This is a genomic window from Zestomonas insulae, from assembly GCF_016901015.1.
Taxonomy (GTDB): Bacteria; Pseudomonadota; Gammaproteobacteria; order Pseudomonadales; family Pseudomonadaceae; genus Aquipseudomonas; species Aquipseudomonas insulae.
The window spans coordinates 1-55,873 of the sequence record NZ_JAFEUP010000001.1 but is presented as its reverse complement, the minus strand read 5'-3'; the positions used below and the strand labels follow the sequence as shown (position 1 = coordinate 55,873).

The window sequence follows — 55,873 nt, the reverse complement described above, 5'->3', positions numbered from 1 at the left end:
GAACCTGATGTTCTTCATCGCCGACAACTTCCGCCTGATGGCCATGGGCAAGATCAGCGCCCACGAGCTGGAGGGCTTCCTCGAGCAGGAGCTGGAGGCCATGGAGCACGCGCTGCTGCTGCCGGCGAAGTCGCTGCACAAGGTCGGCGAGGCGATGCCGGGCTTCGGCATCCTTGCCGCGATCATGGGCATCATCATCACCATGGGCAGCATCGGCGGCTCGGTCGCCGAAGTCGGCGCCCATGTGGCTGCCGCGCTGGTCGGCACCTTCCTCGGCATCTTCTTCTGCTACTGCCTGATGGACCCGCTGTCCAACGCCATGTCGCAACGAGTCAAGACCGAACTGTCGGCGCTCGAGTGCGTACGCACCACGCTGGTTGCGCACGTTGCCGGCAAGCCAACTCTGCTGGCGGTGGACGCCGGGCGCAAGTTGATCGAACAGGACGTCAAACCGGCCTTCAAGCAGCTGGAGATCTGGGTCAACGAGTATGAGGACCAAAGGGAAGCGGCATGAAGAAGCGCGTCGAGAAGGACCATGAAATCATCATCAAGCGTCGCTCGAAGAAGGGCCACGCGGAGGAGCACAGCTCGGCCTGGAAGGTCGCGTTCGCTGACTTCACCTTGGCGATGATGGCGCTGTTCATGGTCCTGTGGATCGTTCAGCCGCGCAACGAGATGCAGAGCAGCTCCTCCGCCGACCAGCAGAACAACCCGCTTGTCGATGGCGGCGCCGGAGTGTTCGACGGCAGCAGTCGCACGCCGCTCGACCTGGATGGCGTGCCGGTGACGGTGAGCCGCGAAGTGGATGCCGCCAACGATGCCGACAAGCCGCAGGAGCGCAAGGCGACCCATGAGGCATCGAGTGAGGCGCCCAAGCATTACGCGACCAGCGCCGACATGCAGGAGCTGGCCAAGCTGATGGAAGTGGTGGCGCTGCATGTCGATGCGCTGGCCAACGTCGAGATCAGCGTGGTGCCGCAAGGCCTGCGCGTGCTGATCAAGGACGACCAGCAGCGCTTCATGTTTCCGCGTGGCAGTGCGGTGCTCGATCCGCACTTCAAGGGTTTGCTCGAAGCGCTGGCCAAGGTGCTGGCCAAGGTCGACAACCGGCTGATCATAAGCGGTCACACCGACGCCATTCCGTACCGCGGCAAGGCCGGCTACAACAACTGGAACCTGTCTGGCGACCGGGCGCTGCGTGCGCGCAACGTGATGGTCGACGCCGGCATGCCGGCGGCGGGGGTGCTGCAGGTCACCGCGCAGGCCGACGTCATGCCGCTGCGCCCGGACGATCCGCAGAACGGCGCGAACCGGCGCATCGAGCTGCTACTGCTGACCAACCAGGCGGAAACGCTGTACCGCGAGCTGTTCGGCGAGGGCAGTGCGCAAGCGCGCTACTCCGCCGGCGGCAGCGAGTTCGTCGCGCCGCAGCACAAATCGCAGGAAGTCGAGAAGGCTGCGCTCTAGCAGCGGAGCTAGCTACCGCCGGCGCAGTACAGCTGGCGGGTCTCGCGGGCGTACAGGCAGCCGTGCAGCGGTTCGAGGTGAATCACCGCGCCCTTGTGCCGGCCGTAGAGCAGGTTGAACAGCAGGGCGTTATCGATCTCCGCACGCAGCCGGGTGACCTCGCCGCTGTCGACGCGCAGCAGGTAGCGGTCGTCGCTGGCGTGCTCGATGTGCCCCGAGGTTTCCACCAGCACATCACCCTGACGACTCATCGCGTAGAAGCGCCCATCGCTGAACTGGATGCTGTGCGTCGCATTGATCACCGCACCGGAGCTCAAGCGAATCTGCCCCTGCGAGCCGTAGCGACCACTGAGGTCGGCGGCGGGTTTGAGGGTCAGCCAGAGTGCGCCGCCGATGGCCAGCAGCAGGGCGCCGCCGGCCAGCGCACCGAGGGCAGTGCGGGTGCGGCGGTTCATGGCAGACACCCGCGCAGTTGCGCTTCATCGAGCATGGAAAGCTGATCCTTGTGCACCATCAGCCATTGCACCTGGCCCTGGCCTCTGACGCAGAGCACTTCGAAAAAATCCGCATTGCGGCTGATGATCAGCTCCACCGGCCGGGTGGCCAGCGCGGCCATGCGCTGCGCCAGGGATTGGGTGTCGGCGATCAACTGGTCGCGCTGGCCTGGATCGGCTTCCTGGTAGCGAATCGAGGTGGCGCCCAGGCGCGCGCGGCTGTCCTGCGGATGGGCGGTGGCATACAGCTGCAGGAACAGGACCAGCAGGGTGATGCCGGCGACCACCAGCACGATGCCGCTGAGCAGCCAGTGCGTGCGGCGCGTCGGCGCGGCCGGTTCCGCGGTCGCTGGCGGTGGCGCGGCTGGCACTGCCGGCACTACCGGTATCGATGCCGGAACAGTCGGCACCGGCACGGCGGGGCTGTCGACGATCTCGTTGTCGCTCGGTGGCAGATCGAGGTAGTGCGGATTGAGCATGTAGCCGCGGCGCGGCAGGGTCTGGATGATCTCGCGGGTTTTTTCGTCGCCAAGCACCTGGCGCAGGGTATAGATCTGCTGATTGAGGCTGCCCTGGCCAACCACGCGGTCTTCCCAGGCAAAGCTCATCAACTCCTCGCGCGACACCACGGTGCCGGGCTCCTGCAGCAGACGCTCCAGCAGGCGGCTGCCGGAATAGCCGAGGTCGACCTTTTCTTCTTGCGTCCCCCGGGCCAGCACCAGTTGGTAGCGCGCTGGATAGAAGCGCGCCAAACAATCGCCGTGTCCGGTGCGGATGACCAGGCACGAGGCGATTGCCGCTGTAGGTTCGGGCGCCAGAGGCGCAACGGGCGTATTCATGCTGACCAGGGCTACCTGTCGCTCATCCGTGGGCGTTCGCCCGGTACACAAATCGGATGGCATTTTGACGTCAAAAAAATGGTGCTGCAAGTCTCATTCGGAAAGTCGAACGGGTCAAACTATTCGGCAGTGTGATTATTACTAACGCGCGTTATATCGGCGGTGAACGGGGAAGCTGCAGGTTCGCCATCTGAAATTCTTCGTTCGCTGATCGCCCGAATTGATGTGGATGACCAATCAGTGCATGTGCGACGCGGTGATGAAGGCGGGGGATACGGCCACTCGCCGAGTGGCGGAGGGGAAATGACAAACGCCCCGAACCAGTCGGGGCGTTTGCGCAGTGCGGTGGGCCGAGTCCGTTCGGCCGCTACAGGTCTTAGCCCAGCAGGGACATGACCATGCCGGGCATCTGGCCGGCTTGCTTGAGCATGGAAATGCCGGACTGCATCAGCATGCTGTTCTTGGTCATGTTGGCGCTTTCCTTGGCGAAGTCGGCGTCCATGATCCGGCCTTTGGCCATCTCGGTGTTGTCTTTCATGTTGCCCAGGTTGTTCGCGGTGTGGTTCAGGCGGTTGATGTTGGCGCCGAATGCCGCGCGCAGTTTGCCGATGTCGTCCAGGGCAGTGTTCAGCGTGGTGATCTTGCCGTTGGCAGCAGTCTGGGTAGCGATTTCGGTGCCCGGGGTGGTGCTGGCGGTGGTGTACTGAGTGGACAGGCCGCTGAACGAAGTGCCCAAGGCGCTGGACTTGGCGGACACGTCCAGGGTCAGTTTTTCAGCAGCGGTGGAGCCGATCTGGAAGTCGACAGCCGCGCCGAACTTGTTACCGGTACCGGTTTTGCCGAACAGCTTGGCACCAGCGTAGGTGGTGTTGTCCATGATGTTGGACAGCTCTTTGCCCAGCTCGTCGTATTCAGCTTGCAGCGCGTCGCGGTCAGCCTGGGCGGTCGTGCCGTTCGCTGCCTGGGTGGCCAGGTCTTTCATGCGCTGAACGATGTCAGTCATTTCGTTGAACGCGCCTTCGGCGGTCTGCAGCATGGAGACTGCGTCGCTGGTGTTGCGCATGGCGACATCCATACCGCGAGCTTGAGCGCTCAGGCGGGTAGCGATCTGCAGGCCGGCGGCGTCGTCGGCAGCGGAGTTGATGCGCAGGCCAGTGCCCAGGCGCTGCTGGTTGGTACCCAGAGCGTTGTTGGTCTTGCTCAGGTTGGTCTGGGTGATCAGCGAGGAGTAGTTGGTATGGATCGACAGAGCCATTTTTGTGTTCCTTCAGTGCATGAGGGCTTGAGAGAAGCTGGCTTTGAGCGCCTGCTGAAGGGGTAAGGCGACTGGCTTTTTCGCTGACTTAAACCGCGGGCAGTTTTTTTTCTGCAGAGAGGGATGGTTAGTTGCTTGGCGCCAGCGGTGGCGGGGCTTGGCGTGCTGAAAGTTTTTTTGCCGCCGTGGCCATGGGCGGGTGCAGCGGGGTGCGCCTACCGCTGCACTTGTGTGCGCCTATTTGAAGATGCTGCTCACCACCCCCGCTTCGAGCACTTTCGCCTCGATGACCTTCTCGCTGCTCAGGTTGCGCACCTTGATCACTTCGCCGGGGCGGCCGTCGCGCAGCGCCTCGCCCTGGGTTTCCGCCTGGATGCCGTCCTGGCTGGCGACGACGCGCACCTGCTGGCCGCGCTTGATGACCACCGGACCGATCAGCAGGCCGGGGCTGAGTGGTTGATTGGCGCGGATGCGCCGTTTGGCGGTCTGCCCGATGACGTCGTCGCGGCGCTGATAGAAGCCGCGCGGCGCCTTGCCGACATTCAATTCCTGCGTGGCGAGCTGCGCGGCGCCGATCGGCTGGTCGCGCTCGATCACCGTGCTGGCGAACAGCGCCGGCACGAACACCGTGGCCTGGCTGTTGACCAGCACCGACCAGCCCGCCGGGTCGCTGCAGCTGACCTTGAGGCGCTGCCGCGCCAGCGGCGCAGGGCTGGCATCGATGTTCTCCACGCGCAGTGGGGCGGTGCAGGTGCTGAGCTTGGCGGTGCTGTTCAGCACGTTGTCGCTGTGGCTGAAGCGCATGCCTTGCCAGCCCTGGCGCTTGGCTTCGGCGTCCAGTTGGCTGGCGAGGTGGCGCTGCACCGCCTGGTCGATCTGCTGCTCGACTTCGTTGGCTGCCTGCAGCGCTGGCGCGACTAGCAGCAGGGCGAGGGCGGTGGTACGCCGCCAGGCGGAAACAGCGCTTCCGCATCGCGCGCGCAACAGCCCCGTAAGCGGAAGTTGGGTGGCTCGCTGGCGCGTGATGGTTTGAATAAAAGCCAATGAAATCAAGGAAATATCCGTGCGTCTCGGTTTGGGCATGGTTCCTGCTCTGCTGCTGGCCTAAGCGGGAATGGCGTCATGCCGGACCTTGGTTGAGGAAATTGGCAATGAGTATACGGATTGACGAGTCGCTGGGGGTTCACGCCCGTGCGCTCGAGTTGCGCACGCTGCGCAGCGAGCTTCTCGCCGCCAACCTGGCGAACGAGGACACCCCGGGCTTCCAGGCTCGCGACATCGACTTCGCCGGCGAGATGCAGCGTCTCGATGAGGATGCCGCCGGCCCGCGCGCCAGCGCCAGCCTGGACACGCCGCTGAAGTACCGCGTGCCGAGCCAGCCCTCGCAGGACGGCAATACCGTCGAGCTGAGCACCGAGCAGGCCGAGTTCTCCAAGAACGCGATGGATTTCCAGACCAGCCTGAGCTTCCTCAGCATGAAATTCCGTGGCCTCAAACAAGCGATCGAGGGGCGATAAGCAGCCATGTCATTCGATTCCATCTACCGCATCGCCGGTTCGTCGATGAATGCGCAGACCGTGCGCCTCAATACCGTGGCCAGCAACCTGGCCAACGCCGATTCCGCCGCCGCCAGCGCCGACGAGGTGTACCAGGCGCGCAAGCCGATGTTCGCAGCCGTCTACGAGAACGGCGAGCTGAGCCGTGGCGCCGGCATGGGCGGTGCCCATGTGCAGGTGCTCGACGTGGTCACCGCTGGTCGCGAGGCCAAGCGCCGCTACGAGCCGGACAACCCGCTGGCCAACCGCGACGGCTACGTGTTCTACGCCAATGTCAACGAGATCGAAGAGATGACCGACATGATGTCGGCCAGCCGCAGCTTCGAGACCAGCGTCGATGTCCTCAATCGCGTCAAGAGCATGCAGCAAGGCCTGCTCAAGCTGGGAGAAGCCTGATGGCCAGCGTCAATTCCGCCACCGACAGCAGCCGGTACGGCATCAACAGCGACGAGCAGATCAAGTCCGCGGTGAACGTCAGCGACGCCACGCAGATGGAGAACAACTTCATCAGCCTGATGGTTGCGCAGATCCAGAACCAGGACCCGACCAAACCGGTCGACAGCACCGAGTTCCTCAATCAGTTCGCCGCCATGTCGCAGGTCAAGAGCCTGGAAAACATGACCAACCTGAGCAAGAGCAACCTGGTCCTGCTCGACAACCTGCAGACCCTGTCGGCCGCCGGCCTGGTCGGCCAGGACGTCAAGGTCACCACCGACAAGGTCGAACTGGGCGCCGACAGCGTGAAAGGCCAGATCAACCTCGAGTTCGCTTCCGGCAAGACCACCCTGCGCCTGACCGACGTCAACGGCGTGAAGACCGACATCGCGCTCGGCAGCCAGGTCGCCGGCGCGGTGCCGTTCGAGCTGGATGCCGCCAAGCTCGGCCTGGAGCCGGGCAGCTACAGCATCGAGGCGATAACCGACAGCGGCGAGTACCCGAAGCTGGAAGTCGCCGGCCGGGTCAGCAACGTGCGGGTCAGCAGCGACGGGCCGGTGCTGGATGTCGCCGGCGTCGGCTCCGTGCCGTTCTACACCATCACCGAATTTGGCCAGAACGCGCTCGCCGGCCTGCTCTGAGCGACTTGATTAGGAGAGTTTCCCCATGAGTTTCAATATCGCCCTGACCGGCCTGACCGCGGTCAACGACCAGCTCAACACCATCAGCAACAACATCGCCAACGCCGGCACCACCGGCTTCAAGTCGTCGCGCACCGAGTTCGGCAGCGTCTATGCCGACAGCCAGGCGATGGGCGTCGAAGTGCTCGGCAAGACCCAGAGCATCAGTCAGGGCGGTGCCCTGGTGTCGACCGGGCGCAGCCTCGACCTGGCGATCTCCGGCGGTGGCTTCTTCGTCACCCGCAGCACCAACGGCGAGCAGGGCTACACCCGCGCCGGGGTGTTCGGCGCCGACCGCGACAACAATATCGTCAACGCCGCCGGCCAGCGCCTGCAGGGCTACCCGGTGGACGCCGGCGGCAACCTGCTGGTGGGTAACCTCGGCGACCTCAAGCTGAGCTCGACCAACCTGCCGGCCAAGGCCACCGACACCCTGGCGTTCGTCGCCAACCTGGATTCCAACCAGACCGTGCCGACCGTGGCGCCGTTCGACCCGGCCAACGTCAACACCTACAACTCGACCTACACCACCAAAGTCTTCGACTCGCAGGGCAAGGAACACACCTTGACCCAGTACTTCGTCAAGACCGGCGCCAACGCCTGGACCGCCCACTACTACGCCGATGGCGGCGCCGTCGGCGCACCGCAGAACCTGACCTTCGCCACCAACGGCACGCTGACCGGCCCGGTCGCGCCGGTTACCGTGGGCTTCCCGCTGGCGGGCGTCGACCCGATGAGCGTCGCCATCGACTACACCGGCAGCAGCCAGTACGGCTCCGACTTCGTGGTCACCAGCAACCGCGCCAGCGGCTATGCGGCCGGCGAGCAGACCGGTCTGTCGGTGGAGAAGGACGGCATGATCTACGCCAACTACAGCAACGGCCAGCGCATGCTGCAGGGCCAGGTAGCCCTGGCCAACTTCGTCAACGCCGGCGGCCTGCGCAACGAGAGCGGCACCGCCTGGAGCGAGACCTCCGAGTCCGGCGCGGCGCTGATCGGCGTACCTGGCGTGGGCGCGTTCGGCGAGCTGAGTGCTGGTGCGCTGGAGAGCTCCAACGTCGACCTGACCCAGCAACTGGTCGGCCTGATGGAAGGCCAGCGCAACTACCAGGCCAACACCAAGGTGCTGTCCACCGACAAAGAACTCACCCAAGTGCTGTTCAGCGCGATCTGAGGTTGAGCCATGGACCGTTTGGGATACACCGCGATGACCGCCGCCAGCCGCACCATGACCTCGCTGGCGGTGCGCGCCAACAACCTGGCCAACGTCAACACTCCGGGCTTTCGCGCTGACCTCGAGCAGGCCGAGGCGGTCAACGTCGCCGGCTACGGCTATGACAGCCGCCATCTGGCGCGGGTCGACGACAACGGCGTGAGCCTGACCCCGGGGCAGTTGATGGCCACCGGCCGCGACCTCGACTTCGCCATCCAGGGCCCCGGTCTGATTGCCGTGGAAGGCGCCGACGGTGAGCGCTACACCCGCCACGGCAGTGTGCAGGTCGATGCCGACCTGCGCCTGACCATCGGCGGTCGTCCGGTGGTCGGCGAGAACGGTCCGCTGGTGCTGCCGGAGTACGACAGCCTGAACATCGGCAACGACGGCACCGTCTCGGTGATCCCGCGCGGCGATTACCTGATGGCCGAAGTCGGGCGCATCAAGCTGGTCGACGTGCCGGCCAACGAGCTGACCAAGCAGCAGGACGGCCTGCTGACTACCAAGAACGGCCAGCCAGCCGAGGCCAGCGAGGGCGTGCGGCTGGTCTCCGGTTACCTCGAGGCGAGCAACGTGCAGGCCATCGACCAGTTGGTGGCGACCATGAGCCTCAATCGGCTGTTCGAGACCCAGGTGAAGATGATGAAGGCCGCCGAGGACCTGTCCGACAGCGGCAATCGGCTGATTCGCGGCTGACCGGGGGCGGCAATCCGCCTCGCGCCATGAACCATACATTCCGGCCTCGACGGGCCACCAGTTGAACGAGGGATCTCCATGAGCTCCGCACTTTGGGTAAGCAAGACCGGCCTGGCCGCGCAGGACACCGCGATGGCTGCGGTGGCCAACAACCTGGCCAACGTCAACACCACCGGCTTCAAGAGCGACCGCGTGGTGTTCGAGGACCTGTTCTATTCCATCGAACTGCAGCCGGGCGCCCAGGCCGATCAGGTCAACACCGTGCCGTCGGGCATCCAGCTCGGCAGCGGCGTGCGCGTCGCCGGCACGCAGAAGGTGTTCACCGAAGGCAGCATGCAGACCACCGGCCAGCCGATGGACCTGGCGATCATCGGGCGCGGCTTCTTCCAGGTCGAATCGCCGGATGGCCAGACCTTCTATACCGAGAGCGGCCAGCTGCAGCTCAACGCCGAAGGCGTGGTGGTCAACGCCCAGGGCCTGCCGCTGCAACCGAACATCCAGGTGCCGGAAGGCAGCAGCCGCTTCACCGTGGGCAGCGACGGTACCGTCACCGTGGTGCTGCCGGGCGAGACCGCGCCGAGCGAGCTGGGCCAGATCACCCTGGTCAACTTCGTCAACCCGGCCGGCCTCGAGGCCCTCGGCGGCAACCTGTACAAGGAAACCGTGGCCAGCGGCGAGCCGACCGAGGGCGTACCGGGCGAAGAGGGCCTGGGCACCCTGAAGCAGGGTGTGCTGGAAGGCTCCAACGTGCAGGTGGTCGAGGCGATGGTCAACATGATCGCCATCCAGCGCGCCTACGAGGCCAACGCCAAGGTGCTGGACGCCGCGTCCGGCATGCAGCAGTTCCTCAACCAGACCGTTTGAGGCTGAGCCGATGCGCACCCTGATCCTGCTGGCCCTGTTGGCGCTGCTCACCGGCTGCCAGAGCTTCAACGAGATGCTGCCGGACGACGATTCCAGCCAGTACCAGCCGCTGGAGCTCGACTACAGCCTGCCGCCGACCACCTCCGGCGGCCTGTTCCGCAGCGGCTACGGCGGCTCGCTGGTGCAGGACAAGCGCGCGGTGCGGGTCGGCGACATCCTCACCATCGTGCTGCAGGAGTCGACCCAGTCGAGCAAGAGCGCCGGCACCAGCTTCGGCAAGAGCAGCAGCATCGAAGTGCCGATTCCGACCATCCTCAACAAGGAATACGACCGGCTGAACACCTCGGCCAGCGCCGAGCGCGACTTCGACGGTTCGGCGAAGAGCTCGCAGCAGAACACCCTGCGCGGCTCGATTGCGGTCACCGTGCACAAGGTGCTGCCCAACGGCACGTTGCTGGTCAAGGGCGAGAAATCGCTGCGCCTCAACCAGGGCGACGAGTTCATCCGCCTCACCGGGCTGGTGCGCATGGATGACATCAACCGCAACAACCAGGTGTCGTCGCAGAACATTGCCAACGCGCAGATTTCCTACGCCGGCCGCGGCGTGCTCAACGACAGCAACTCGGCCGGCTGGCTGACGCGCTTCTTCACCCACCCGATCTTCCCGATGTGAGCGCCAGGTCAATCATGCGTGTGTCTCTGAAAATTGCCTTGCTGGCCGCCGGCCTGTGCTGGCCTTTGCTGTCGCGCGCCGTGCCGCTGATGGACCTGGTCGACGTCGAGGGCGTGCGCGGCAACCAACTGATCGGCTACGGCCTGGTGGTCGGCCTCGACGGTACCGGTGACAAGAACCAGGTGAAGTTCACCAGCCAGTCGGTCACCAACATGATCAAGCAATTCGGCGTGAACCTGCCGGAGAACATCGATCCGAAGCTGAAGAACGTCGCCGCGGTGAGCGTCACCGCCAGCGTGCCGCCGAACTACGGGCCGGGGCAGACCATCGACGTCACCGTGGCGGCGCTGGGCGACGCCAAGAGTCTGCGCGGCGGTCTGCTGCTGATGACCCCGCTGCACGGCGTGGACGGCGAGGTCTACGCGCTGGCCCAGGGCAACCTGGTGGTCGGCGGCCTCAATGCCCAGGGGCAGAGCGGCTCCAGCGTGGCGATCAACAGCGCCAACACCGGGCGCATCGCCAACGGCGCGAGCGTCGAGCGCGAAATTCCCAGCGATTTCACCGCGCGACCGGAAGTCTTCCTGAATGTCCGCGAGCCGAGCTTCCAGACCGTCAGCCGGGTGGTCGATGCGGTCAACGCGCGCTTCGGCTCCGGTACCGCCACCGCGCTGAATGCCACCAAGGTGGCGCTGCGCGCGCCGATCAGCAGCACCCAGCGCATGAGCTTCATGGCCATGCTCGAAGCGGTCGAGGTGCAGGAAGGCCGCAGCCGACCGAAGGTGGTGTTCAACAGCCGCACCGGCACCGTGGTGGTCGGCCAGGGCGTGCGGGTCAAGGCGGCAGCGGTGTCGCACGGCACGTTGACCGTGACCATCAGCGAGAACCCGCAGGTCAGCCAGCCGAACGCCTTCGCTCGCGGGCAGACCGTGGTCACCCCGCAGTCCGACGTGAATGTCAGCCAGGAAAAGAAACCGATGTTCAAGTGGCCGGAAGGCACCAGCCTGGAAAGCATCATCGCCACCGTGAACAGCCTCGGCGCCACCCCGGATGACGTGATGAGCATCCTCCAGGCGCTGGAACAGGCCGGTGCCCTGAACGCAGAACTGGTCGTGATCTGATGAGCATCGTGTCCCTGAGTCAGCACCTCGATGCCCGTCGCAATGCCGGCGAGGCGCCCGCCACGGCGCAGCGCGGCCAGCTGGAAGTCGCCGCCGAACAGTTCGAGGCGCTGTTCCTGCAGCAGATCCTCAAGCAGATGCGCAAGGCCAGTGACGTGCTGGGCGCCGGTAGCCCGCTGCGCAGCCGCGAGTCGGACACCATGCGCGACTTCTACGACGAAGTGCTCGCCGAGAACCTGGCCGGCAAGAAGCAGACCGGCATCGCCGACCTACTGGTCAAGCAGCTCGGTGGTGGCGGTGCGCAGCCCGACGAGCTGGAGCGCGCCAGCGCCGGCGCGCGCGAGGCGGAGCTGCCGCAGCGTCCGTCGATGAGCGTGCTGAGTCCGCTGGTCAGCGCCTGGCAGCGCGGCGTCGATCGCCTTGGCGAGGTCTGGCAGCGCGGCAGCGCGAATTTCCAGGCGCTGGTCGACAGCGTGATCCAGCAGGAGTCCAGTGGCCGGTTCGACGTGGTTTCGGCCAAGGGCGCGCGCGGCCTGATGCAGCTGATGCCGGACACCGCGCGGGAAGTCGCCGCCGATCTCGGTATCGCCTACGACGAGGCGCGCCTGACCACTGACGCCGCCTACAACAAGCGCCTCGGCACCGCCTACCTGGGCAAGATGCTGGATCGCTACGACCAGCACCCGGCGCTCGCCCTGGCCGCCTACAACGCTGGTCCGGCGCGGGTCGACGAATGGCTGCAGCAGAACGGCGACCCGCGCAGCGGCCAGGTCGGCGTCGGCGAGTGGATCGAGCGCATTCCATTCCAGGAAACGCGCGACTACACCCGGCGCATTCTCCGCGCGCTGCCGCAGGCCAGTGCGCCGGCGGCGCAGCCGCTCGAAGCGGCGCCGAAGGTCGAGGCCGCCGCGCTGAGCGCCAGTCGCGCGACTGTTGGCGATGTGCCATTTAAGTCGCCGGCCGCGACGGTCGCCTTGCAAGAGAGAACACCCATGGCCGCGCTTGGCGGCACCCATCAGTCCCGTTCGGCGGCGTTTGCCCAGCCGATCCGGATTGAGCGCAAGGAGACGGTTTCGTGAGCATCCTCAGCCAGATCGGCTACAGCGGCGTACATGCCGCCCAGATCGCGCTGTCCACCACCGGGCAGAACATCGCCAACGTCAACACGCCGGGCTTCAGCCGGCTGAACACGGTGACGACGTCGCTGGCCGGCACCGGTGCGTTGAGCGCCGGCGGCGGGGTGCAGGTAACCAGCATCCGGCGGCTGTCCAACGAGTTCCAGAATCAGCAGCTGTGGCGCGCCAGTACCGAGCAGAACTACTACTCCAGCTCGCAGCAGTACCTGACCGCCCTGGAAGGGCTGATGTCCGGCGACGGCTCGAGCATCAGCGTCGGTCTCGATCGCTTCTTCGCCGCGGTCAGCGAAGCCAGCGCCACGCCGGGCTCGGTCGCGTTGCGCCAGCAGATTGTCAGCGAAGCGCGCAACCTCAGCCAGCGTTTCAACGGCCTCAACGGCAACATCCAGGCGCAGCTCGATGCGCTGCACGAGCAGCGCGGTGCGATGGTCGCCGAGATCAACGGCTTGTCGGCCAACATCGCCGAGTTGAACCGGCAGATCACCGAAACCGAGTCGGTCAAGGGCGACAGCACCGCGCTGCGCGACCACCGCGAGAGCCTGATCGCCCAGCTCAGCCAGTACGCCGCGCTGCGCATCAACGAAGTGCCGGACGGCTCGGTGAGCGTCGCGCTGGCCAACGGGCAGCCGCTGGTGGCCGGTCCGTCGGCCGGTCAATTGCAGCTGGCGGTGGATGCCAATGGCGAGCAGGTGCTGTCGCTGACCTTCGCCGGTACCAGTTTTCCGCTCAAGCAGGACGGCTTCGGCGGTTCGCTGGGCGGCCTTTATGACAGCGAGTACAACTCGCTGCGCCCGGCACAGGGCGCCTTGCACGAGATGGCCGAGCAGTTCGCGCAGATGGTCAACGACGTGCTGGTAACCGGCTTCGACCTGGCCGGCAATCCGGGCCAGCCGCTGTTCACCTACACCGCCAGCAGCACCACCGGCATGCTCGCGGTGAATGCGCTCAAGCCCGAGGATCTGGGCTTTTCCTCGGTGGCCGGGGAGACCGGCAACAACGAGGTGCTGCTCGACCTGCTCGACCTGAAGGGCCAGAGCATCACCGTCGGCGGCAGCCAGACTACGGTCAACGACGCCTACGCCGGCCTGCTCGGCCAGGTCGCCAGCACCAGCCGGCAGAACCAGGCCGACCTGAAGACCGCCACCACCGTCACCAACCAGGCCCAGGCGCAGCGCGACAGCGTCAGCGCGGTGAGCCTGGACGAGGAGGCGGTCAACCTGATGACCTACCAGCAGGCCTACCAGGCCAACATGAAAGTCATCAGCACAGCTAACCAGATGTTCGACGAGATGCTGGCCGCCTTCTGAGCGGACCGGCACGGCCAGCGCCAAGAGGCAGTTCAAAGTCTTGCGAGCTAGAGCCAGGCAAGGCGAAGTCGAGCGAAGAAGCGCAGTTTACGGCTGTAAATGAGCATTCTGAGCTCGATTTCAACGCGGAATGGCCGACGCACAGCAGGCGTTGAACAGGCTCTAACAGCGAATTAACGGGGACGGACTAGCATGCGGATTACCAACGCACAGATCACCGCCATGATGCACAACTCGATGAACAGCAACTCGGCGGAGCTGGGCAAGTTGATGCAGCAGATGGCCACCGGGCAGCGCATGATGCTGCCCTCCGACGACCCGATCGCCAGCGTGCGGGTGCTGCGCGTGCAGCGCGAAGAAGCCAGCCTGACCCAGTACCGCAGCAACATCGCCAACGTCTCCAGCAGCCTGTCGACCCAGGAAGCCAACCTGCAGTCGATGTCCGACTCGATGCTCAACGTGCGCGACCTGCTGCTGTGGGCGGCCAACGGCACCAACGCCAGCGAAGACCTTTCGGCGATGGCCGGCGAGCTGGAAAACATCGAGAAGACCATCCTCAGCTTCGCCAACGTGCGCGACGAGGAAGGCCGCTACCTGTTCTCCGGCACCCTCAGCGACACGCCGGCGCTGACCTACGACGGCGTCAGTGGCACTTACACGGCGACCGGCAACGACAAGCATCGTCAGGCAGCGGTGGCCAACGGTGTGCTGGTCGACGAGAACGTCACCGTGTCCGAGGTGTTCGGCCCTGGCGTCGACATGCTCAACCGCCTGCACGGCCTGGTCGCCACCCTCAAGGACCCGGCGCTGAACGTCGGCGATCCGGCGGTGCGCCAGCAGATCGTCGATACCCTCGACAGCCTCGACGCCAGCCACGGTGGCGTGCTCGGCGCGATCACCGAACTCGGCGGCCGGCAGAACACCCTGACCCTGCTGACCAACAGCAACGACGAGGTGTCGCTGGTCAACCAGAAGATTTCCGGCGAGCTTTCGCAGCTGGATTACGCCGGCGCGACCATCGATCTGAACAACTATCAGCTGGCTTTGCAGGCGACGCAGAAGACCTACCTGAAGATCAACGACCTGTCGCTGTTCAGCCTGCTGTAAGGAGCCGCGTTCATGAAGGTCGACAATCAGTTCCCGGCAGTCAGTGCGATCGAACCGCAGGAGCGCCGGCAGACGCAGAACGACACCCAGGTCGCGCGCACTCGCAAGGCTGCGCGTGCCCCGGTGCCGCAGGCCGCACCGAGCGAACGCAGCGCCGGCAAGAGCGCCAGCTTCAATATCCAGCTGAACCAGCAGCTGAGCTCCATGCAGTCCGCCGAAAGCTACCTCGGCGAACTGGCTGACCGCCTCGGGCAGCTCAAGCTGAGCCTCGGCCGCGAGCTGAGCAGCGCCCAGGGCGTCGATCGGCAAGGGCTCAAGCAGCAGATCAAGGACGCCAACCAGATGCTCGCCGAGCGCGCCGAACGCTCCGGCAATTCGCTCGACGCCACGCTCAAGCTGCGCCTGCACGAGCCGGTGCGAGCGCGCTTCACCCTGCAGGGCCTGGAGTCGATCAGCGACGTGCAGCGCGCCGGCAAGGAAACCCTGCTGTTCAGCGGCGGTCGCAAGCTGGCCGAGCCAGCGGCGGTGGTGCTCGACGAACAGATGAGCGAGCAGCAGATCCTGCGCCGCTTCAACGCGAGTCTCGGACAGGCCGGCATCCGTGCCGAACTGGAGCAGGGCGGCACGCTGAAGTTCTCCGCGCGGGAGAGCGACTGGCAGCAGCTCAAGGGTCAGTTGGCGGTGCAGGGCGAGGGCAAGCTGTTCCCGCACGGCCAGGCAACCCGGGTGCAGAGCGACGAGGAGCAGCTGGTCAAACTGCCGGCCGAGGCGCAGGTGGACAACCAGCGCGAACTGCGGCGGATGCTCGACAACGTGATCAACGCGTTGGACAAGATCGCGTCGCTGCGCGAGCAACTGGGCCATCGGCAAGAGGAAATCCGCGAGTTCCTGGCTCGCCAGGCCGAGCAGAACGAGCAGCAATGGGCGGCGGAGTACGCCAGCTCAGTGTTCAATCTGATGCGCGACAGCGGTTCCAGCTACGCCGCGGTGACCCAGACGGTGGTCGCCCAGGCGAACATCAGTCGATTCGCGGTTGTGAGTCTGCTTTCTTGACGAAACCTCGCCTGATGCCTTAAAGCTGCACGTGTTTGGTGCGTTCGGACAGCACCGGACTTGCTGCTGGCAGGGACCACCCGCTCAGTACACCAGCATTGACTGAAAGGCGAGAACACATGGTTTATGTACAGCGCGATGGGCAGGGTAGGTTGTTGAGGGTGGAAAAAGAACCTTTCGACGGCATGAACGACACGCTGGCGGTGCAGAGCGAAGAGCTCGATGCGTGGATCAATGCCAGGCTGGAAGTCAACAGCAAGCTCGACCTGCTCCAGCAGTCCGATCTGGAAATGGTGCGCGTGCTCGAAGACGTCGTGAACCTGCTGGTCGAGCGCGGCGTGATCAGCTTCACCGACCTGCCGGAAGCCGCGCGCATCAAGCTCGACCAGCGCGCCGTCGCCCGCGCCGAACTGGAAGGTCTGGCGGACAGCCTGACCGACACCCCGCCCGGTCTGACCAACTAGACCCATCTTCGCCTCAAGGCCACGTCACACGCCGCTTCGGCGGCAGGAAAGGTCCTCCTTGCTGAGGGCAGTTCGGCCGTTTCTACGCCCCCCCCGAAAAACGTGTTGTCAGACAACTTGCCTTCAAGCAGCATGCGCGACCGAACGAAGGCCGGGCGCTGCGTGGCCGGGTTGTGGTGGCAATGTTGAGGACGTCGAAGATGCCCGGAAGGGTTGTGTTGGTGGACGATCACGAGCTGGTCAGAGCCGGGATTCGTTCGTTACTGATGGACGCGGGTTATCAAGTGGTGGCGGAAGGCAATGACGGCGATCAGGTCGTCGACCTGCTTGAACGGCATACTCCCGACGTGCTGCTGCTCGATCTGACCATGCGCCGCTGTTCCGGGCTCGAGGCGTTGACCCTGGTACGCGCGCGTTGGCCCAGGCTGCCGGTGATCCTCCTGTCGATGCACGATACCCGCGACTACGTGCTGCAAGCGATGCAGAAGGGCGCCTCCGGCTACCTGCTCAAGGATGCCGCGGTGGTCGAGCTGTCCCTCGCCCTGCAGGCGGTGCTCGACGGGCACTGCTACCTGAGCCCGCGGGTCGCCAGTCAGGTGGTCGAGGCCGCCAGCGCCCAGACGCAGGCCGCGCCGGCCGACGAGCTGTCGGCGCGCCAGCGCGAAGTGCTGTACTGGCTGGCCAAGGGCAAGAGCAACAAGGAGATCGCCCAGCTCCTCGAGCTCAGCGTCAAGACCGTCGACACTCACCGCGCGCAGCTCATGGATCGCCTGAACGTCCGCGACCTGCCCGGCTTGGTGCGTTATGCCCTGCGCCGCGGAATCATTGGCCTGGACGACTGAGTCCTTTGCTTCAGTGGGCTAGGTAAAACTACCTGCTTGCTCGGCGAATTTTCCGGATTGGTGCGGCGCCAATCCTTGGCTATGATGGCAAAAGGCTGCTACTCGCAGCGCTCAAGTCCACAGCTCCCTGGTCGATACATTTTGTGACGGATTCCTCGCACGCCTCGCGCGTGGCGTGGAGCCGTGTCCGGGCGGCGGAGCGCGACGCATCCGCCTGCAGAATCAAGTGGTTTGCCTTGCTCCACGTAGTACGGAGAGACGCTTATGGATGGTAGTTCGCACCTGGTGCCCCAGGTTCCCCGCGGCTGGTTGCTCACCGGTCTGCTGTTGATCCCCGTGCTGTGTATCGCGCTGGCCGCCGTCTGGTGGCAGGGCGTGCTGGCCGCTGCGGTGCTGTTGGTCTGGCTGGGACTGTTCGTCAGTCAGCTACGCGGCGCGGAGCAGCCGAGCCGCAGTTTCGACGACGAAACGCAGTTGGCGCAGCTGCAGGCCGATCAGCACGCGCTGCGTGGCCTGCTTGAGGCGGTACTGCCCCTGTGGGGCCGGCACATCGAACTGGTCAACGGGCAAACCGGCGATGCCACCAATGGCCTGACCGAGAAATTCCTCGGCATGAGCCAGCAGATGCGCGAGGTCCTCGACCTGGGCGCCGCGCAGGGCGGCATGGGCACCTTCGAAGTGCTGCGCACCGCGCAGGTCGAGCTGCCGCGCGCGGTGAAGATGCTCGATGACACGCGCACCGAGCGCGAATGCTTCCTTAACGAAATCCGCGAGCTGAGCGGCTTCGTCACCGAATTGCACGGCATGGCCGAAGACGTGGCGAAGATCGCCGCGCAGACCAACCTGCTGGCGCTCAACGCAGCCATCGAAGCGGCCCGTGCCGGTGAATCCGGGCGCGGCTTCTCGGTGGTGGCCGACGAGGTGCGCAAGCTGTCGACCATGTCGGGCGGCACCGGCGCCAAGATCACCGAGAAGGTGCAGGTCATGGGTCGCTCGATGGAGTCGATGGTGACCCGCGCCGAGCAGATGGACACCCTCAACCAGAGCAAGCTGAGCGAGGCCGAGCAGATCGTCGGCAACGTGCTGGGCGATCTGGCCAGCGGCGTGGCCCAGCTCGAGCAGCGCCTGGAACTGCTGCAGGGCAACAGCCGTGAGGTCGAACACTCGATCAACGCGGTGCTGGTCGACCTGCAGTTCCAGGACCGCGTCAGCCAGATCATCTCCCACGTCACCGCCGACATGCAGCGCCTGCAGGCCAGCCTGGGGCAGGGCAGCGTGCCATCCAGCCGCGAATGGCTGCAGGTGCTCGAGGCCAGCTACACCACCCTGGAGCAGCAGCGGGTGCACTCCGGCCAGAGTTCGTCGGGCGTGCAGCAGTCCTCGGTGACCTTCTTCTGATCTTCTTCTGATCTTCTTTGCGTTCAAACAGGAATCAAGGCTATGGGCAAGACCGTGCTGGTAGTGGACGACTCGGCGAGCTTTCGACAGGTCGTCGGCATTGCGCTGAAAAGCGCGGGCTACGACGTGCTGGAGGCCTCCGATGGCCGTGATGCGCTGAGCAAACTGGATGGTCGCAAGATCAACCTGATCGTTTCCGACGTGAACATGCCGAACATGGACGGCATCACCTTCGTCAAATCGGCCAAGCAGCTGCCGGCCTACAAGTTCACCCCGGTGATCATGCTGACCACCGAAGCCGGCGAGGCGAAGAAGGCCGAAGGCAAGGCCGCCGGTGTGCGCGCCTGGGTGGTCAAGCCGTTCCAGCCGCCGGTGCTGCTGGATGCCGTTTCCAAGCTGATCCTGCCGTGAAGAACTGAGCGATGGCCACAATCAACAGCCGCGAAGAAGCGGGCCGCCGCTTCTTCGAAGTGGTGGGTGAATTCAACATCTACAGCGCGGCGCAGCTCAAAGACGAGCTGGTCGGGCTGTTGGCCGACCATCAGCAACTGGATATCGACCTGGCCGCGGTGGAGGATTTCGACAGCACCGGTGTGCAGATCCTCCTTCTGCTCAAGCGCGAAGCGCAGCGCCAGGGCAAGAACCTGGCCTTCGTCCAGCACTCAGCCAGCGTGCGCGAGGTGCTCGACCTGCTCAATCTGGTCGCCGAACTGGGCGACCCCCTGGTGATTCCCTCGAACGCCGGCGGAGGTCGCGCATGAACCTGGATCAAGCCCGCGGCGCCCTGGTGCAGGAGGGCCGCGAACTGCTGGCGGCGATGGAAGACGCGCTGCTGGAAATCGAAACTGACGGCTGCGACGCCGACCGGGTCAACGCGATCTTCCGCGCCGCGCACACCATCAAGGGCTCGGCCGGCTTGTTCGGCCTGCAGTCGCTGGTCGACTTCACCCATGTGATGGAAAGCCTGCTGGACGAGGTGCGCAACGGCGAGCAGACGCTGGACGGGCCGATGCTGTCGCTGCTGCTGACCTGCGGCGACTACCTGGGCAGCCTGCTGGCGGCGATCGAGGACGGCAGCGAGGCGATCGAGCCGAACGCCGGTCTGCGCGCCCATCTGCTCAGCCAGCTGAACGAATACCTGGAGCAGGCGCCGGTCGTTGAGCCGGCGCCGGCGGCGTTGATGCCGCAGGTGCAGGCCAGCGGTCGCGTCGACGTGCTGGAAGGCGAGGCGGTGAGCAGTGAGCTGTGGCACATCTCGCTGCGCCCGAACGCCGACGTGCTACGCAACGGCATGGACCCGCTGTCGTTCCTGCGCTACCTCGGCAAGCTGGGGCGCATCGCCTATGTGCACACGCTGACCGAGCGGATTCCCGCGGCCGCCGAGTTCGACGCGGAAAGCAGCTATCTCGGCTTCGAGATCGAACTGGAGTCCGACGCCAGCAAGCAAACCATCGAGGAAGCCTTTGAGTTCATCCGTGAGGATGCGCAGCTGCTGATCCTGCCGCCGCACAGTGCCATCGAGGCCTACATCGAGCTGATCAGCAGCCTGCCGGAAGCCCCGGCGCGCCTTGGCGAGATTCTCGTGCGCAGCGGTGCACTGACCGCCCACGAGCTGCAGCGCGTGCTCGAGCGGCAGAGCGCCGCGCCGCAACCGGCGCCGCCGCTGGGCACCCTGTTGGTCGAAGAGCAGTTGGTCGCGCCGCCGGTGGTCTCGGCGGCGCTGCACAAGCAGAAGCAGGCGGAAGACAAGCGCGTCCACGAGCAGGTGTTCATCAAGGTCGAAGTCGGCAAGCTCGATCAGTTGATCAACCTGGTCGGCGAGTTGGTGATCGCCGGCGCCGCGGCCGGCCTGGCGCTGCGCCAGGGCGACACGGCGGCGATGGCCGAGGCCAACGAAGGCGTCGCCAGCCTGGTCGAACACATCCGCGACGCCTCGCTGTCGCTGCGCATGGTCGCCATCGGTGAAGTGTTCCAGCGCTTCCCGCGCGTGGTGCGCGACATCAGCAAGGAGCTGAACAAGGACATCGAGCTGCTGGTGACCGGTGCCGACACCGAGCTGGACAAGTCGATGGTCGAAAAACTCGCCGACCCGCTGATGCACATCGTGCGCAACGCCATGGACCACGGTGTCGAGCCGTCCGAGGCGCGCCTCGCAGCCGGCAAGACCGCGCGTGGCACGCTGCGCCTCAACGCCTATCACGAGTCCGGCAGCATCGTCATCGAAGTCAGCGACGACGGTCGTGGCCTGGATCGCCAGCGGATTCTCGCCAAGGCCATCGAGAAGGGTCTGGTGCAGGCGGAGCAGCAGCTCAGCGACAGCGAGGTGTTCCGCCTGATCTTCGAGCCGGGCTTCTCCACCGCGGCGCAGATCACCAACCTGTCCGGACGTGGCGTGGGCATGGACGTGGTGCGGCGCAACATCGAGCAGCTGCGTGGCGAGGTCGAGGTGCTCAGCGAATTCGGTTACGGCACCACGGTGCGCATCCGCTTGCCGCTGACCCTGGCGATCATCGACGGCTTCCAGGTGCGCGTGGCCAACGAGACCTTCGTGCTGCCGCTGGACCAGGTGGTCGAGTGCGTTGACCTCGGCGAGCAGGACAACCTGCACGACCTGGCCAGTCTGCGCGGCGAGCCGCTGCCCTATGTGCGTCTGCGCGAGCTGTTTGGCCTGGCGGCCAATGGCGGGCAGCGCGAGAGCCTGGTGGTGCTGCAGTTCGGGCAGAGCCGCGCGGGGGTGGTGGTCGATCAGTTAGTGGGTGAATTCCAGGCGGTGATCAAGCCGCTCGGACAGATTTTCGCGCAGAACAAAGTGCTCAGTGGTTCCACGATTCTCGGCGACGGCAGCGTCGCGTTGATCCTCGATGTACCGCATTTGATCCAGCGTGCCAGTTCCGTCAGCGAAGTGCCGGCCCGACTCGTCTCCGAGACGGTTTGAGCGGCGCCAGCGGCAAGATAATTCCAACAGTTTGTGGGAGAAAAAAATGCAGTGGTTCATGAATCTTCGGCTTGGCGTCAAGCTGACCATCACCTTCGTGCTGGTGGCCTTGGTATCGGTGGTGGTGGGTGCCTTCGGCATCAGCAACATCAAGAAAGTGGACGGCATGATGACCAGCATGTTCGTCGATCGGCTGGTGCCGATCCGCGACTTGGGCAAGGTGCAGGCCGAGACCATCCAGTACGCGCGCCGCATCTATGTGGCCACCGTGCTCAACGAGCCGGGCGAGATCGCCAAGCAGCTGGAAGAAAACCGTCAGTCCGAGCGTCTGGCCGATGATGCCTTCGCGGCCTATCGCGGCACTTCGCTGGTGGATGCCGAGAAGCGTCTGATCGAGAAGTACGACCAGCAGCTGCCGGCGTACAAGGCGGCGACCAAGAAGGCCACCGACCTGCTGCTGGCTGGCCAGCAAGCCGAAGCGGTGCGCGTGTTGCGTGAGGAAGCGCGTCCGCTGTTCAGCCAGGTGACTGAAACCCTGGCCGAGCTGATCAAGGTCAACGACGACACCGCGCAGAAGGTCAACAGCGAGTCGACCGAGATCACCCACAGCATCAGCGTCTTCATGATCAGCCTGATGGTCGGCGGCTTCATCCTCGCCATCATCATCGGTCTGCTGGTGACCCGCATGATCATGCGCCAGGTCGGCGGCGAGCCGGCCGAAGCGATGGACGCCCTGCAGCGCGTAGCCGCCGGCGACCTGACCATGGACATGCAGCTGCGTCACGGCGACAGCACCAGCATGCTGTACAGCCTGCAGCAGATGATCACCAAGCTGCGCACCATCATGGGTGACGTGCGCATGACTGCCGACTCACTGGCCTCGGCCTCCGAGCAGGTCGCCGCGTCCGCCCAGGCGCTGAGCCAGAACGCCTCCGAGCAGGCCGCCAACGTCGAAGAGACCAGCGCGTCGGTGGAAGAAATCGCCGCGACCGTGGCGCAGAACAGCGAGAACGCCAAGGTCACCGACAACATGGCGCGCCAGTCGTCGAAGGACGCCGGCGAAGGCGGCGACGCGGTGCGCGAGATGGTCAACGCCATGCGCCAGATTGCCGGCAAGATCGGCATCATCGACGACATTGCCTACCAGACCAACCTGCTGGCGCTCAACGCGGCGATCGAAGCGGCACGTGCCGGCGATCACGGCAAGGGCTTCGCGGTGGTCGCGGCGGAAGTCCGCAAGCTGGCCGAACGCAGCCAGGTGGCCGCCCAGGAAATCGGCGCGGTGGCCGGCGACAGTGTGACCCTGGCCGAGCGCGCCGGGCAGCTGCTCGACCAGATGGTGCCGTCGATCCGCAAGACCGCCGACCTGGTGCAGGAAATCTCTTCGGCGTCGCGCGAGCAGAATTCCGGCCTGGAGCAGATCAACCTGGCGGTCACCCAGCTGGCGCAGACCACCCAGCTGAACGCTTCGGCGTCCGAAGAGCTGTCGTCTACCTCCGAGGAAATGAGCGGCCAGGCCGTGCAGCTGCAGGAGATGATCCAGTACTTCCGCATCTCCGGCGGCGTGGCGCACAGCAACCTGAATGTGCCGTCGCGCAAGTCGATGCCGAGCAAGCCGGTCGCCGCAGTCAAGCGCGTGCGGATCGAAGAGCCGGTCGATGAAACGGCGTTCACCCGCTTCTAGGAGGCCTTGCCATGACGACCTTGCCAGCTTCGGCTGAGGGCCGCCTGGCGGCCCAGCAGGAGCAGCCGCGGACTCAGCAGTTTCTCACCCTGACCCTGGGCGCCGAGCTGTTCGCCCTGCCGATCGAGAACATCCGCGAGATCATCGAGTTTGGCGGGCTTACCGAAATACCGCTGATGCCGGCGTTCCTGCGCGGGGTGATCAACCTGCGCGGGGCGGTGGTGCCGGTCATCGACCTGTCCGTGCGCTTCGGCCGCGAACGCACGGCGATCGGCAAGCGCACCTGCATCGTGATCCTCGAGGTGCCGCAGGCCGAAGGCCTGCAGCTGCTCGGCATCATCGTCGACGCGGTCAATGAAGTACTGGCGGTGGAAGGTCATCAGCTGGAGAGCCGCCCGGCGTTCGGCGCGCGCATTCGCGCCGACTTCATTGCCGGCATCCTCAAGCAGAACGAGCAGTTCGTGATCGTCCTCGATATTCGCCAGACCCTGTCGGTCGACGAGCTGACCGAGCTGGTCGGCATGGCGGCGCAGGTCTCGTGATGCCGGCGTCAATGCATACGCACACCGATTGTTTCGCTGTAACCGTGGTTACTCAATGCTAAGGGCCTTGCCATGACGACCCTGCTGGCTGCGGTGAACCGCACCGGAATCCGTGACGAGAAGCCGCTGACCCAGCAGTTCCTCACCCTGACCCTAGGCAGCGAGCTGTTTGCCCTGCCGATCGAGCACATCCGCGAGATCATCGAGTTCGGCGGACTGACCGAGATCCCGCTGATGCCGGCGTTCCTGCGCGGGGTAATCAACCTGCGTGGTGCTGTGGTGCCGGTGGTCGACCTGGCGGTGCGCTTCGGCCGCGAGCGCACGGCGACTGGCAAACGTACCTGCATCGTCATCGTCGAGATGCTGCAGGAGGACGGACCGAAACTGCTCGGCATCATCGTCGACGCGGTCAACGAGGTGCTGAGCATCGAGCGTCAGCAGCTGGAACAGCGGCCGTCGCTGGGCAGCGGCGTGCGCGCCGAATTCATCGCCGGGATTCTCAAGCTCAACGAGCGTTTCGTGATCGCTCTCGACATCCTGCAGATGTTGTCGCTGGACGAGCTGGATCAACTGGCTGGCGCGGTCGATCTGGCGAGCGCATAAGGACACAGGCATGGCGTACGGTATGGCGATGGCTTCGGAGCGGCAGATCGAACTCAACGAACACGAGTTCCGTCTGCTGCAACGGCTGTTCTACGAGCAAGTCGGCATCCAGTTGCTGCCGGTGAAGAAGCCGCTGATCTGCGGACGCCTGGCCAAGCGCCTGGCGGCCCTGCGCATGGACAGCTACCAGGACTACCACCGCCACCTGGTGTCGCCGGCGGGGGCGGAGGAGCTGGAGATCGCGATCGACCTGATCACCACCCACGAGACCTATTTCTTCCGCGAACCGAAGCATTTCGACTACCTGCAGCAGGCGATCCTGCCGACGGTACCGAGCAATGCCGACTTCCGTGTCTGGAGCGCCGCCAGTTCCTCCGGTGAAGAGGCCTACACCCTGGCCATGCTGCTCGACAGCGAGCGCCCGCATCATCCGTGGAGCGTGGTCGGCACCGACATCAGTCAGCAGGTCCTGGCCAGCGCGCGGCGCGGGCTGTACATCATGGGCCGCGGCCAGCGGATTCCGCAGCACTACCTGAAGCGCTACTGCCTGAAGGGCAAGGACCGCTACGAGGGGCACTTCCTGGTCGAGCGCGCGCTGCGCGAGCGGGTCGAGTTCCGTCACGGCAACCTGACCAAGCAGGCGCCGGAACTCGGCCAGTTCGACGTGGTGCTGCTGCGCAACGTGCTGATCTATTTCGACGTGCCGACCAAGCAGCAGGTGCTGAAGAACGTGCTGGAGCGGATCAAACCGGGCGGCTGGCTGATGGTCGGCCATTCTGAGGCGCTGCACGACACCGGCCTGCCGCTGGAACTGGTGACCTCGTCGATCTACCGCAAGGTGGTGCGATGACCGGTAGATGCTTCCTCAATCCCGGCGACCTGTATTTCGGCGAGGAAACCCTGGTCGAAACCCTGCTGGGCTCCTGTGTGGCGATCACCCTGTGGTTTCCGCAGGCGCGCAAGGGCGGCATTTGCCACTTCCTGCTGCCCGGCAAGCGGCGCGTGCCTGAGTACAGCCGGGAGATCGATGGCCGCTACGGCCGCGAGGCCTGGGTGTGGCTCAAGCAGCAGGTGCGCCGCCACGCGCTGGTACTCGAAGAGGCCGAAGCCAAGCTGTTTGGCGGCGCACGCAGTCTGTCGACGGCGGACGAGCGCCTCGACAGTGCGGTGGGTGAACAGAACATTCGCTTCGCCGAGAGCCTGATGGCGCAGGCCGGCATGCGGGTGGTCAACCGTGACCTGGGCGGCGAAGGCTGCCGCTACCTGCGTTTCGACCTGAGCAGCGGCGAGGTCTGGGTGCGCCGCGGCGGCGCCTTGCAGATCGCAGCCAACGAGCGGAGAACGGGATGAGCATCAAGGTAATGATCGTCGATGACTCGGCGGTGATGCGTGAAGTGATGCAGCAGCTGCTCGCCCCGCACCGCGACATCGAGGTGGTGGGCACGGCGATGGACCCGCTGATCGCCCTGCAGAAGATGCAGCGGGTGTGGCCGGACGTGATCCTTCTCGACGTCGAGATGCCGCGCATGGATGGCATCACCTTCCTGCGCCAGATCATGTCGACCCGGCCGACGCCAGTGGTGATCTGCTCGAGCCTGACCGAGAAGGGCGCCGACATCACCCTGCAGGCCTTGTCCGCCGGTGCGGTCGAGGTGATCACCAAGCCGACCATGGGCCTGCGCGACTTCCTCCAGGACAGCGCTCAGGAAATGGTCGGCGCGATCCGTACCGCCGCCGGTGCGCGCTTGCGTCCGCAGCCGGCGGCCCGCGAGCCGGAACGCAAACTGAGCGCCGATGCGCTGCTCGAGGCGCCGAGCGGTAGCCTGCTCAACCAGCGCACCACCGAGAAGATCGTCGTGCTCGGCACCTCCACCGGCGGCACCCAGGCCCTGGAGAGCGTGCTCTCGGCGCTGCCGGTCAATGCTCCGGGCATCGCCATCGTCCAGCACATGCCGGAGAAGTTCACCCGCAGCTTCGCCCAGCGCCTCGACGGTCTGTGCGCTATCGAAGTGCGCGAGGCGCAGAGTGGCGACCGGCTGATTCCCGGCGTGGCGCTGATCGCCCCGGGCGGCAAGCACATGCTGATCAAACGCAGCGGCGCGCAGTACGTGGTCGAGGTCAAGGACGGTCCGCTGGTCAGCCGTCATCGGCCGTCGGTGGACGTGCTGTTCCGTTCCGCCGCGCTGCAAGCCGGGCGTAACGCGCTGGCGGTGATCATGACCGGCATGGGCGACGACGGCGCACGCGGTCTGAAGGAAATGCACGAAGCCGGCGCGCGCACCTTCGCCCAGGACGAGGAGAGCTGCGTGGTCTTCGGTATGCCGAAGGAAGCGATCAAATTGGGCGGCGTCGATCAGGTGATTTCTCTGGACGATGTTCCGCAACTGATCATGAGCTGGCGCTGAGAGGGCGATATCAATGAATCGACTACCCAAACATGTGCTGGTGATCGACGACAGCGAAGTGCAGCGCCAATTCATCGTCGAGCTGTGCAGCGACCTGGGCGTGGAGGACATCCTCCAGGCGGTGGACGGCTTCGATGCCGTGGCGCAGTTGAAGACCAACCAGGACATCGAGGCGATCATCCTCGACCTGGAAATGCCCGGCATGGACGGCGTGCAGGTGCTCCACGAGCTGGCGCGGCTCGGCCTGGATACCGCGGTGATCGTCGCCAGCGCCCGCGAGAGTGTGCTGCTCAGCGTGGTCGAGAACATGGGCAAGAGCCTCGGCCTGCACCTGCTCGGCGTGCTGCAGAAGCCGCTGCTGCGCGACCAGCTGGTGACCAGCCTGAGTCGCTTTTCCACCGTGCGCCAGCACGCCGAACAGCACGACGGCAAGCCGGCCGGTCCCGAGCTGAGCGAGGAGGAGGTGGCGCGGGCGCTGCGCAACAAGGAGTTCGTCGCTTACTTCCAGCCGAAGATGTGCCTCGCCGACGGCGCGCTGAAAGGCGTGGAAGCGCTGATCCGCTGGCAGCACCCCGAGCACGGCCTGCTCGCGCCAGGCTGTTTCATCGATCTGATCGAGCGCAGCCAGTACATTTCCGAAATGACCCTGCAGATGCTCGACATGTCGCTGCAGCACTGCCGGATCTGGCACGACGCCGGTTACCCGCTGAGCTTCTCGATCAACGTCTCGGCGCGTTCGCTGGCCGATTCGCGACTGGCCGACGCGATCGTCGAGCGGGTTGCCGCCAGTGATATCGCGCCGCGCTACGTGATTCTGGAAATCACCGAAAGCGCGATCATGACCGACCTCAGCACCACCCTTGGCACCCTGGCGCGTCTGCGCTTGAAGGGCTTCGGCCTGTCGGTGGACGACTACGGCACCGGCTTCTCTTGCATGCTGCAGCTGTCGCGCGTGCCGTGCTCGGAGCTCAAGGTCGACCGCGCGTTCGTTAACGGCGCCAGCCAGAGCGCGCACCTGCGCATCCTGCTGGAAAGTGCCCTGGACATCGCCCGCAAGCTAAACCTGCGGGTGGTCGCCGAGGGCGTGGAAACCCGCGCCGATTGGCTGCTGTTGCGCGAGCTCGGTTGTGGCGAGGCGCAGGGTTACTTCATCGCCAAACCGATGCCCGGCGACGCCATGCTGGCCTGGTGGCGCAGCAACCGCGAGCGCTTCCTCGCCCCGAGCACGCTCGACAGCTGAATCCCCGGCAAGGGCGAACCGATTGCCTATGCTGATCCCTTCCAGTCAATACGAAAGGGGGGGATCAGCATGAGTAATTACGATGTGGTGGTGATCGGCGGTGGCCCGGGCGGCTACAACGCGGCCATCAAGGCCGGCCAGCTGGGGCTCAAGGTGGCCTGCGTGGAAGGCCGCGAAACCCTCGGTGGCACCTGCCTGAACGTCGGCTGCATGCCGTCCAAGGCGCTGCTGCATGCGTCGGAGCTGTACGAGGCGGCCAGCGGCAGCGAGTTCGCCACCCTCGGCATCGAGGTCAAGCCAACGCTCAACCTGGCGCAGATGATGAAACAGAAGGCCGACAGCGTGAGCGGTCTGACCAAGGGCATCGAGTTCCTGTTTCGCAAGCACAAGGCCGAGTGGATCAAGGGCTGGGGCCGCATCGACGGGCCGGGCAAGGTGGTGGTCAAGGCCGCGGATGGCAGCGATCGGGTGCTGCAGGCCAAGGACATCGTCATCGCCACCGGCTCGGAACCGACCCCGCTGCCCGGGGTGACCATCGACAACCAGCGCATTCTCGATTCCACCGGCGCGCTGGCGCTCGGCGAAGTGCCCAAGCACCTGGTGGTGATCGGCGCCGGAGTGATCGGCCTCGAGCTGGGCTCGGTGTGGCGGCGCCTCGGCGCGCAGGTCACCGTGGTGGAATTCCTCGACCGCATCTGTCCCGGCCTCGATGGCGAAACCGGCAAGGCCCTGCAGCGCTCGCTGAGCAAGCAGGGCATGACCTTCAAGCTGAGCGCCAAGGTCACCGGCGCCAAGGCCTCGGCCAGCGGAGTGACCCTGGACATCGAGCCGGTCAGCGGTGGCGCGGCGGAATCCCTGGCCTGCGACTACGTGCTGGTCGCCATCGGCCGCCGCCCCTACACCCAGGGCCTGGGGCTGGAGAGCCTCGGTCTGGCGACCGACAAGCGCGGCATGCTCGCGAACCAGAAACACCGCACCGGTGTTCCCGGCGTGTGGGTGATTGGCGATGTCACCTCCGGGGCGATGCTGGCGCACAAGGCGGAAGACGAGGCGATCGCCTGCATCGAGCAGATCGCCGGCAAGGCTGGCGAGGTCAACTACGACCTGATCCCCAGCGTGATCTACACCAAGCCGGAAGTCGCCAGCGTCGGCAAGAGCGAAGAGCAACTCAAGGAGGAGGGCCGTGCCTACAAGGTCGGCAAGTTCCCGTTCACCGCCAACAGCCGGGCGAAGATCAACCACGAGACCGAAGGTTTCGCCAAGGTCATCGCCGACGAGCGCACCGACGAGGTATTGGGCGTGCACCTGATCGGCCCGAGCGTCAGCGAGATGATCGGCGAGTACTGTGTGGCCATGGAGTTCTCGGCGTCCGCCGAAGACATCGCGCTGACCTGCCACCCGCACCCGACGCGATCCGAGGCGCTGCGCCAGGCGGCGATGGACGTGCACGGCGAAGCGATGCAGATGTAACTCCTGAGCGTCGGGTGGCTCTGGTGGCTACCCGGCCAACCGCTCCAGCTCGCGACGCACCATGTTGGCGAAGGCCGGCGGGCTCATCGCATACAGCTCGGCGGCCACCCAGCTCAACCAACGACCCTGTAGGCGTTCGCGCTCGGCGAGCAGCCTTTCGGCTTCGGCAGTGGCACGTGCCTGATGTTCACGGTGGAAGTCGGCGCGGGACGGCGAGGGCGGTTTCATCGGTAAATCGCTCGCGAAAAGAAAGGCGCTTGCAGTTTATCCCGTTCGCCTCAAGCACTTGTCGGCATTGGCTGCAGGCGCATAACGCGACTGACTGGTCATTGGCAGTCACATCGGGCGCGCCGTTCGTCTTGGGAGTCAACAATTCCGTTGGCAAAGCGCGGCTTGTGATATCAGAATGGCAGCATCCCTGATGTCCATTGCAGAGCCTCGCGCTGCAATGCGGAGTATTCATGCTTGCCAGTAGTTACAACGAAGTCCTGGTCGTCTTCTCGCTGATCGTCGCCATCCTCGCTTCCTACACCGCCCTCGACATGGCTGGCCGGGTTTCCACCGCCAGCGGTCGTTCGGTCTCGCTGTGGCTGGCCGGTGGTGCCTTCGCCATGGGCATGGGCATCTGGTCGATGCACTTCGTCGGCATGCTGGCGTTCAGCCTGCCGATTGACCTCGGTTATGACCTCACGCTGACGGCGGCCTCGCTGCTGATTGCCGTTGCCACCTCGGCCTTCGCGCTGTGGCTGGTGTGCCAGCAGGAGCTGCCGTGGACGCGCCTGGCGCTCGGCGCGCTGCTCATGGGTGTGGCCATCGCGTCGATGCACTACACCGGCATGGCCGCGCTACGCATGATGCCGGGCATCGTCTACGACCCGGTGTGGTTCGTGCTCTCGGTGCTGGTGGCCATCGTTGCCTCGGGCGCGGCGCTGTGGATCGCCTTCCGCCTGCGCCAGCATTCGGCCTGGGTGGTGGTGAGCCGCGCTGGCGCGGCAGTGGTGATGGGCTGCGCGATCGTCGGCATGCACTACACCGGCATGGCCGCCGCACAGTTCCCCGAGGGCAGTTTCTGCGGTGCGGCCAATACCGGCATCGATACCAACTGGCTGGCGATCCTGGTGATCGTGGTGACCCTCGCGGTGATGGCCATCGCGCTGATCATCTCGGTGCTCGACTCGCGTCTGGAGCAGCGCACCGCCTCGCTGGCCACTTCGCTGGCGCAGGCCAACAGCGAGCTGATGCAGTTGGCCCTGTACGACAACCTGACCAAGCTGCCCAATCGCATGCTGCTCAGCGACCGTCTGGAGCAGGCGATCCAGAAGGCCAGCCGCGACCACAGCAGTTTCGCCGCGTTGTTCCTCGATCTGGATGGTTTCAAGGCGGTCAACGACGCCTACGGCCATCACCGCGGCGACCAGTTGCTGGTCGAAGTGGCGCAGCGCATCCGCGAGACCATGCGTGGCCAGGACACCGTGGCGCGCCTGGGCGGCGACGAGTTCGTCCTACTGGTGGAGATCGGCGACCCGACCGATGCGGCGAAGATCGCCGAGAAGCTGATCGAGACCGTGCGCCAGCCGTACTCCATCGAGCGCCACGAGTGCTTCGTCTCGGCGAGCATCGGCATCGCCGTGTACCCGGGCAATGGCAATAGCCAACATGAGCTGCTGGTCAACGCCGACGCGGCCATGTACCACGCCAAGGATCAGGGCCGCGACGGCTACTGTTTCTTCGAAAGCTCGATGAACGCCAACGCCCACGAACAGCTGCAACTGCTGCAGGACCTGCGCCATGCGCTGGAGCGCAACGAGCTGGTGCTCTATTACCAGCCCAAGGTGCTTGCCCCGAACGGCCAGACGACCGGCGCCGAGGCGCTGCTGCGCTGGCAGCACCCGCAGCGCGGCCTGCTGGCGCCGGACCAGTTCCTGCCGCTGGCGGAGAAGACCGGGCTGATCGTGCCGATCGGCCAATGGGTGATCAACGAAGCCTGCGCGCAGATGCGCCGCTGGCGGGTGCTCGGCCGTGAGGACTGGAGTGTCGCGGTGAACCTGTCCGCCAGCCAGTTCGCCCACTCCGGGCTGGTGGAGACGGTGCGCAGCGCGCTGCAGCGCCATGCGCTGGAGCCGCGCAACCTGACCCTGGAAGTCACCGAGTCGACCGCCATGCGCGACGCCGACACGAGCCTGGCGATCCTCGACCGCCTGGCGGAAATGGGCGTGAGCATCTCCATCGACGACTTCGGCACCGGCTACTCGAGCCTGCTCTACCTCAAGCGTCTGCCGGCCACCGAACTGAAGATCGATCGTGGCTTCATCCGCGAACTGGAGGCCGGCAGCGACGACGCGGCGATCGTCGCGGCAATCATCGCCCTGGGCCGCACGCTCAACCTCAAGGTCATCGCCGAGGGCGTGGAAACCACGCCACAGCGGAGCTTCCTCACCGAACTGGGCTGCGACTCGCTGCAGGGCTACCTGCTCGGTCGCCCGATGCCGGCCCAGCAACTGACCGACAGTTTCGTCACCCCCCAGCCAGCTTGATCGCGCTGCCCGCGACGAATCCGTTCGATTAGCGGGCGGACAGCGCAGCGGCGCGCGGACAGCGCGTCCTGCCCTCGGCTAACCTGACGCCTTGCCACGGCTACGCTGCCGGCAACCACTGCCGCAGCGCGTAGTCGAAGGCAGGAGCATGCGCCGCTTCGGGATGCGCAGGCCGGTGCAGAGAGGCTGTTGTTTTGACTTCCCAGTCGTTTGAACCTGAACAGGACGCGCTGGCCGAACCGGTCGAGCAGCGCGTGCGTCGGCATTTCGCCGCCACCCTTGACGAGCGTGGCTACCGCGCCGACGCCGCCCAGCAGGCCGCCATCGACGCCCTGGCCAGCTGGCTCGAAGCCTGGCTGGCAGGGCGCCACGGCTGGCTGCGCCGCCCCGTGGCGGGTGTCTACCTGTGGGGCGGAGTCGGGCGCGGCAAGAGCTTCGTGATGGACGCGTTCTTCGCCGCCGCGCCGGTGCAGGCCAAGCGCCGCGTGCATTTCCACGCCTTCCTCCAGGAGCTGCAGGTGCGCATGCATGCGCACAGCGGGCAGGCCGATCCGCTGGCGCTGGTCGCCCGCGAAGTGGCTGGCGAAGCGCGCCTGCTGTGCTTCGACGAGTTCCACGTGCACGACATCGGCGATGCCATGCTGCTCGGCCGGCTGCTCAAGGTGCTGGTCGAGGAGGGCGTCGGGCTGGTCTGCACGTCCAACTACCCGCCGGCCGGCTTGTGCCCCAATTCGCTCTACCGCGAGCGCTTCAAGCCGGCCATCGAGACCATCGAGAAACGCTTCCAGATCGTCGAACTGGACGCCGGCGAGGACTACCGGCAGCACAGCAGCGCACTGGAAAACTGGGGCGGTTACGTCTGGCCGCTGGCCGACGTGGCGTCGCGCTGGCTGGAACAGCGGCTCGGCCTGGATACCGCGGTCGAGCGCGAGCTGAAGCTGACGGTCAACCACCATCCGCTGGCCGTGCGGGCGTTGCAGGACAACCGCATCTGGCTGGACTTCGACGAGCTGTGCCGGCGCCCGCATTCCAGCGTCGACTTCCTCTGGCTATGCCAGCGTTACCGGCGCATCGCGATCAGCGACGTGCCCTGTCTGCGGGGCGAGGGCATCGACGTGCAGCAGCGCTTTCTCAACTTCGTCGACATTGCCTATGACAGTCGCATCCAGCTCTGGCTGAGCTGTGCCGCCGACCTCGACACGCTGTGCCAGGGTGGCTCGCACGTCGACTTCGCCCGCACGCTCAGTCGTTTGCGGCAGTTGTCGGCGACGCGGATGGAGCAGGCAGACCCCGTTTAGGGCGGAGGACCAGGCCCCGGCGATGCGTGTGGCACCGCGGGGAGGCTGGCAACGAGGGGAAGTGCCGGCGTCGCCTTGTGAGCCGCGCCGCGCCGAACCGTCCAGGCGCGGATAGCTCCGGAAGGCGGGCGCCCCTGTTGTACCTGACCAGTGACTTTCGTGGGCGCCGAAGGCGACGCCAAGGTAGAGGCGGGCGGCGTTTCGGTCAATTGCGATTATCGAACTGCCGTTCGATAATCGGTCGATCTCCGTCGCAGGATCACGCCCCCATGAACGACGAACAGCGCCCCAGCCCGGTGCCCCTGGCGCCGCCGATCATCGCCTCGCCGGCCAAGCGAATCGAGGCGTTGACCGGCGATCCGAACTTCATGACCTCGCTGGCGCGCGGCCTGGCGGTGATCCATGCGTTTCAGGAGCGCAAACGCCACCTGACCATCGCGCAGATCAGCCACCGCACGGAAATTCCCCGTGCCGCCGTGCGCCGCTGCCTGCACACGCTGATGAAGCTCGGTTACGTGACCACCGATGGACGCACCTACTCGCTGCTGCCCAAGGTGCTGACCCTCGGCCACGCCTACCTGTCGTCGACGCCGCTGGCGGTGACCGCCCAGCCGATCCTCGATCGGATCAGCGAGCAGCTGCACGAGGCCTGCTCGATGGCCACCCTGGAAGGCGACGAGATTCTCTACATCGCCCGTTCGGCGACGCCGCAGCGGCTGATCTCCGTCGACCTCAGCGTCGGCGGTCGTCTGCCGGCCTACTGCACCTCGATGGGTCGCATCCTGCTCGCCGCCCTGGATGACGCGGCGCTGGAGGACTACCTCGAACACGCCGACCTGCAGATCAAGACCAGTCGCACCGTGCATACCGCGGACGCGCTGCGCGCGAGCATCGAGGAGATCCGTCGCCAGGGCTGGGTGATCATCGACCAGGAGCTGGAAGTCGGTCTGCGCTCGCTGGCGGTGCCGGTGCGCGATTCCGCCGGTCAGGTGCTCGCCGCGCTGAACGTCGGCACCCATGCCGGCCGGGTCAGCCGCCAGGAGCTGGAAACCCGCTTCCTGCCGGTGCTGCTGGACGCCAGCCGGGAGTTGAGTACCCGCCTGTTCACCTGAGCGCAGCGGGCAAAGTGTTCGCTGATCGCCCGCTGAATCGAAGGTCGAATTGCTTTCCCGGCGCCGCGCTCCGTAGTGTGCGAGCGAACCGGGTCGCCTGCCCGCTACCGGCGCGGAGCAACCGTTTATCACGTTGCCGATCCGCCGGGCTCTGAGTCACATAAGATCAAAGCGTGATCAGCCGCGATGCATGCCTAGGCATGCCGATCGACGGCCAACGATAACTACAAGAGTGCCTTGCCGATGGACAGTCGCCTGCTGAGCGAACGCAGTAGCGTGTTCGAGCGCGCCGATCCGTACGCGGTTTCCGAGTACGTGAACCAGCACGTCGGAGCGCATGGCATCCGCCTGCCCGCCGTCGGCCATCCGCAAGCCAGCCTCAGCCATCGCCAGTTCGCCAGCCTCGACCTGTGCCGCATCAGCTACGGCGGCGCGGTGCGCGTCACCTCGCCGGCGCTGGAGACCATCTTCCACCTGCAGATATTGCTGCGCGGCCACTGCCTGTGGCGCGGCCACAAGCAGGAGCACTATTTCGCCCCGGGCGAGCTGCTGCTGATCAACCCGGACGATCCGGTCGACCTGACCTACTCGGATGACTGCGAGAAGTTCATCCTCAAGTTGCCCACCGCGCTGCTCGAATCGATCTGCGACGAACAGCGCTGGCAGCGGCCGGGGCAGGGCGTGCGCTTCCTCGAGAACCGTTACCGGCTCGACGCGCTGGACGGCTTCACCGGTCTGCTCGGCATGGTCTGCCAGGAGGCGGAAAGCGGCGAGCCGCTGCCGCGCGTGCAGGACCACTACGCGCAGATCGTCGGCAGCAAGCTGCTGACCCTGCTGAAGACCAACGTCAGCCGCGAGAACCTCTGCGCCCAGGCGGCGAGCTTCGAGCGCATCGCCGACTACATCGCCGGCAACCTCAAGCTGGACATCAGCAGCGAGGACCTCGCCCAGCAGGCGCGCATGAGCCTGCGTTCGCTGTACGCGCTGTTCGAGCGGCATGCCGGCACCACGCCCAAGCACTACATCCGCCAGAAGAAGCTCGAACGTGTGCACGCCTGCCTGGCCGACCCCAGTTGCCACGTGCGCAACGTTACCGAACTGGCGCTCGACTACGGCTTCCTGCACCTCGGGCGCTTCTCGGAAAGCTATCGCCAGCAGTTCGGCGAACTGCCCTCCGATACCCTCAAGCGCCGCGGCTGATTCCGCGCATCCCGCACCCCCGGCTTCCCCTGTAGGAGCGAATTCATTCGCGATCCGACGGCATAGTTGTCGGCGCTGTTCGCGAATGAATTCGCGCCTACCGGCCTTCCCTGACGATTGCCACCGCGCTGCACAAAACGGATAGCGATCTGCACAAAGCGGATATTGCCGCCGCCGCCCCAGCCATAACCTGAGCCTCGCCTGAACAATAACAACGGAGGCCCTGGCCATGTCCCTGGGATCTGATTTCCTGCATTCCCTGCTTGAGGAAGATAAGGAGAACGGCGTCTACCGCTGCAAGCGGGAGATGTTCACCGACCCGCGCCTGTTCGAACTGGAGATGAAGCACATCTTCGAGGGCAACTGGATCTATCTCGCCCACGAGAGCCAGATTCCCAACAAGAACGACTTCCTCACCACCGTCATGGGACGCCAGCCGATCTTCATCGCGCGCAACAAGGACGGCGAGCTGAATGCCTTCCTCAACGCCTGCAGCCACCGCGGCGCGATGCTGTGCCGGCACAAGACCGGCAACCGCTCGTCCTACACCTGCCCGTTCCACGGCTGGACCTTCAACAACAGCGGCAAGCTGCTCAAGGTCAAGGACCCGGCCGAGGCCGGCTACCCGTCGAGCTTCAACTGCGAAGGCTCGCATGACCTGACCAAGGTGGCGCGCTTCGAGTCCTACCGCGGCTTCCTGTTCGGCAGCCTGAATGCCGACGTCAAACCGCTGATCGAACACCTCGGCGAGTCGGCGAAGATCATCGACATGATCGTCGACCAGTCTCCGGACGGCCTGGAAGTGCTGCGCGGCTCGTCTTCGTACATCTACGAGGGCAACTGGAAGCTGACCGCCGAGAACGGCGCCGACGGTTACCACGTCAGTTCGGTGCACTGGAACTACGCCGCGACCCAGAACCAGCGCAAGCAGCGCGAGTCCGGCGAAGAGATCAAGACCATGAGCGCCGGCAGCTGGGCCAAGAACGGCGGCGGCTTCTATTCCTTCGACCATGGCCACCTGCTGCTCTGGACCCGCTGGGCCAACCCCGAGGATCGCCCGGCCTACGAGCGCCGCGACGAGCTCGCCCGCGACTTCGGCCAGGCGCGCGCCGATTGGATGATCGAGAACTCGCGCAACCTGTGCCTGTACCCGAACGTCTATCTGATGGACCAGTTCAGCTCGCAGATCCGCATCGCCCGCCCGATCTCCGTCGACAAGACCGAGATCACCATCTACTGCATCGCCCCGCGTGGCGAGAGCGCCGAGGCGCGCGCCAAGCGCATCCGCCAGTACGAGGACTTCTTCAACGTCAGTGGCATGGCCACTCCGGACGACCTGGAAGAGTTCCGCTCCTGCCAGATGGGCTACCAGGGCAATCGCGGCTGGAACGACATGTCCCGCGGCGCGGCCCATTGGGTCGAGGGCGCCGACGCGGCGGCGCAGGAAATCGAGCTGCACCCGTTGCTCTCCGGTGTGCGCACCGAGGATGAAGGCCTGTTCGTCCTGCAGCACCAGTACTGGCAGCAGACCATGCTCAAGGCCGCCGCGGCCGAATCCCAGCTGATTCCCGTGGAGGCCGTGCAATGAGCATCTCGTATGAACGCGTGCGCGACTTCCTCTACCGCGAAGCGCGCTACCTGGACGACAGCGAGTGGGACAACTGGCTGGAGCTGTATGCCGCCGATGCCACGTTCTGGATGCCGTCCTGGGACGACAACGACACCCTCACCGAAGACCCGCAGACGGAAATCTCGCTGATCTGGTACGGCAACCGTGGCGGTCTCGAAGATCGCGTGTTCCGCATCAAGACCGAGCGCTCCAGCGCGACCATGCCGGACACCCGCACCTCGCACAACCTCAGCAACATCGAGCTGCTCGAGGTCGCCGACGACCTGTGCCATGTGCGTTTCAACTGGCACACGCTGAGCTTCCGCTACAAGACCACGGACAGTTACTTCGGCACCAGCTTCTACACCCTCGATGTGCGCGGCGAGCAGCCGCTGATCAAGGCCAAGAAGGTGGTTCTCAAGAATGACTACGTCCGTCAGGTCATCGACATCTACCACATCTGAGGACACGCCCGGTCGCGTCGCGCGCCCATCCGGGCCAGCGCTCCGACGCCACCGGCGGGTCACTGAGGGCACCACCATGACTCACCAGATCGCACTCAATTTCGAAGACGGCGTCACCCGTTTCATCGACGCCGCCGCCGGCGAAACCGTGGCCGACGCCGCCTACCGCCAGGGCATCAACATCCCGCTGGACTGCCGCGACGGCGCCTGCGGCACCTGCAAGTGCTTCGCCGAAGCCGGCCGCTACGACCTGGGTCAGGACTACATCGAGGACGCGCTGAGCGAAGAGGAAGCCGCCCAAGGCTACGTGCTGACCTGCCAGATGCGCGCCGAGAGCGACTGCGTGGTGCGCGTGCCGGCCTCGTCCGACGTGTGCAAGACCCAGCAGACCAGCTACGAGGCGAGCATCAGCGCGGTGCGCCAGCTCTCCGACAGCACCATCGCGCTGTCGATCAAGGGCGAGGCGCTGAGCAAGCTGGCGTTCCTGCCGGGCCAGTACGTCAACCTCAAGGTGCCGGGCAGCGAGCAGACCCGCGCCTACTCGTTCAGCTCGCTGCAGAAGGACGGCGAAGTCAGCTTCCTGATCCGCAACGTGCCGGGTGGGCTGATGAGCAGCTTTCTCAGCGGCCTGGCCAAGGCCGGCGATGCCATGAGCCTGGCCGGCCCGCTGGGCAGCTTCTACCTGCGCGAGATCAAACGGCCGCTGCTGCTGCTGGCCGGCGGCACCGGCCTGGCGCCGTTCACCGCAATGCTCGAGAAGGTTGCCGAGGAGGGCAGCACCCACCCGCTGCACCTGATCTATGGCGTGACCAACGACTTCGACCTGGTCGAGATGGACCGCCTGGAAGCCTTCGCCGCGCGCATCCCCAACTTCACCTTCAGCGCCTGCGTGGCCAACCCGGACAGCAGCTACCCGCAGAAGGGCTACGTCACCCAGCACATCGCGCCGCAGCACCTCAACGACGGCGACGTCGACGTCTACCTGTGCGGCCCGCCACCGATGGTCGAGGCGGTCAGCCAGTACATCCGCGAGCAGGGCATCCAGCCGGCGAACTTCTACTACGAGAAGTTCGCGGCCAGCGCGGCGTAGGGCGGTTTATTGGGCCCCCGCCTGCGCGGGGGCGACGGAGAGGGCACCGGGCGCTCCGCCAACTCCGTCATTCCCCTGCGCGGGCCGCCGTGCAGGCGGGAATCCAGACGGTAGCGAACTCGCTGGAGATTCCCCTTGGGGCCGTGTGTTGCCCGGCCCATTTTTTTCGAGGCTGACATGAGCATGAGATTCGACAACAAGGTCGCCCTGGTCACCGGCGCCGCCCAAGGCATCGGCCGGCGCGTCGCCGAGCGTCTGCTCGTCGAGGGCGCGCTGGTGGTGGCGGTGGATCGCTCCGAGCTGGTCCACGAACTGCGCGACCAGTCCTGGGATGGCAGCCAGGTGCAGACCCTGACCGCCGACCTCGAACAGTACGCCGACTGCGCGCGGGTGATGGCGGCGGCGGTGGAAGGCTTCGGTCGGCTGGACATCCTCATCAACAACGTCGGCGGGACAATCTGGGCCAAGCCGTTCGAGCACTACCGCGAGGGCGAGATCGAGGCCGAAGTGCGCCGCTCGCTGTTCCCCACCCTGTGGTGCTGCCACGCCGCGCTGCCGCACATGCTGGCGCAGGGCGGCGGCGCCATCGTCAACGTCTCGTCGATCGCCACCCGCGGTCTCAACCGCGTGCCCTATGGCGCGGCCAAGGGCGGCGTGAATGCGCTGACCGCCTGCCTGGCGTTCGAGAACGCCGAGCGCGGCATCCGCGTCAACGCCACCGCCCCCGGCGGCACCGAGGCGCCGCCCCGGCGCATCCCGCGCAACGGCGCCGAGCAGAGCGCCGACGAGAAGGTCTGGTACCAGCAAATCGTCGACCAGACCGTGCAGAGCAGCCTGATGAAGCGCTACGGGAGCATCGACGAACAGGTCGGCGCGATTCTGTTCCTCGCTTCCGACGAAGCCTCCTACATCACCGGCGTGACCCTGCCGGTCGGCGGTGGCGACCTCGGCTGAAGCCCCCGGTAGGAGCGCATTCATTCGCGATCCCAGCGACGCCAAAGGCATCGCGAATGAATTCGCTCCTTCAGAAAAGAAACCCGCACCAGCGGCCCCTGACACAACAAAAACAAGAGACAGACGCCATGCGAAAAATCGACGTACACGAGGTGATCGACAACGCGCGCTTCAGCCGCTTCCACTGGATGGTCATGTGCTGGTGCGCGCTGCTGCTGATCTTCGACGGCTATGACCTGTTCATCTACGGCGTGGTCCTGCCGGTGCTGATGAAGGAGTGGGGCATGACCCCGTTGCAGGCCGGCGCGCTGGGCAGCTATGCGCTGTTCGGCATGATGTTCGGCGCCCTGGCGTTCGGCAGCCTGGCCGACAAGATCGGCCGCAAGAAGGGCATCGCCATCTGCTTCGCGCTGTTCTCCGGCGCGACCATCCTCAACGGCTTCGCCAGCAACCCCACCGAGTTCGGCATCTGCCGCTTCGTCGCTGGCCTCGGCTGCGGCGGATTGATGCCCAACGCAGTGGCGCTGATGAACGAGTACGCGCCGAAGAAGCTGCGCAGCACCCTGGTCGCCATCATGTTCAGCGGCTATTCGCTGGGCGGCATGCTGTCGGCCGGCGTGGGCATCTACATGCTGCCGCGCTTTGGCTGGGAGGCGATGTTCTTCGCCGCGGCCATCCCGCTGCTGCTGTTGCCAGTGATCCTGTACTTCCTTCCCGAGTCGGTCGGCTTCCTGGTGCGCCAGGGGCGTACCGCGCAGGCCCGCGCGATTCTCAATCGGGTCGACGCCAGCCATGCGCTGCAGGCCGGCGACGTGCTGGAAATGACCGACACCAAGGGCAAAGGCGTCGCCGTGCTGGAGCTGTTTCGTGACGGCCGCGCGGTGCGCACCTTGTCGATCTGGGTGGCGTTCTTCTGCTGCCTGCTGATGGTCTATGCGCTCAGCTCCTGGCTGCCGAAACTGATGGCCAGCGCCGGCTACAGCCTGGGCTCGAGCCTGTCGTTCCTGCTCGCGCTGAACTTCGGCGGCATGTTTGGGGCGATCTTCGGCGGCTGGCTGGGTGACCGTCTCAACCTGATCAAGGTGATGGTCGGCTTCTTCGTCGCCGCCGCCGTGTCGATCAGCCTGCTCGGCGTGAACAGCCCGATGCCGGTGCTCTATCTGCTGATCTTCATCGCCGGCGCCACCACCATCGGCACGCAGATTCTCCTCTACGCCGGCGCCGCGCAGCTGTACGGCCTGTCGATCCGCTCCACCGGCCTCGGCTGGGCCTCGGGCATCGGCCGCAACGGCGCCATCGTCGGCCCGCTGCTCGGCGGCGCGCTGATGGGCATCAACCTGCCGCTGCAACTCAACTTCATGGCCTTCGCCGTGCCGGGCGTGATCGCCGCGCTGGCGATGCTGGTTTACAGCCTCAACGAGCGGCGCGGCCAGTCGGTGGCCGCACCGCTGCTGGCGGCCAAGGCCTGAGTCCGATACCTGAACCTGGAAGAATGCAATGAGCCAAGTCCTGATCGAAAGCCTGTCGGCGACCATCGTCGACCTGCCGACCATCCGCCCGCACAAGCTGGCGATGCACACCATGCAGCAGCAGACCCTGGTGATCATCCGTGTGCGCTGCTCGGACGGCGTCGAAGGCATCGGCGAGGCCACCACCATCGGCGGCCTGGCCTACGGCAACGAGAGCCCGGAGAGCATCAAGACCAACCTCGACGCGCACTTCGCGCCGCTACTGGTCGGCCAGGACGCGGCCAACATCAACGCCGCCATGCTGCGCCTGGACAAGGTGATCAAGGGCAACACCTTCGCCAAGTCCGGGGTCGAGAGCGCGCTGCTCGACGCCCAGGGCAAGCGCCTCGGCCTGCCGGTCAGCGAGCTGCTCGGCGGCCGCGTGCGCGACAGCCTGGAAGTGGCCTGGACCTTGGCCTCCGGCGACACCGCACGGGACATCGCCGAAGCCGAGCAGATGCTCGACATCCGCCGCCACCGCATCTTCAAGCTGAAGATCGGCGCCAACCCGGTCGACCACGACCTCAAGCACGTCATCGCGATCAAGAAGGCCCTCGGCGAGCGCGCCAGCGTGCGTGTCGACGTCAACCAGTACTGGGACGAATCCCAGGCGCTGCGCGCCTGCCAGGTACTCGGCGACAACGGCATCGACCTGATCGAGCAGCCGATTTCGCGGATCAACCGCGCGGGGCAGGTGCGCCTCAACCAGCGCAGCCCGGCGCCGATCATGGCCGACGAATCCATCGAGTCGGTGGAGGACGCCTTCAGCCTGGCCGCCGAGGGCGCGGCGTCGATCTTCGCCCTGAAGATCGCCAAGAACGGCGGCCCGCGTGCCGTGCTGCGCACCGCGCAGATTGCCGAGGCGGCCGGCATCGCGCTGTATGGCGGAACCATGCTCGAAGGGGCGATCGGCACCCTGGCCTCGGCGCACGCCTTCATCACCCTCAAGCAGCTGACCTGGGCCACCGAGCTGTTCGGCCCGCTGCTGCTCACCGAGGAGATCGTTACCGAGCCGCTGCTGTATCGCGATTTCGCCCTGCACGTGCCGCGCACCCCGGGCCTCGGCCTGAGCCTCGACGAAGAGCGCCTGGCGCGTTTCGCCCGCCACTAACCGAGAACCGAAGAGGAATTCCCCATGCTGTTCCACGTGAAGATGACCGTGAAATTGCCGCTCGACATGGACCCGGCCAAGGCCGCGCAGCTCAAGGCCGACGAGAAGGAACTGGCCCAGCGTCTGCAACAGGAAGGCAAGTGGCGCCACCTGTGGCGCATCGCCGGGCACTACGCCAACTACAGCGTGTTCGACCTGCCGAGCGTCGAGGCGCTGCACGACACCCTGCTGCAACTGCCGCTGTTCCCCTACATGGACATCGAGATCGACGGGCTGTGTCGCCATCCGTCGTCGATCCATAGCGACGACCGCTGAAACCATCCTAAGAACAAGAGGTACCGATCATGACCGTGAAAATCTCCCAGACTGCCGAGCTGCAGAAGTTCTTCGAGGAAGCCGCCGGCTTCGGTAACGACAACGGCAGCCCGCGCCTGAAGCAGATCATCCTGCGCATCCTCAACGACACCGCGAAGATCATCGAAGACCTGGAAATCAGCGACGACGAGTTCTGGAAGACCGTCGACTACCTGAACCGTCTCGGCGGTCGCAACGAAGCCGGCCTGCTGGTCGCCGGCCTCGGCGTCGAGCACTTCCTCGACCTGCTGCAGGACGCCAAGGACGAACAGCTCGGCCTCACTGGCGGCACCCCGCGGACTATCGAAGGCCCGCTGTACGTCGCCGGCGCACCGATCTGTCAGGGCGAGACGCGCATGGACGACGGCAGCGAGGAGGGCGTCGCCACCACGATGTTCCTCGAAGGTCAGGTGTTCGATCCGCAAGGCCAGCCGCTGGCCGGCGCGGTGGTCGACCTGTGGCACGCCAACACCCAGGGCAACTACTCGTTCTTCGACCAGAGCCAGTCCGAGTACAACCTGCGCCGGCGCATTGTCACCGACGCCGAGGGCCGTTACCGCGCGCGCAGCATCGTGCCGAGTGGCTATGGCTGCTCGCCGGACGGCCCGACCCAGGAATGCCTGGACCTGCTCGGCCGCCATGGCCAGCGCCCGGCGCACATCCACTTCTTCATCTCCGCGCCGGGCCATCGCCACCTGACCACGCAGATCAACCTGTCCGGCGACCAATACCTGTGGGACGACTTCGCCTACGCGACGCGCGACGGCCTGGTCGGCGAGGTGGTGTTCCGCGAAGACGGCGCGCGTGGCGTGCCGGGTCGCTACGCCGAGCTGACCTTCGACTTCCAGCTGCAGCACGCCCCGGCCCCGGCCGCGGAGCAACGCAGCCAGCGCCCGCGGGCGTTGCAGGAAGCCTGAGGGATCTTCCCTCACCCTAACCCTCTCCCGGAGGGAGAGGGGATGTGTCCGCGCGGGAAGTGGTTCGGCGCACGGCGCCAACGCCCCCTCTCCCTCCGGGAGAGGGCGGGGGTGAGGGGCGGACCTTCTCCCGCTCATAACCAGCGCAGGCCCGCCCCCAGCTTTGGCCTGCCACGTCTTGCGCGAGGTGACATTGAAAACCTTGTTGAAAGATTGCTCCCTGTCCGCCGTGGTCGCCGGGCTGATCGCCACGTTGATCTCCTATGCGGGACCGCTGGTGATCATCTTCCAGGCGGCGGACAGCGCCCAGTTGCCCCACGCCATGCTGTCGTCGTGGATCTGGGCGATTTCCATCGGCAGCGGCGTGCTGGGCATCGCGCTCAGCCTGCGTTTCAAGGTGCCGGTGGTGATCGCCTGGTCGATTCCCGGCTCGGCGCTGCTGGTCTCGCTGTTGCCCGAGCTTGGCCTGAACCAGGCGATTGGCGCCTACCTGGTGGCCAGCCTGATCCTCCTGGTGATCGGCCTCAGCGGCGCCTTCGACAGGATCATCGCCCACCTGCCAGGCTCGATTGCCGCCGGCATGCAGGCCGGCATCCTGTTCAGCTTCGGTGCCTCGTTGTTCCGCGCGCTGCCGGCCAAGCCGCTGCTGGTGCTGGCGATGTTCGTCGCCTACGTCGCCATGCGCCGATTCAACCCGCGCTATGCGGTGCTGGCGGTGCTGCTGGTCGGCCTGCTGATCACCGTGCTGGGCGGCGAGTTCCGTGGCGAGGCGCTGGTGTTCGGCCTGGCTACGCCGCAGTGGGTGATGCCTGAATTCAGCCTGCACGCGACCCTCAACCTGGCTCTGCCGCTGGTGCTGGTGGCGCTCACCGGGCAGTTCATGCCGGGCATGGCGGTGCTGCGCAACGCCAACTACTCGACCCCGGCCAGCCCGCTGGTCAGCGCCAGTGCACTGGGTAGCGCGCTGCTCGCGCCGTTCGGCTGCCATGGCCTGAACCTCGCGGCAGTCACCGCCAGTCTGTGCACCGGCCGCGAGGCCCATGAAGAACCGAGCAAACGCTACGTCGCCGCGCTGTCCGGCAGCGTGCTGTACCTGGCGTTCGGGTTGTTCGGCGCGACCCTGGTCTCGCTGTTCGCGGCCTTTCCGGGCGAGCTGATCGCCGCGCTAGCTGGCCTGGCACTGTTCGGCGCGATCAGTGAGGCGCTGGCCCGCAGTGCGGCGCAACCGGCCGAGCGCGATGCCGGGCTGTTCACCTTCCTGGTCACCGCCTCGGGCGTGTCCTTTCTCGGCCTGACCGCCGCCTTCTGGGGGCTGGTGTTCGGCTTGCTCGCGCATGGCGTGTTGCGGGCGCGGCTGCCGCGTTCGGCGCCGAAGTGGCAAGCAGCGAAGGAGGCAGCCGGCAAATAGGCACTACCCCCTCGCCCGTTGATGGATGAGGGGAGCTACACACCCTGACGCGTGCACAGCGGCGACGCCAGATTTCGCCGTCGGGGACGTTTTGTCCTTATAAAAACAAGAGCGACGACATGAAAAACAATGCGTGCATCACCTGTGTCATGGTTTCCGGCGGTCTGGCGGCCGGTTTCACTCCGTTGGCGGTCTCCGCCGCAGACGGCTTCATCGAAGGCTCCAGCGCGACCCTACAGGCGCGCAACTACTACTTCAGCCGTGATTACTCCGACATCGTCGGCGCCAACCAGCAGTCCAAGGCGGAGGAGTGGGCCCAGGGCTTCATCCTCAACTTCAAGTCCGGTTACACCCCGGGCGTGGTCGGCTTTGGCGTGGATGCGATCGGCCTGCTCGGCCTCAAGCTCGACAGCAGCCCGGACCGGGTCAACACCGGCCTGCTGCCGGTCAAGGACGATGGCCGTGCCGCCGACGAGTACAGCCGCTTGGGCGCGACCTTCAAGGCCAAGCTGTCGAACACCGAGCTGAAGGTCGGCGAGCTGCAGCCAAACCTGACGGTGCTCACCTTCAGCGACATCCGCCTGCTGCCGCCGAGCTACCAGGGCGTCAGCGTCACTTCGGCGGAGATCGCCGGGCTGACCGTGCAGGGCGGCCACCTGACCTCCACCAGCCTGCGCAACGAGGCGGGCGACGAGAAGATGATTGCCATGCTCGGCCACCTGCCGCAGCGCGGCGCCGACAGCGACGCCTTCAACTACGCCGGCGGCGACTACGCGTTCAACGCCAACCGCACCACCGCCAGCGCCTGGTACGGCCAGCTCGAGGACATCTACCAGCAGGGCTTCCTCGGCCTGAAACACAGCCAGCCGGTCGGCAACTGGGTGCTCGGCGCCAACCTTGGCTATTTCAATGCGAAAGAGGACGGCGATCAGCTGCTGGGCAAGATCGACAACCAGGCGTTCTTCTCGCTGCTGTCGGCCAAGCGCGGCGGCCATACTTTCTATGTCGGCTACCAGGCGATGTACGGCGACAGCTCGTTCCCGCGCGTGTTCGCCAACATCACCCCGTTGGGCAACGAGGTGCCGACCTACGAGTTCGCCTTCGCCGACGAGCGTTCGTGGCAGGCGCGGTACGACTACGACTTCACCGCCATGGGCATTCCCGGCCTGACCACCACGTTGCGCTACATCACCGGCAACAACGTCGACACCGGCCAGGGCTTCGAGGGCAAGGATCGCGAGCGCGATCTGGACATCGGCTACGTGGTGCAGAGCGGCGCGCTGCAGGGGCTCGGCGTGCGCGTGCGCAACGTCATGGCACGCTCCAACTACCGCAGCGACATCGACGAGAACCGCCTGATCTTCAGTTACACCTGGAAGCTGTTCTGACCGCAGCTGCTGCTCCGGCCAGGCCCGTCGTCGGCCTGGCCACGGCCGGTTCAATCGTTGGTGCTACCCCAGCATTCGCCCATCACGCTGTAGTTGACGGTGTGGGTCTGGCCCTGATGGTCGATGTAGACCATGGTGGCCGGGCCGACTTGGCAGCCGGTCGGCAGCGGGGTGATCGACACCACTTCGGCGATATCCAGTTGCATGCCGTAGTGGTACTGCACCGCTTGGCCGGTGGCGGTGCTGTCGTTGGCGGCCAGCGAGGAGGTCGCGGCCAGGGCGAGCACGATGAAGGAAATCAGCTTGTTCATCTTCGGTTCCTCGTGTGTCTGTCTTGGGCTCAGTTTATTCCTTGGGTTGGGGTAATAAATGGGTCTTTGCTTGAATCACTGTTACGTTAGATGCAACGGTAGCCGTCGCAGCCAGGAGTCACTTCAGTATGGATCTGTTGCAGGGGATGCGCGTGTTCGCGCGGGTGGTGGATTGCGACGGCTTCACCGCCGCGGCGCAGACCCTGGACCTGTCTGCCGCCCAGGTCTCACGGCTGATCAGCGACCTGGAAACCCAGCTGCAGGCGCGCCTGCTGCATCGCACCACCCGGCGCCTGCGCCTGACCGAAGCCGGTGAGCGCTTCCTGCTGCGCTGCCGGCAGATCCTCGAGCAGACCGACGAAGCCATCGCCGAGGCGCGCGGTGCGCACCTCACCCCCAGCGGCCGGCTGCGCGTGCACAGCATGCATGCCCTCGGCGTGCTGCTGACCCCGCTGATCGCCAGCTACAACCAGCGTTTCCCTGATGTGGTGTTCGAGTTGAGCCTGTCGCAGCGCAATCCCGATCCGCTCGAGGAGGGCCATGATGTGGTCATCGCCGTCGGCGAGACCCTGCCGGACTCGCAGCTGGTTGCGCAGCCGATCGGTCGGCTGTACAGCGTGCTCTGCGCCGCACCTGGCTATCTGGCTGAGCGCGGCGTGCCGCAGCACCCGGCGGAGCTGGATCAGCACCGCTGCCTGCGCATGGTCGAGCCGCTCTACGAGGAGGCGTGGCTATTTCACGACGCCCATGGCGAGCATTGCGTGCAGCCAGGGCAGACCTTCCTGACCAACGTCGCGGAGTCGATGGTCAAGGCGGCGGAGGCGGGCATGGGCGTGTGCCTGCTGCCGTTCTATACCGCCAGCGGTCCGCTCGCCGCCGGCAGCCTGCAACGCGTGCTGCCCGACTACCGGCTGCGCGAGCGGGCGATCCACGCGATCTACCCGTCGCGGCACTACCTGGACGCCAAGGTGCGCACCTGGATCGACTTCCTCCGGGATGAGCTGCCGGCGCTGTTCGCCGAGCATGAGCAGGTGCTGGCGGACCCGCGGCACTGGGCGCAGTAGGGTGGCAATCACGTTCGATAATCGAACGGATAGTCGATTATCGGATTGTTTGTCCGGGTCTCGCTGATTAAGGTTTGTTCAACGGCGCGCCCATTGCGCCTCGGACAACAAGACGAGAACCACCATGGCTGAACTCCTGACCCTGCGCGAAGCCGTCGAGCGCTTCGTGAATGACGGCGACACCGTCGCCCTCGAAGGCTTCACCCACCTGATTCCCACTGCCGCGTCTCACGAATTGATCCGCCAGGGCAAGAAAGACCTGCACCTGGTGCGCATGACCCCCGACCTGGTCTACGACCTGCTGATCGGCGCCGGCTGCGCGCGCAAGCTGACCTTCTCCTGGGGCGGCAACCCGGGCGTCGGCTCGCTGCACCGCCTGCGTGATGCGGTGGAGAAGGACTGGCCGAACGCCCTGGAAATCGACGAGCACAGCCACGCCGACCTGGCCAACTCCTACGTCGCCGGCGCCTCCGGCCTGCCGTTCGCCGTATTGCGTGCTTACCTCGGTTCCGACCTGCCGAAGGTCAACCCGAACATCAAGTTCATCCAGTGCCCGTTCACCGGCGAGCAACTGGCCGCCGTGCCGTCAGTGCGCCCGGACGTCACAGTGATCCACGCGCAGAAGGCCGACCGCAAGGGCAACGTGCTGCTGTGGGGCATTCTTGGCGTACAGAAGGAGGCTGCTCTGGCCGCCAAGCGTTGCATCGTCACCGTGGAAGAGATCGTCGACGACCTCAACGCGCCGATGAACGCCTGCGTGCTGCCGAGCTGGGCACTGACCGCGGTCTGCCATGTACCCGGTGGCGCGCATCCGTCCTACGCGCACGGCTACTACGAGCGCGACAACCGCTTCTACCAGGCCTGGGACCCGATCGCCCGCGACCGCGAGACCTTCACCGCCTGGATCGACGAATACATCCGCGGCACCAAGGATTTCAGCGAGTTCCAAGCCAAGATCGCGGAGGGCAAATAATGAGCGCCTATAGCACCAATGAAATGATGACCGTGGCCGCCGCGCGCCGCCTGAAGAATGGCGCAGTGTGCTTCGTCGGCATCGGCCTGCCGTCCAAGGCCGCCAACCTGGCGCGCCTGACGTCCTCGCCGGACGTGGTACTGATCTACGAATCGGGCCCGATCGGTGCCAAGCCGAGCGTGCTGCCGCTGTCCATCGGCGACGGCGAGCTGGCCGAGACCGCCGACACCGTGGTACCGACCGGGGAAATCTTCCGCTACTGGCTGCAGGGCGGGCGCATCGACGTCGGTTTCCTCGGCGCGGCGCAGGTCGACAAGTACGGCAACATCAACACCACGGTGATCGGCGACTACAACAAGCCGAAAGTGCGCCTGCCCGGCGCCGGTGGCGCGCCGGAGATCGCCGGCAGCGCCAAGCAGGTGCTGATCATCCTCAAGCAGTCGCACCGCACCTTCGTCGACAAGCTGGCGTTCATCACCTCGGTCGGCCATGGCGAGGGCGGCGAGCATCGCAAGCAACTCGGCCTGCCGGGCGCCGGTCCGGTCGGCATCATCACCGACCTGTGCATCATGGAGCCGGAAGCCGGCACCAACGAATTCATCGTCACCGCGCTGCATCCGGGCGTGACCCGCGAGCAGGTGATCGAGAACACCGGCTGGGCGATTCGTTTCGCCGAGCAGGTGATCACCACCGAAGCGCCTAACGAAGTCGAACTGACCGCGCTGCGCGCCTTGGAAGCCCGCACCGCGGCCGCCCATGGCCAGCAAGGGGGCGAGGAATGAGCCGCGAGGTGTTCATCTGCGACGCCGTGCGCACGCCGATCGGCCGCCTTAATGGTGGCCTGGCCCCGGTGCGCGCCGACGACCTGGCGGCGATCCCGCTGCGTGCGCTGCTCGAGCGCAACCCGCAGGTCGACTGGAATGCGGTCGACGAAGTGTTCATGGGCTGCGCCAACCAGTCCGGCGAGGACAACCGCAACGTTGCGCGCATGGCGCTGCTGCTCGCCGGTCTGCCGGCCAGCGTGCCGGGCGTGACGCTGAACCGCCTCTGCGCTTCCGGCATGGAAGCGGTCGGGGCGGCGTTCCGCGCCATCACCAGCGGCGAGATGGAATTGGCCATCGCCGCCGGCGTCGAGTCGATGACCCGCGCGCCCTACGTGATGGGCAAGGCCGACAGCGCTTTCGGCCGCGCGCAGAAGCTCGAAGACACCACGCTCGGCTGGCGCTTCATCAACCCGGCGATGAAGGAGCAGTACGGCGTCGACAGCATGCCGGTGACCGGCGATAACGTCGCCGAGGACTACGGCATCAGCCGCGCCGACCAGGACGCCTTTGCCCTGCGCAGCCAGCAGCGTGCGGCGGCGGCCCAGGAAGGCGGCTACTTCGCCGAGGAAATCGTCCCGGTAGTGATCAAGGGCAAGAAGGGCGACACGCGGATCGACACCGACGAGCACCCGCGCGCCGACACCTCGGCTGAGGGCCTGGCCAAGCTCAAGCCGGTCAACGGGGCGGACAAGACCGTCACGGCCGGCAACGCCTCGGGCCTCAACGACGGAGCCTCGGCGATGATCCTGGCCTCCGCCGAAGCGGTGCGTAAATACGGCCTCAAACCACGCGCCAAGGTGCTCGGCATGGCCAGCGGCGGGGTGCTGCCGCGGGTGATGGGCATCGGTCCGGTGCCGGCGGTGCGCAAGTTGCTCGCTCGTCTGGATCTGGCCATCGATGCCTTCGACGTCATCGAACTGAACGAAGCCTTCGCCGCCCAGGGCCTGGCGGTGACCCGCGAGCTCGGCTTGCCGGACGACAGCAGCAAGGTCAACCCGAACGGCGGCGCCATCGCCCTCGGCCACCCGCTGGGCATGAGCGGCAACCGCCTTGTGCTGACCGCCGTGCATCAGCTGGAGAAGAGCGGCGGCCGTTACGGCCTGGCGACCATGTGCGTGGGTGTCGGCCAGGGGCTGGCGCTGGCGATCGAACGGGTCTGAGGCCACGCCGACTGGGTCCCGCCGGCGCGGGGACGACGGCGGGTGGCACTGTTCCTCCGCGATCGTCATTCCCGCGCAGGCGGGAATCCAGATAGCGGGCCGCCATGCCCTCGCGGTGAGGCGCCATACTGTTCCAACAGGCGCCTGCCGTTCTTGATCAGCTGCGCAATCAGCCCGAAATTCATGCGTTAGGAGATTGAAATGCCTGCCGTAAAACTCGCCGACGGCGAACTGAACTACCTGCTCGAAGGCCCCGAGGATGCGCCGGTGCTGGTGCTGTCCAACTCTCTGGGCACCGATCTGCATATGTGGGACGCGCAGATTGCGGGCTTCACTGAGCGATTCTGCGTGCTGCGCTACGACACCCGTGGCCATGGCCAGTCGCTGGTCAGCCCCGGCCCGTACAGCATCGACCAGTTGGGCCGCGACGTGCTGGCGCTGCTCGATGCCTTGGACATCGAGCGCGCGCACTTCTGCGGCCTGTCCATGGGTGGGTTGATCGGCCAGTGGTTCGGCATTCACGCCGGAGCGCGTCTGGACAAGCTGGTGCTGTGCAACACCGCGGCGAAGATCGGCGGCCCGGAGGTGTGGAACCCGCGCATCGATACCGTGTTGGCGGGCGGCGCCCAGGCCATGCGCGACCTGCGCGATGCCTCGATCTCGCGCTGGTTCACCGCAGAGTTCGCCGCGGCCGAGCCGGCCAAGGTCGAGCCGATCGTCGGCATGCTGGCGCAGACCGCGCCCGAGGGTTACGCGGCCAACTGCGCGGCAGTGCGCGACGCGGATTTCCGCGAGCAGCTCGGGCTGATCGAGGCGCCGACCCTGATCGTCTGCGGCAGCGGCGATCCGGTGACCACCACCGAACATGGCCGCTTCCTGCAGCAGCACATCCGCGGCGCCGAGCTGGTCGAGTTCGAGGCCGCGCACCTGTCCAACGTGCAGGCCGGCGATGCCTTCACCCAGCGCGTGCTGGAGTTCCTCAGCAAGTGAGTCCGTCTGGGGCGTGCGCTGCCTGGCCGCGCCCCAGACGCTGCCGATACGGCTTGCGGCCTGCCCAGCGCGGCGAATTGCCTATATGCTCTCGCTTCCTTTCACCACGCGTTCGGACGCTGTGTTGGGCGTTGCTGCAGGGCTGTCGAGCCACCGCTGGCAGGGTCCGCGTGCCGACGAAGGATCGTTGATGAGTACCTCCCGCGCGTTGTCCGGCGCGAACCAGCCGCTCAAGGGCATTCTGCTCGTCGTGCTGGCCACCTTCCTGTTTTCCAGTCATGACGCGCTGTCCAAGTACCTGGCCGAGTTCTACCCGATCATCATGGTGGTCTGGGTGCGCTACCTGGTGCACACGGTGCTGATGGCCGGGATATTCCTGCCCCAGTCCGGGCTACGCGTGCTGCGCAGCAAGCGGCCGGGTCTGCAGGTGCTGCGTGCGCTGTGCCTGATCGGCACCAGTCTGCTGTTCACCACCGGCTTGCACTTCATCCCGCTGGCGGAAGCCACGGCGGTCAACTTCCTCGCGCCCTTGCTACTGCTGGCGCTGTCGGTGCCGCTGCTCGGCGAACGGGTCAGTCTGGGGCAATGGGCCGCGGTATCGGTGGGCTTTGTCGGGGTGCTGATCATCATCCACCCCGGCGGCGCGCTGTTCACCCCTGCGATCCTGCTGCCGCTCGGCTCGGCGCTGTGTTTCTGCTTCTACCAGATCCTCACCCGCCTGCTCAGCGAGCACGATAGCCCGACTACCAGCAATTTCTTCGCTGGGCTGTGCAACACCTTGATCATGAGTGCGCTGGTGCCGTTCTTCTGGCAGATGCCGACCACCCTCGGCCACGCGCTGGCGATGCTCGCGCTGGGTACCTGCGGCATGTCCGCCCACCTGTTCCTCACCCAGGCCTTCCGCGTCGCCGCACCGGCGTTGCTGGCGCCATTTGGCTACTGCCAGCTGGTGTTTGCCGGCGTGCTCGGCTTCGTGATTTTTGGCCACACCCCGGAGCCGTCGGCGGTGGTCGGCATCGCCATCGTCTGCCTCAGTGGTCTGGCCGCCGCCTGGCAGCAAAGTCGCCGTTGAGACTGGCGGCGGGCAGGGGGAGGGTGTCTGCTTCACGATCAACGGTCGACCCTCTCATCGGGTTAGGTTGTGCATTCTAGAGCGGCCGCAGCACCCTTCGCCCCGGTCGTTCTCAGACAACTACAAGCACAGCGACTTCCGTAATGACTGCCTTCACGGCTGTAAGGGATACCCCTGACGGGAGGTTCTATGTACCTGCGATGCTTTTTTCTGGGATGCGAGTGGGGCGAAGGAACGCCGACCGAAATAGGTGGCGAGGAGCTGGTTTGCCAGCGCTGTAGTCGCTGTGGCGCGCACCGCTACCTGCAGCTGTATGAGCAGCGAAGTCGGTCCTGATTCGCCGCAGCGGATGACCTGTCGTCTGCGTTGCGCGCTTCCGGCATAGACTAAGGGCGCCTGCGAATTTGTTCAGGAGCCTGCCATGACGGCCCAATTGCTTGCCGTGCGAGGCGACATCACCCGCCTCGAGGTGGATGCCATCGTCAATGCCGCCAATAGCTCATTGCTCGGCGGTGGGGGCGTCGACGGCGCCATCCACCGCGCCGCCGGGCCCGAGCTTTTGGATGAGTGTCGCCGGGTTGGCGGTTGTCCGACGGGCGAGGCGCGCCTCACGGCCGGGTATCGCTTGCCGGCGCGTCACGTGATTCACACGGTGGGTCCGGTATGGCGGGGCGGGGCGCACCGCGAGGAAGAGCTGCTGGCCGCCTGTTACTGCAACAGCCTCGCTCTGGCCGTTCAGCACGGCCTGCATTCGCTGGCGTTCCCCTGCATCAGCACCGGTATCTATGGCTTCCCGACGGATGCGGCGGCGGACATCGCGGTTGCCAGCGTGCGCGGTGCGGTGCGCGATACGGCGATCGAGCAGGTGCTGTTCTGCTGCTTCTCCGAAGCGGACCTGCTGCTCTATCGGCGTCTGCTCGACCTCTAACCCCGATCATTACCCCGGTGAATGTGCGCGTGCGGCGCGCCCCGCAAGGCCTCGCCGTGCGCGCCTCGGGTCATTTCGTGGGGTTCGTCGCCACTGGTGGATGGCCGCACCACCCGACTTGGATGGGTATGGCGTAGGAAGGCTTGCCGATACTCTGCAGACCAGGTTCGGCAGGCAGCGTTACGCATCGCCGCCGTCTCCAGCACCACCACACGACAAGAATGGAGACCGTCACACATGACGCGTGTAGGAAAATGGCTACCGAGGCTGGCCCTCGCCACCACACTGTTCGGCGCTGCCTTCAGCGCCACCGCCGCTGACAAGCCCAACATCCTGGTCATCTTTGGTGACGACATCGGCTACTTCAATATCAGCGCCTACAACCAGGGCATGATGGGTTATCAGACGCCGAACATCGATCGCATCGCCAAAGAGGGTGCGCTGTTCACCCACGCTTACGGTGAGCAGTCCTGCACAGCAGGCCGCTCGGCCTTCATCCTCGGCGAACACCCGTTCCGCACCGGTCTGCTGACTGTCGGCATGCCCGGCTCTGAGCACGGCATTCCAGAGTGGGCGCCGACCATCGGCGACGTAATGAAGCAGCAGGGTTACGCCACCGGACAGTTCGGCAAGAACCACCTCGGCGACCGTGATCAGCATTTGCCGACCAAGCACGGCTTCGACGAGTTCTTCGGCAACCTCTATCACATGAACGCCGAGGAAGAGCCGGAGACCTACTACTACCCGAAAGATCCAGAGTTCCGGAAGAAGTACGGCCCACGTGGAGTGGTGCATTCCTATGCCGACGGCAAGATCGAAGACACCGGTCCGCTGACCCGCAAGCGCATGGAAACCATCGACCAGGAATTCCTCTCGGCGACCAAGAACTTCATCGAGAAGGCGCACAAGGCCGATAAGCCATTCTTCGTCTGGTACAACAGCACGCGCATGCACGTCTGGACCCACCTGACGAAGGAGGCCGAAGGCAAGACGGGCATCGGCCTATACCCGGATGGCATGGTCGAGCACGACGGTCAGGTCGGCCAGCTGCTGAAGAAACTCGATGACCTCGGCGTCGCTGACAACACCATCATCATCTATACCACCGACAATGGTGCGCAGAAGGTCAGCTGGCCAGACGGCGGCACCTCGCCGTTCTATGGGGAGAAAGGCACCTCCAACGAGGGCGGCCACCGTGTGCCGTTGCTGGTCAAATGGCCGGGGGTGCTCAAGCCGGGCAGCCAGTTCAACAACATGATCGCCCACAACGACTGGATGCCAACCCTGGCCGCCGCCGCGGGTGACTCTGACTTGGTCAGCGAGATGGCCAAGGGCAGCGAGCTGAATGGCAAGCAGTTCAAGGTGCATCTGGACGGCTACAACTTCCTGCCGTTCTTCAAAGGTGATGCCAAGGACAGTCCGCGTGAGCAGTACTTCTATTTCGGTATGGGCGGTGAACTCAACGCCGTACGCTGGAAGGACTGGAAGGTCAGCTTCGCCACCATCGACGGCGACATCGGTTCGGGCAGCCGCAAGGTCACCAACTTCCCGCGTCTGACCAACCTCAAGGCCGATCCGTTCGAAACTGCCATGAAAGACTCACAGATGGGACGTCGCTGGAGTTCGGACCAGCTGTGGCTGTTCGTACCGATCCAGGCGGAAATCCAGAAGTTCATGGCGACCATCCCAAGGTATCCGTTCCAGGAAGGCATCAACCTGAATCCTGCGAACATCAGCTACCAGAGTCTGGCGATGAAGCAGGCCCTGATGAAGCTGCAGAAGATGACACCGCCGCCGGCAAGCAACTGACTGGCACTTGTTAATAAAGAAGGGCAGCCAAGGCTGCCCTTCTTTATCACTGCCGATAGTTGCAGAGGGGGATCCAATGCACGCTCGTACCTATAAAGCACGCTCGTCGCCGGTCTTGGATGATTCCTGCAGAAAACCCTTGACGGGGAATCTGGCGTCCCTATAATGCGCACCACTTCCAGCGCGGAAGCGCTTAAAAAGGTCTTGATAATCAATAGGTTAGCGAGATTTGCGAGGCGGCCTGATGAATAATCAGGTGGCGTTGGAAAGGTGCTTCGGGGAGGTTGACAGGGTCTTAGGATGCTGTAAGATTCGCCTC

General features: G+C 65.5%; 57 protein-coding genes (1 of these 57 cut by a window edge). 51 read left to right on the top strand and 6 right to left on the bottom strand.

Annotated elements, in window-relative coordinates; translation table 11 throughout:
* Positions 1-514 carry the 3' portion of a flagellar motor stator protein MotA gene (motA, locus tag JQX08_RS00280; protein ID WP_204913862.1) on the top strand. It extends 359 nt beyond the left edge of the window, so the window shows 514 of its 873 coding nt (coding positions 360-873); its start codon lies off the left edge, out of view; its stop codon occupies positions 512-514.
* Positions 511-1,467, top strand: a complete 957-nt coding sequence (locus JQX08_RS00275) for an OmpA family protein (protein ID WP_204913861.1) — start codon at positions 511-513, stop codon at positions 1,465-1,467. Before motA ends, JQX08_RS00275 begins: the two co-directional genes overlap by 4 nt.
* 8 nt (positions 1,468-1,475) lie before the next feature.
* Here the strand turns inward: JQX08_RS00275 and JQX08_RS00270 are convergent, their stop codons facing one another.
* From JQX08_RS00270 to flgA, 4 genes are all read right to left on the bottom strand, one after another.
* Positions 1,476-1,922, bottom strand: coding sequence for a hypothetical protein (locus tag JQX08_RS00270; protein ID WP_204913858.1), 447 nt, complete (start codon positions 1,920-1,922; stop codon positions 1,476-1,478).
* On the bottom strand, positions 1,919-2,800 hold the full coding sequence (locus JQX08_RS00265) for a winged helix-turn-helix domain-containing protein (RefSeq protein WP_204913856.1): 882 nt from the start codon (positions 2,798-2,800) through the stop codon (positions 1,919-1,921). The genes JQX08_RS00270 and JQX08_RS00265 overlap by 4 nt, the downstream gene beginning before the upstream one ends.
* Before the next feature lie 376 nt (positions 2,801-3,176).
* The gene (gene lafA, locus JQX08_RS00260) at positions 3,177-4,055 is read right to left on the bottom strand and encodes a lateral flagellin LafA (protein ID WP_204913855.1); all 879 of its coding nucleotides are present in this window, start codon (positions 4,053-4,055) and stop codon (positions 3,177-3,179) included.
* Positions 4,056-4,292: 237 nt separating this feature from the next.
* Positions 4,293-5,039 carry a flagellar basal body P-ring formation chaperone FlgA gene (gene flgA, locus JQX08_RS00255; RefSeq protein ID WP_239481938.1) on the bottom strand — a complete coding sequence of 249 codons (747 nt, stop codon included), beginning with the start codon at positions 5,037-5,039 and terminating at the stop codon, positions 4,293-4,295.
* Positions 5,040-5,206: 167 nt separating this feature from the next.
* On the opposite strand from flgA, the gene flgB reads away from it, so the two are divergent.
* The 26 genes from flgB (at position 5,207) to lpdA (ending at position 29,476) form a co-directional block, all read left to right on the top strand.
* Positions 5,207-5,572, top strand: a complete 366-nt coding sequence (gene flgB, locus JQX08_RS00250) for a flagellar basal body rod protein FlgB (protein ID WP_204913853.1) — start codon at positions 5,207-5,209, stop codon at positions 5,570-5,572.
* A gap of 6 nt (positions 5,573-5,578) precedes the next feature.
* The gene (gene flgC, locus JQX08_RS00245) at positions 5,579-6,007 is read left to right on the top strand and encodes a flagellar basal body rod protein FlgC (RefSeq protein ID WP_204913852.1); all 429 of its coding nucleotides are present in this window, start codon (positions 5,579-5,581) and stop codon (positions 6,005-6,007) included.
* A complete protein-coding gene (gene flgD / locus JQX08_RS00240; protein ID WP_204913850.1) occupies positions 6,007-6,687 on the top strand; it encodes a flagellar hook assembly protein FlgD in 681 nt (226 codons plus the stop codon). The genes flgC and flgD overlap by 1 nt, the downstream gene beginning before the upstream one ends.
* Positions 6,688-6,712: 25 nt before the next feature.
* Positions 6,713-7,900, top strand: coding sequence for a flagellar hook protein FlgE (flgE, locus tag JQX08_RS00235; RefSeq protein ID WP_204913849.1), 1,188 nt, complete (start codon positions 6,713-6,715; stop codon positions 7,898-7,900).
* A 9-nt stretch (positions 7,901-7,909) separates the two neighbouring features.
* Positions 7,910-8,635 (top strand): flagellar basal body rod protein FlgF, encoded by a 726-nt coding sequence (locus tag JQX08_RS00230; protein ID WP_204913848.1) that lies wholly within the window; start codon positions 7,910-7,912, stop codon positions 8,633-8,635.
* 78 nt (positions 8,636-8,713) lie between these two features.
* Positions 8,714-9,499, top strand: coding sequence for a flagellar basal-body rod protein FlgG (flgG, locus tag JQX08_RS00225; RefSeq protein WP_204913847.1), 786 nt, complete (start codon positions 8,714-8,716; stop codon positions 9,497-9,499).
* Positions 9,500-9,509: 10 nt separating this feature from the next.
* Positions 9,510-10,172: a flagellar basal body L-ring protein FlgH gene (flgH, locus tag JQX08_RS00220; protein ID WP_204913846.1), complete on the top strand. Its 663-nt coding sequence runs from the start codon at positions 9,510-9,512 to the stop codon at positions 10,170-10,172.
* Positions 10,173-10,186: 14 nt separating this feature from the next.
* Positions 10,187-11,290, top strand: a complete 1,104-nt coding sequence (locus JQX08_RS00215) for a flagellar basal body P-ring protein FlgI (RefSeq protein ID WP_204913845.1) — start codon at positions 10,187-10,189, stop codon at positions 11,288-11,290.
* The gene (locus tag JQX08_RS00210; protein ID WP_204913844.1) at positions 11,290-12,369 is read left to right on the top strand and encodes a transglycosylase SLT domain-containing protein; all 1,080 of its coding nucleotides are present in this window, start codon (positions 11,290-11,292) and stop codon (positions 12,367-12,369) included. Before JQX08_RS00215 ends, JQX08_RS00210 begins: the two co-directional genes overlap by 1 nt.
* Positions 12,366-13,733, top strand: coding sequence for a flagellar hook-associated protein FlgK (flgK, locus tag JQX08_RS00205; RefSeq protein ID WP_204913843.1), 1,368 nt, complete (start codon positions 12,366-12,368; stop codon positions 13,731-13,733). The genes JQX08_RS00210 and flgK overlap by 4 nt, the downstream gene beginning before the upstream one ends.
* Before the next feature lie 192 nt (positions 13,734-13,925).
* Positions 13,926-14,840 (top strand): flagellar hook-associated protein FlgL, encoded by a 915-nt coding sequence (flgL, locus tag JQX08_RS00200; RefSeq protein WP_204913842.1) that lies wholly within the window; start codon positions 13,926-13,928, stop codon positions 14,838-14,840.
* 12 nt (positions 14,841-14,852) lie between these two features.
* Positions 14,853-15,893, top strand: a complete 1,041-nt coding sequence (locus JQX08_RS00195) for a hypothetical protein (protein WP_204913841.1) — start codon at positions 14,853-14,855, stop codon at positions 15,891-15,893.
* Positions 15,894-16,012: 119 nt separating this feature from the next.
* The gene (locus tag JQX08_RS00190; RefSeq protein WP_204913840.1) at positions 16,013-16,357 is read left to right on the top strand and encodes a tryptophan synthase subunit beta; all 345 of its coding nucleotides are present in this window, start codon (positions 16,013-16,015) and stop codon (positions 16,355-16,357) included.
* Between the two features lie 200 nt (positions 16,358-16,557).
* Positions 16,558-17,199 carry a response regulator gene (locus tag JQX08_RS00185; protein ID WP_204913838.1) on the top strand — a complete coding sequence of 214 codons (642 nt, stop codon included), beginning with the start codon at positions 16,558-16,560 and terminating at the stop codon, positions 17,197-17,199.
* Between the two features lie 264 nt (positions 17,200-17,463).
* A complete protein-coding gene (locus JQX08_RS22400; protein WP_346727562.1) occupies positions 17,464-18,597 on the top strand; it encodes a methyl-accepting chemotaxis protein in 1,134 nt (377 codons plus the stop codon).
* 42 nt (positions 18,598-18,639) lie between these two features.
* Complete coding sequence (locus tag JQX08_RS00175) at positions 18,640-19,008, top strand: response regulator (protein WP_204913837.1); 369 nt, start codon at positions 18,640-18,642, stop codon at positions 19,006-19,008.
* A gap of 11 nt (positions 19,009-19,019) precedes the next feature.
* Positions 19,020-19,358: an STAS domain-containing protein gene (locus JQX08_RS00170; RefSeq protein WP_204913836.1), complete on the top strand. Its 339-nt coding sequence runs from the start codon at positions 19,020-19,022 to the stop codon at positions 19,356-19,358.
* Positions 19,355-21,532 carry a chemotaxis protein CheA gene (locus tag JQX08_RS00165; RefSeq protein WP_204913835.1) on the top strand — a complete coding sequence of 726 codons (2,178 nt, stop codon included), beginning with the start codon at positions 19,355-19,357 and terminating at the stop codon, positions 21,530-21,532. Before JQX08_RS00170 ends, JQX08_RS00165 begins: the two co-directional genes overlap by 4 nt.
* A 58-nt stretch (positions 21,533-21,590) precedes the next feature.
* Positions 21,591-23,216 (top strand): methyl-accepting chemotaxis protein, encoded by a 1,626-nt coding sequence (locus tag JQX08_RS00160; RefSeq protein WP_239481937.1) that lies wholly within the window; start codon positions 21,591-21,593, stop codon positions 23,214-23,216.
* Between the two features lie 11 nt (positions 23,217-23,227).
* Positions 23,228-23,758, top strand: a complete 531-nt coding sequence (locus tag JQX08_RS00155) for a chemotaxis protein CheW (protein WP_204913833.1) — start codon at positions 23,228-23,230, stop codon at positions 23,756-23,758.
* A gap of 72 nt (positions 23,759-23,830) precedes the next feature.
* Complete coding sequence (locus JQX08_RS00150) at positions 23,831-24,361, top strand: chemotaxis protein CheW (protein WP_204913831.1); 531 nt, start codon at positions 23,831-23,833, stop codon at positions 24,359-24,361.
* Positions 24,362-24,371: 10 nt separating this feature from the next.
* Positions 24,372-25,211: a CheR family methyltransferase gene (locus tag JQX08_RS00145; protein ID WP_239481936.1), complete on the top strand. Its 840-nt coding sequence runs from the start codon at positions 24,372-24,374 to the stop codon at positions 25,209-25,211.
* Positions 25,208-25,711 (top strand): chemotaxis protein CheD, encoded by a 504-nt coding sequence (locus tag JQX08_RS00140; protein WP_204913828.1) that lies wholly within the window; start codon positions 25,208-25,210, stop codon positions 25,709-25,711. Before JQX08_RS00145 ends, JQX08_RS00140 begins: the two co-directional genes overlap by 4 nt.
* Positions 25,708-26,766, top strand: coding sequence for a protein-glutamate methylesterase/protein-glutamine glutaminase (locus JQX08_RS00135; RefSeq protein ID WP_204913826.1), 1,059 nt, complete (start codon positions 25,708-25,710; stop codon positions 26,764-26,766). The genes JQX08_RS00140 and JQX08_RS00135 overlap by 4 nt, the downstream gene beginning before the upstream one ends.
* Positions 26,767-26,779: 13 nt before the next feature.
* A complete protein-coding gene (locus JQX08_RS00130) occupies positions 26,780-28,006 on the top strand; it encodes an EAL domain-containing response regulator (protein WP_204913824.1) in 1,227 nt (408 codons plus the stop codon).
* Positions 28,007-28,075: 69 nt separating this feature from the next.
* On the top strand, positions 28,076-29,476 hold the full coding sequence (gene lpdA / locus JQX08_RS00125) for a dihydrolipoyl dehydrogenase (RefSeq protein WP_204913823.1): 1,401 nt from the start codon (positions 28,076-28,078) through the stop codon (positions 29,474-29,476).
* Between the two features lie 27 nt (positions 29,477-29,503).
* Here the strand turns inward: lpdA and JQX08_RS00120 are convergent, their stop codons facing one another.
* Positions 29,504-29,704 carry a hypothetical protein gene (locus JQX08_RS00120; protein WP_204913822.1) on the bottom strand — a complete coding sequence of 67 codons (201 nt, stop codon included), beginning with the start codon at positions 29,702-29,704 and terminating at the stop codon, positions 29,504-29,506.
* Between the two features lie 233 nt (positions 29,705-29,937).
* Here JQX08_RS00120 and JQX08_RS00115 point away from each other — a divergent pair, with 233 nt between their 5' ends.
* The 14 genes from JQX08_RS00115 (at position 29,938) to JQX08_RS00050 (ending at position 46,423) form a co-directional block, all read left to right on the top strand.
* Complete coding sequence (locus tag JQX08_RS00115; protein ID WP_204913821.1) at positions 29,938-32,010, top strand: putative bifunctional diguanylate cyclase/phosphodiesterase; 2,073 nt, start codon at positions 29,938-29,940, stop codon at positions 32,008-32,010.
* Positions 32,011-32,204: 194 nt separating this feature from the next.
* Positions 32,205-33,308 carry a cell division protein ZapE gene (gene zapE, locus JQX08_RS00110; RefSeq protein ID WP_204913820.1) on the top strand — a complete coding sequence of 368 codons (1,104 nt, stop codon included), beginning with the start codon at positions 32,205-32,207 and terminating at the stop codon, positions 33,306-33,308.
* 269 nt (positions 33,309-33,577) lie between these two features.
* The gene (locus JQX08_RS00105; protein ID WP_204913819.1) at positions 33,578-34,420 is read left to right on the top strand and encodes an IclR family transcriptional regulator domain-containing protein; all 843 of its coding nucleotides are present in this window, start codon (positions 33,578-33,580) and stop codon (positions 34,418-34,420) included.
* Between the two features lie 243 nt (positions 34,421-34,663).
* Positions 34,664-35,620 carry an AraC family transcriptional regulator gene (locus JQX08_RS00100; RefSeq protein ID WP_204913818.1) on the top strand — a complete coding sequence of 319 codons (957 nt, stop codon included), beginning with the start codon at positions 34,664-34,666 and terminating at the stop codon, positions 35,618-35,620.
* Between the two features lie 229 nt (positions 35,621-35,849).
* Positions 35,850-37,208 (top strand): benzoate 1,2-dioxygenase large subunit, encoded by a 1,359-nt coding sequence (gene benA / locus JQX08_RS00095; RefSeq protein WP_204913816.1) that lies wholly within the window; start codon positions 35,850-35,852, stop codon positions 37,206-37,208.
* Positions 37,205-37,693, top strand: a complete 489-nt coding sequence (gene benB / locus JQX08_RS00090) for a benzoate 1,2-dioxygenase small subunit (RefSeq protein ID WP_204913814.1) — start codon at positions 37,205-37,207, stop codon at positions 37,691-37,693. The genes benA and benB overlap by 4 nt, the downstream gene beginning before the upstream one ends.
* Before the next feature lie 76 nt (positions 37,694-37,769).
* The gene (gene benC, locus JQX08_RS00085) at positions 37,770-38,783 is read left to right on the top strand and encodes a benzoate 1,2-dioxygenase electron transfer component BenC (RefSeq protein ID WP_204913813.1); all 1,014 of its coding nucleotides are present in this window, start codon (positions 37,770-37,772) and stop codon (positions 38,781-38,783) included.
* Between the two features lie 177 nt (positions 38,784-38,960).
* Positions 38,961-39,737: a 1,6-dihydroxycyclohexa-2,4-diene-1-carboxylate dehydrogenase gene (locus JQX08_RS00080; protein ID WP_204913812.1), complete on the top strand. Its 777-nt coding sequence runs from the start codon at positions 38,961-38,963 to the stop codon at positions 39,735-39,737.
* A 128-nt stretch (positions 39,738-39,865) separates the two neighbouring features.
* Entirely contained in the window at positions 39,866-41,206 is a 1,341-nt protein-coding gene (locus tag JQX08_RS00075) for an MFS transporter (RefSeq protein WP_204913811.1), read from the top strand.
* A 28-nt stretch (positions 41,207-41,234) separates the two neighbouring features.
* Complete coding sequence (locus tag JQX08_RS00070) at positions 41,235-42,356, top strand: muconate cycloisomerase family protein (protein ID WP_204913810.1); 1,122 nt, start codon at positions 41,235-41,237, stop codon at positions 42,354-42,356.
* Positions 42,357-42,380: 24 nt separating this feature from the next.
* Positions 42,381-42,671 carry a muconolactone Delta-isomerase gene (gene catC / locus JQX08_RS00065; RefSeq protein WP_204913809.1) on the top strand — a complete coding sequence of 97 codons (291 nt, stop codon included), beginning with the start codon at positions 42,381-42,383 and terminating at the stop codon, positions 42,669-42,671.
* A gap of 29 nt (positions 42,672-42,700) precedes the next feature.
* Positions 42,701-43,627, top strand: a complete 927-nt coding sequence (gene catA, locus JQX08_RS00060) for a catechol 1,2-dioxygenase (RefSeq protein WP_204913807.1) — start codon at positions 42,701-42,703, stop codon at positions 43,625-43,627.
* A gap of 193 nt (positions 43,628-43,820) precedes the next feature.
* Positions 43,821-45,035, top strand: coding sequence for a benzoate/H(+) symporter BenE family transporter (locus JQX08_RS00055; protein WP_204913805.1), 1,215 nt, complete (start codon positions 43,821-43,823; stop codon positions 45,033-45,035).
* Between the two features lie 149 nt (positions 45,036-45,184).
* Positions 45,185-46,423, top strand: a complete 1,239-nt coding sequence (locus JQX08_RS00050) for an OprD family porin (protein WP_239481968.1) — start codon at positions 45,185-45,187, stop codon at positions 46,421-46,423.
* A gap of 50 nt (positions 46,424-46,473) precedes the next feature.
* On the opposite strand, the gene JQX08_RS00045 is transcribed toward JQX08_RS00050, so the two are convergent.
* On the bottom strand, positions 46,474-46,734 hold the full coding sequence (locus JQX08_RS00045; RefSeq protein ID WP_204913801.1) for a DUF2790 domain-containing protein: 261 nt from the start codon (positions 46,732-46,734) through the stop codon (positions 46,474-46,476).
* 128 nt (positions 46,735-46,862) lie between these two features.
* On the opposite strand from JQX08_RS00045, the gene JQX08_RS00040 reads away from it, so the two are divergent.
* The 9 genes from JQX08_RS00040 (at position 46,863) to JQX08_RS00005 (ending at position 55,554) form a co-directional block, all read left to right on the top strand.
* On the top strand, positions 46,863-47,798 hold the full coding sequence (locus JQX08_RS00040) for a LysR family transcriptional regulator (protein WP_204913800.1): 936 nt from the start codon (positions 46,863-46,865) through the stop codon (positions 47,796-47,798).
* Positions 47,799-47,922: 124 nt separating this feature from the next.
* Complete coding sequence (locus tag JQX08_RS00035) at positions 47,923-48,771, top strand: CoA transferase subunit A (protein ID WP_204913798.1); 849 nt, start codon at positions 47,923-47,925, stop codon at positions 48,769-48,771.
* Positions 48,771-49,553 (top strand): CoA-transferase subunit beta, encoded by a 783-nt coding sequence (locus JQX08_RS00030; RefSeq protein ID WP_204913796.1) that lies wholly within the window; start codon positions 48,771-48,773, stop codon positions 49,551-49,553. The genes JQX08_RS00035 and JQX08_RS00030 overlap by 1 nt, the downstream gene beginning before the upstream one ends.
* Positions 49,550-50,755, top strand: coding sequence for a 3-oxoadipyl-CoA thiolase (gene pcaF / locus JQX08_RS00025; RefSeq protein ID WP_204913794.1), 1,206 nt, complete (start codon positions 49,550-49,552; stop codon positions 50,753-50,755). Before JQX08_RS00030 ends, pcaF begins: the two co-directional genes overlap by 4 nt.
* 201 nt (positions 50,756-50,956) lie before the next feature.
* Positions 50,957-51,745, top strand: a complete 789-nt coding sequence (pcaD, locus tag JQX08_RS00020) for a 3-oxoadipate enol-lactonase (protein WP_204913792.1) — start codon at positions 50,957-50,959, stop codon at positions 51,743-51,745.
* A 190-nt stretch (positions 51,746-51,935) separates the two neighbouring features.
* A complete protein-coding gene (locus tag JQX08_RS00015) occupies positions 51,936-52,817 on the top strand; it encodes a DMT family transporter (protein ID WP_204913791.1) in 882 nt (293 codons plus the stop codon).
* A 189-nt stretch (positions 52,818-53,006) separates the two neighbouring features.
* Entirely contained in the window at positions 53,007-53,153 is a 147-nt protein-coding gene (locus JQX08_RS22315; protein WP_283246491.1) for a PSPA7_2676 family Cys-rich small protein, read from the top strand.
* Between the two features lie 85 nt (positions 53,154-53,238).
* A complete protein-coding gene (locus JQX08_RS00010; RefSeq protein WP_204913789.1) occupies positions 53,239-53,745 on the top strand; it encodes an O-acetyl-ADP-ribose deacetylase in 507 nt (168 codons plus the stop codon).
* A 237-nt stretch (positions 53,746-53,982) separates the two neighbouring features.
* Positions 53,983-55,554, top strand: a complete 1,572-nt coding sequence (locus JQX08_RS00005) for an arylsulfatase (RefSeq protein ID WP_204913787.1) — start codon at positions 53,983-53,985, stop codon at positions 55,552-55,554.
* The last annotated feature ends 319 nt before the right edge of the window (positions 55,555-55,873 follow it).

Bases quoted from the DNA above. Each gene is read 5' to 3' on its own strand.
- JQX08_RS00275 (WP_204913861.1), top strand. From the start codon at position 511: ATGAAGAAGCGCGTCGAGAAGGACCATGAAATCATCATCAAGCGTCGC.
- JQX08_RS00270 (WP_204913858.1), bottom strand. From the start codon at position 1,922: ATGAACCGCCGCACCCGCACTGCCCTCGGTGCGCTGGCCGGCGGCGCC.
- JQX08_RS00265 (WP_204913856.1), bottom strand. From the start codon at position 2,800: ATGAATACGCCCGTTGCGCCTCTGGCGCCCGAACCTACAGCGGCAATC.
- lafA (WP_204913855.1), bottom strand. From the start codon at position 4,055: ATGGCTCTGTCGATCCATACCAACTACTCCTCGCTGATCACCCAGACC.
- flgB (WP_204913853.1), top strand. From the start codon at position 5,207: ATGAGTATACGGATTGACGAGTCGCTGGGGGTTCACGCCCGTGCGCTC.
- flgC (WP_204913852.1), top strand. From the start codon at position 5,579: ATGTCATTCGATTCCATCTACCGCATCGCCGGTTCGTCGATGAATGCG.
- flgD (WP_204913850.1), top strand. From the start codon at position 6,007: ATGGCCAGCGTCAATTCCGCCACCGACAGCAGCCGGTACGGCATCAAC.
- flgE (WP_204913849.1), top strand. From the start codon at position 6,713: ATGAGTTTCAATATCGCCCTGACCGGCCTGACCGCGGTCAACGACCAG.
- JQX08_RS00230 (WP_204913848.1), top strand. From the start codon at position 7,910: ATGGACCGTTTGGGATACACCGCGATGACCGCCGCCAGCCGCACCATG.
- flgG (WP_204913847.1), top strand. From the start codon at position 8,714: ATGAGCTCCGCACTTTGGGTAAGCAAGACCGGCCTGGCCGCGCAGGAC.
- flgH (WP_204913846.1), top strand. From the start codon at position 9,510: ATGCGCACCCTGATCCTGCTGGCCCTGTTGGCGCTGCTCACCGGCTGC.
- JQX08_RS00215 (WP_204913845.1), top strand. From the start codon at position 10,187: ATGCGTGTGTCTCTGAAAATTGCCTTGCTGGCCGCCGGCCTGTGCTGG.
- JQX08_RS00210 (WP_204913844.1), top strand. From the start codon at position 11,290: ATGAGCATCGTGTCCCTGAGTCAGCACCTCGATGCCCGTCGCAATGCC.
- flgL (WP_204913842.1), top strand. From the start codon at position 13,926: ATGCGGATTACCAACGCACAGATCACCGCCATGATGCACAACTCGATG.
- JQX08_RS00195 (WP_204913841.1), top strand. From the start codon at position 14,853: ATGAAGGTCGACAATCAGTTCCCGGCAGTCAGTGCGATCGAACCGCAG.
- JQX08_RS00190 (WP_204913840.1), top strand. From the start codon at position 16,013: ATGGTTTATGTACAGCGCGATGGGCAGGGTAGGTTGTTGAGGGTGGAA.
- JQX08_RS00185 (WP_204913838.1), top strand. From the start codon at position 16,558: ATGCCCGGAAGGGTTGTGTTGGTGGACGATCACGAGCTGGTCAGAGCC.
- JQX08_RS22400 (WP_346727562.1), top strand. From the start codon at position 17,464: ATGGATGGTAGTTCGCACCTGGTGCCCCAGGTTCCCCGCGGCTGGTTG.
- JQX08_RS00175 (WP_204913837.1), top strand. From the start codon at position 18,640: ATGGGCAAGACCGTGCTGGTAGTGGACGACTCGGCGAGCTTTCGACAG.
- JQX08_RS00170 (WP_204913836.1), top strand. From the start codon at position 19,020: ATGGCCACAATCAACAGCCGCGAAGAAGCGGGCCGCCGCTTCTTCGAA.
- JQX08_RS00165 (WP_204913835.1), top strand. From the start codon at position 19,355: ATGAACCTGGATCAAGCCCGCGGCGCCCTGGTGCAGGAGGGCCGCGAA.
- JQX08_RS00160 (WP_239481937.1), top strand. From the start codon at position 21,591: ATGAATCTTCGGCTTGGCGTCAAGCTGACCATCACCTTCGTGCTGGTG.
- JQX08_RS00155 (WP_204913833.1), top strand. From the start codon at position 23,228: ATGACGACCTTGCCAGCTTCGGCTGAGGGCCGCCTGGCGGCCCAGCAG.
- JQX08_RS00150 (WP_204913831.1), top strand. From the start codon at position 23,831: ATGACGACCCTGCTGGCTGCGGTGAACCGCACCGGAATCCGTGACGAG.
- JQX08_RS00145 (WP_239481936.1), top strand. From the start codon at position 24,372: ATGGCGTACGGTATGGCGATGGCTTCGGAGCGGCAGATCGAACTCAAC.
- JQX08_RS00140 (WP_204913828.1), top strand. From the start codon at position 25,208: ATGACCGGTAGATGCTTCCTCAATCCCGGCGACCTGTATTTCGGCGAG.
- JQX08_RS00135 (WP_204913826.1), top strand. From the start codon at position 25,708: ATGAGCATCAAGGTAATGATCGTCGATGACTCGGCGGTGATGCGTGAA.
- JQX08_RS00130 (WP_204913824.1), top strand. From the start codon at position 26,780: ATGAATCGACTACCCAAACATGTGCTGGTGATCGACGACAGCGAAGTG.
- lpdA (WP_204913823.1), top strand. From the start codon at position 28,076: ATGAGTAATTACGATGTGGTGGTGATCGGCGGTGGCCCGGGCGGCTAC.
- JQX08_RS00120 (WP_204913822.1), bottom strand. From the start codon at position 29,704: ATGAAACCGCCCTCGCCGTCCCGCGCCGACTTCCACCGTGAACATCAG.
- JQX08_RS00115 (WP_204913821.1), top strand. From the start codon at position 29,938: ATGCTTGCCAGTAGTTACAACGAAGTCCTGGTCGTCTTCTCGCTGATC.
- JQX08_RS00105 (WP_204913819.1), top strand. From the start codon at position 33,578: ATGAACGACGAACAGCGCCCCAGCCCGGTGCCCCTGGCGCCGCCGATC.
- JQX08_RS00100 (WP_204913818.1), top strand. From the start codon at position 34,664: ATGGACAGTCGCCTGCTGAGCGAACGCAGTAGCGTGTTCGAGCGCGCC.
- benA (WP_204913816.1), top strand. From the start codon at position 35,850: ATGTCCCTGGGATCTGATTTCCTGCATTCCCTGCTTGAGGAAGATAAG.
- benB (WP_204913814.1), top strand. From the start codon at position 37,205: ATGAGCATCTCGTATGAACGCGTGCGCGACTTCCTCTACCGCGAAGCG.
- benC (WP_204913813.1), top strand. From the start codon at position 37,770: ATGACTCACCAGATCGCACTCAATTTCGAAGACGGCGTCACCCGTTTC.
- JQX08_RS00080 (WP_204913812.1), top strand. From the start codon at position 38,961: ATGAGCATGAGATTCGACAACAAGGTCGCCCTGGTCACCGGCGCCGCC.
- JQX08_RS00075 (WP_204913811.1), top strand. From the start codon at position 39,866: ATGCGAAAAATCGACGTACACGAGGTGATCGACAACGCGCGCTTCAGC.
- JQX08_RS00070 (WP_204913810.1), top strand. From the start codon at position 41,235: ATGAGCCAAGTCCTGATCGAAAGCCTGTCGGCGACCATCGTCGACCTG.
- catC (WP_204913809.1), top strand. From the start codon at position 42,381: ATGCTGTTCCACGTGAAGATGACCGTGAAATTGCCGCTCGACATGGAC.
- catA (WP_204913807.1), top strand. From the start codon at position 42,701: ATGACCGTGAAAATCTCCCAGACTGCCGAGCTGCAGAAGTTCTTCGAG.
- JQX08_RS00050 (WP_239481968.1), top strand. From the start codon at position 45,185: ATGGTTTCCGGCGGTCTGGCGGCCGGTTTCACTCCGTTGGCGGTCTCC.
- JQX08_RS00045 (WP_204913801.1), bottom strand. From the start codon at position 46,734: ATGAACAAGCTGATTTCCTTCATCGTGCTCGCCCTGGCCGCGACCTCC.
- JQX08_RS00040 (WP_204913800.1), top strand. From the start codon at position 46,863: ATGGATCTGTTGCAGGGGATGCGCGTGTTCGCGCGGGTGGTGGATTGC.
- JQX08_RS00035 (WP_204913798.1), top strand. From the start codon at position 47,923: ATGGCTGAACTCCTGACCCTGCGCGAAGCCGTCGAGCGCTTCGTGAAT.
- JQX08_RS00030 (WP_204913796.1), top strand. From the start codon at position 48,771: ATGAGCGCCTATAGCACCAATGAAATGATGACCGTGGCCGCCGCGCGC.
- pcaF (WP_204913794.1), top strand. From the start codon at position 49,550: ATGAGCCGCGAGGTGTTCATCTGCGACGCCGTGCGCACGCCGATCGGC.
- pcaD (WP_204913792.1), top strand. From the start codon at position 50,957: ATGCCTGCCGTAAAACTCGCCGACGGCGAACTGAACTACCTGCTCGAA.
- JQX08_RS00015 (WP_204913791.1), top strand. From the start codon at position 51,936: ATGAGTACCTCCCGCGCGTTGTCCGGCGCGAACCAGCCGCTCAAGGGC.
- JQX08_RS22315 (WP_283246491.1), top strand. From the start codon at position 53,007: ATGTACCTGCGATGCTTTTTTCTGGGATGCGAGTGGGGCGAAGGAACG.
- JQX08_RS00010 (WP_204913789.1), top strand. From the start codon at position 53,239: ATGACGGCCCAATTGCTTGCCGTGCGAGGCGACATCACCCGCCTCGAG.
- JQX08_RS00005 (WP_204913787.1), top strand. From the start codon at position 53,983: ATGACGCGTGTAGGAAAATGGCTACCGAGGCTGGCCCTCGCCACCACA.